General features: G+C 34.1%; 50 protein-coding genes, 2 tRNA genes and 2 pseudogenes (1 of these 54 running past the window's edge). 30 read left to right on the top strand and 24 right to left on the bottom strand.

The genetic code is table 11. From position 1 onward, the window contains the following. From M0P98_03025 to M0P98_03015, 3 genes are all read left to right on the top strand, one after another. Positions 1–1,052 carry the 3' portion of a hypothetical protein gene (locus tag M0P98_03025; GenBank protein ID MCK9265842.1) on the top strand. Its footprint begins 235 nt before the window's first position, so 1,052 of the gene's 1,287 nt are visible here — the last part of the coding sequence; its start codon lies off the left edge, out of view; the stop codon is at positions 1,050–1,052. A gap of 16 nt (positions 1,053–1,068) precedes the next feature. After that, positions 1,069–1,908 (top strand): creatininase family protein, encoded by an 840-nt coding sequence (locus M0P98_03020; protein MCK9265841.1) that lies wholly within the window; start codon positions 1,069–1,071, stop codon positions 1,906–1,908. Between the two features lie 355 nt (positions 1,909–2,263). Next, positions 2,264–3,208, top strand: coding sequence for a radical SAM protein (locus tag M0P98_03015; protein MCK9265840.1), 945 nt, complete (start codon positions 2,264–2,266; stop codon positions 3,206–3,208). Here M0P98_03015 and M0P98_03010 read toward each other — a convergent pair. From M0P98_03010 to M0P98_02955, 12 genes and pseudogenes are all read right to left on the bottom strand, one after another. After that, on the bottom strand, positions 3,198–4,373 hold the full coding sequence (locus M0P98_03010; GenBank protein MCK9265839.1) for an NAD(P)/FAD-dependent oxidoreductase: 1,176 nt from the start codon (positions 4,371–4,373) through the stop codon (positions 3,198–3,200). The genes M0P98_03015 and M0P98_03010 overlap by 11 nt on opposite strands. Positions 4,374–5,158: 785 nt before the next feature. Further along, complete coding sequence (gene purH, locus M0P98_03005; GenBank protein ID MCK9265838.1) at positions 5,159–6,694, bottom strand: bifunctional phosphoribosylaminoimidazolecarboxamide formyltransferase/IMP cyclohydrolase; 1,536 nt, start codon at positions 6,692–6,694, stop codon at positions 5,159–5,161. A 180-nt stretch (positions 6,695–6,874) separates the two neighbouring features. Then, positions 6,875–8,668, bottom strand: a complete 1,794-nt coding sequence (locus tag M0P98_03000; protein MCK9265837.1) for an ATP-dependent helicase — start codon at positions 8,666–8,668, stop codon at positions 6,875–6,877. After that, on the bottom strand, positions 8,665–9,588 hold the full coding sequence (locus tag M0P98_02995; protein MCK9265836.1) for an aspartate carbamoyltransferase catalytic subunit: 924 nt from the start codon (positions 9,586–9,588) through the stop codon (positions 8,665–8,667). The genes M0P98_03000 and M0P98_02995 overlap by 4 nt, the downstream gene beginning before the upstream one ends. Beyond that, positions 9,554–10,105 (bottom strand): bifunctional pyr operon transcriptional regulator/uracil phosphoribosyltransferase PyrR, encoded by a 552-nt coding sequence (gene pyrR / locus M0P98_02990; GenBank protein ID MCK9265835.1) that lies wholly within the window; start codon positions 10,103–10,105, stop codon positions 9,554–9,556. Before pyrR ends, M0P98_02995 begins: the two co-directional genes overlap by 35 nt. A gap of 126 nt (positions 10,106–10,231) precedes the next feature. Beyond that, on the bottom strand, positions 10,232–10,894 hold the full coding sequence (locus tag M0P98_02985) for a DUF1559 domain-containing protein (protein ID MCK9265834.1): 663 nt from the start codon (positions 10,892–10,894) through the stop codon (positions 10,232–10,234). Then, positions 10,880–10,966: pseudogene (locus M0P98_02980) on the bottom strand (prepilin-type N-terminal cleavage/methylation domain-containing protein). The gene M0P98_02985 and the pseudogene M0P98_02980 overlap by 15 nt, the downstream one beginning before the upstream one ends. A gap of 45 nt (positions 10,967–11,011) precedes the next feature. Then, positions 11,012–11,761, bottom strand: a complete 750-nt coding sequence (locus tag M0P98_02975; GenBank protein MCK9265833.1) for a DUF1559 domain-containing protein — start codon at positions 11,759–11,761, stop codon at positions 11,012–11,014. Further along, positions 11,747–11,833 (bottom strand): annotated as a pseudogene (locus tag M0P98_02970) (prepilin-type N-terminal cleavage/methylation domain-containing protein). The gene M0P98_02975 and the pseudogene M0P98_02970 overlap by 15 nt, the downstream one beginning before the upstream one ends. A gap of 338 nt (positions 11,834–12,171) precedes the next feature. Beyond that, entirely contained in the window at positions 12,172–12,909 is a 738-nt protein-coding gene (locus tag M0P98_02965; protein ID MCK9265832.1) for a metallophosphatase family protein, read from the bottom strand. A 2-nt stretch (positions 12,910–12,911) separates the two neighbouring features. After that, the gene (locus tag M0P98_02960) at positions 12,912–13,673 is read right to left on the bottom strand and encodes a serine/threonine protein kinase (protein MCK9265831.1); all 762 of its coding nucleotides are present in this window, start codon (positions 13,671–13,673) and stop codon (positions 12,912–12,914) included. Between the two features lie 310 nt (positions 13,674–13,983). Further along, positions 13,984–16,692 (bottom strand): cation-translocating P-type ATPase, encoded by a 2,709-nt coding sequence (locus M0P98_02955; GenBank protein MCK9265830.1) that lies wholly within the window; start codon positions 16,690–16,692, stop codon positions 13,984–13,986. A gap of 290 nt (positions 16,693–16,982) precedes the next feature. Between M0P98_02955 and M0P98_02950 the strand changes: the two genes are divergently transcribed. The 13 genes from M0P98_02950 (at position 16,983) to M0P98_02890 (ending at position 28,637) form a co-directional block, all read left to right on the top strand. Continuing rightward, positions 16,983–18,635, top strand: a complete 1,653-nt coding sequence (locus M0P98_02950) for an HAD-IA family hydrolase (GenBank protein ID MCK9265829.1) — start codon at positions 16,983–16,985, stop codon at positions 18,633–18,635. Positions 18,636–18,932: 297 nt separating this feature from the next. Beyond that, on the top strand, positions 18,933–19,265 hold the full coding sequence (rpsF, locus tag M0P98_02945) for a 30S ribosomal protein S6 (protein MCK9265828.1): 333 nt from the start codon (positions 18,933–18,935) through the stop codon (positions 19,263–19,265). Next, entirely contained in the window at positions 19,243–19,629 is a 387-nt protein-coding gene (gene ssb / locus M0P98_02940) for a single-stranded DNA-binding protein (protein MCK9265827.1), read from the top strand. Before rpsF ends, ssb begins: the two co-directional genes overlap by 23 nt. Continuing rightward, entirely contained in the window at positions 19,610–19,825 is a 216-nt protein-coding gene (gene rpsR / locus M0P98_02935; protein ID MCK9265826.1) for a 30S ribosomal protein S18, read from the top strand. Before ssb ends, rpsR begins: the two co-directional genes overlap by 20 nt. Before the next feature lie 15 nt (positions 19,826–19,840). Continuing rightward, the gene (rplI, locus tag M0P98_02930) at positions 19,841–20,290 is read left to right on the top strand and encodes a 50S ribosomal protein L9 (GenBank protein ID MCK9265825.1); all 450 of its coding nucleotides are present in this window, start codon (positions 19,841–19,843) and stop codon (positions 20,288–20,290) included. A gap of 1 nt (position 20,291) precedes the next feature. Then, positions 20,292–21,641 (top strand): replicative DNA helicase, encoded by a 1,350-nt coding sequence (gene dnaB / locus M0P98_02925; GenBank protein MCK9265824.1) that lies wholly within the window; start codon positions 20,292–20,294, stop codon positions 21,639–21,641. Between the two features lie 21 nt (positions 21,642–21,662). After that, the gene (locus M0P98_02920) at positions 21,663–22,436 is read left to right on the top strand and encodes an ABC transporter permease (protein MCK9265823.1); all 774 of its coding nucleotides are present in this window, start codon (positions 21,663–21,665) and stop codon (positions 22,434–22,436) included. Between the two features lie 6 nt (positions 22,437–22,442). Next, positions 22,443–23,195 (top strand): ATP-binding cassette domain-containing protein, encoded by a 753-nt coding sequence (locus tag M0P98_02915; GenBank protein MCK9265822.1) that lies wholly within the window; start codon positions 22,443–22,445, stop codon positions 23,193–23,195. Further along, on the top strand, positions 23,182–24,357 hold the full coding sequence (locus M0P98_02910) for an MlaD family protein (GenBank protein ID MCK9265821.1): 1,176 nt from the start codon (positions 23,182–23,184) through the stop codon (positions 24,355–24,357). The genes M0P98_02915 and M0P98_02910 overlap by 14 nt, the downstream gene beginning before the upstream one ends. A 4-nt stretch (positions 24,358–24,361) precedes the next feature. Continuing rightward, positions 24,362–25,717 carry a DNA repair protein RadA gene (gene radA / locus M0P98_02905; protein MCK9265820.1) on the top strand — a complete coding sequence of 452 codons (1,356 nt, stop codon included), beginning with the start codon at positions 24,362–24,364 and terminating at the stop codon, positions 25,715–25,717. Positions 25,718–26,010: 293 nt separating this feature from the next. After that, positions 26,011–27,024 (top strand): PIN domain nuclease, encoded by a 1,014-nt coding sequence (locus M0P98_02900; protein ID MCK9265819.1) that lies wholly within the window; start codon positions 26,011–26,013, stop codon positions 27,022–27,024. 12 nt (positions 27,025–27,036) lie between these two features. After that, entirely contained in the window at positions 27,037–27,957 is a 921-nt protein-coding gene (locus M0P98_02895; protein ID MCK9265818.1) for a hypothetical protein, read from the top strand. Positions 27,958–28,040: 83 nt separating this feature from the next. Beyond that, positions 28,041–28,637 carry a hypothetical protein gene (locus M0P98_02890; GenBank protein MCK9265817.1) on the top strand — a complete coding sequence of 199 codons (597 nt, stop codon included), beginning with the start codon at positions 28,041–28,043 and terminating at the stop codon, positions 28,635–28,637. Here M0P98_02890 and M0P98_02885 read toward each other — a convergent pair. The 12 genes from M0P98_02885 to M0P98_02830 all read right to left on the bottom strand — a co-directional run bounded on the left by M0P98_02885 (position 28,634) and on the right by M0P98_02830 (position 47,681). Beyond that, positions 28,634–30,595, bottom strand: a complete 1,962-nt coding sequence (locus M0P98_02885; GenBank protein ID MCK9265816.1) for a hypothetical protein — start codon at positions 30,593–30,595, stop codon at positions 28,634–28,636. The genes M0P98_02890 and M0P98_02885 overlap by 4 nt on opposite strands. A gap of 21 nt (positions 30,596–30,616) precedes the next feature. Further along, positions 30,617–31,435, bottom strand: coding sequence for an AmmeMemoRadiSam system protein B (amrB, locus tag M0P98_02880; protein MCK9265815.1), 819 nt, complete (start codon positions 31,433–31,435; stop codon positions 30,617–30,619). Positions 31,436–31,459: 24 nt separating this feature from the next. Next, positions 31,460–33,751, bottom strand: coding sequence for a CHASE2 domain-containing protein (locus tag M0P98_02875; GenBank protein ID MCK9265814.1), 2,292 nt, complete (start codon positions 33,749–33,751; stop codon positions 31,460–31,462). Between the two features lie 28 nt (positions 33,752–33,779). Then, the gene (locus tag M0P98_02870) at positions 33,780–34,745 is read right to left on the bottom strand and encodes a prepilin-type N-terminal cleavage/methylation domain-containing protein (protein ID MCK9265813.1); all 966 of its coding nucleotides are present in this window, start codon (positions 34,743–34,745) and stop codon (positions 33,780–33,782) included. Continuing rightward, the gene (locus M0P98_02865; GenBank protein ID MCK9265812.1) at positions 34,742–35,302 is read right to left on the bottom strand and encodes a hypothetical protein; all 561 of its coding nucleotides are present in this window, start codon (positions 35,300–35,302) and stop codon (positions 34,742–34,744) included. Before M0P98_02865 ends, M0P98_02870 begins: the two co-directional genes overlap by 4 nt. Positions 35,303–35,433: 131 nt before the next feature. Next, positions 35,434–36,114 carry a VanW family protein gene (locus tag M0P98_02860; GenBank protein MCK9265811.1) on the bottom strand — a complete coding sequence of 227 codons (681 nt, stop codon included), beginning with the start codon at positions 36,112–36,114 and terminating at the stop codon, positions 35,434–35,436. Beyond that, on the bottom strand, positions 36,111–41,207 hold the full coding sequence (locus M0P98_02855) for a carboxypeptidase regulatory-like domain-containing protein (GenBank protein MCK9265810.1): 5,097 nt from the start codon (positions 41,205–41,207) through the stop codon (positions 36,111–36,113). The genes M0P98_02860 and M0P98_02855 overlap by 4 nt, the downstream gene beginning before the upstream one ends. A 207-nt stretch (positions 41,208–41,414) precedes the next feature. Then, positions 41,415–41,990, bottom strand: a complete 576-nt coding sequence (locus M0P98_02850; GenBank protein MCK9265809.1) for an AMMECR1 family protein — start codon at positions 41,988–41,990, stop codon at positions 41,415–41,417. A 103-nt stretch (positions 41,991–42,093) separates the two neighbouring features. After that, a complete protein-coding gene (locus tag M0P98_02845; protein MCK9265808.1) occupies positions 42,094–43,188 on the bottom strand; it encodes a hypothetical protein in 1,095 nt (364 codons plus the stop codon). Further along, entirely contained in the window at positions 43,188–44,588 is a 1,401-nt protein-coding gene (locus M0P98_02840) for a HEAT repeat domain-containing protein (protein ID MCK9265807.1), read from the bottom strand. Before M0P98_02840 ends, M0P98_02845 begins: the two co-directional genes overlap by 1 nt. A gap of 9 nt (positions 44,589–44,597) precedes the next feature. Then, complete coding sequence (locus tag M0P98_02835) at positions 44,598–47,261, bottom strand: heparinase II/III family protein (GenBank protein MCK9265806.1); 2,664 nt, start codon at positions 47,259–47,261, stop codon at positions 44,598–44,600. 347 nt (positions 47,262–47,608) lie between these two features. Further along, positions 47,609–47,681 (bottom strand) — tRNA-Glu (locus M0P98_02830). A 48-nt stretch (positions 47,682–47,729) separates the two neighbouring features. Here M0P98_02830 and M0P98_02825 point away from each other — a divergent pair. The 14 genes from M0P98_02825 (at position 47,730) to M0P98_02760 (ending at position 57,435) form a co-directional block, all read left to right on the top strand. Further along, a complete protein-coding gene (locus tag M0P98_02825) occupies positions 47,730–48,773 on the top strand; it encodes a hypothetical protein (protein ID MCK9265805.1) in 1,044 nt (347 codons plus the stop codon). Positions 48,774–48,882: 109 nt separating this feature from the next. After that, positions 48,883–49,044, top strand: a complete 162-nt coding sequence (locus M0P98_02820) for a YHS domain-containing protein (protein MCK9265804.1) — start codon at positions 48,883–48,885, stop codon at positions 49,042–49,044. A gap of 5 nt (positions 49,045–49,049) precedes the next feature. Further along, positions 49,050–49,844 (top strand): exonuclease domain-containing protein, encoded by a 795-nt coding sequence (locus M0P98_02815; protein ID MCK9265803.1) that lies wholly within the window; start codon positions 49,050–49,052, stop codon positions 49,842–49,844. Positions 49,845–50,069: 225 nt separating this feature from the next. Then, positions 50,070–50,273 (top strand): cold shock domain-containing protein, encoded by a 204-nt coding sequence (locus M0P98_02810; protein MCK9265802.1) that lies wholly within the window; start codon positions 50,070–50,072, stop codon positions 50,271–50,273. Positions 50,274–50,497: 224 nt separating this feature from the next. Then, a complete protein-coding gene (locus M0P98_02805; GenBank protein MCK9265801.1) occupies positions 50,498–52,162 on the top strand; it encodes a tetratricopeptide repeat protein in 1,665 nt (554 codons plus the stop codon). Beyond that, the gene (locus M0P98_02800; protein ID MCK9265800.1) at positions 52,159–53,619 is read left to right on the top strand and encodes a hypothetical protein; all 1,461 of its coding nucleotides are present in this window, start codon (positions 52,159–52,161) and stop codon (positions 53,617–53,619) included. The genes M0P98_02805 and M0P98_02800 overlap by 4 nt, the downstream gene beginning before the upstream one ends. Positions 53,620–53,643: 24 nt before the next feature. Then, entirely contained in the window at positions 53,644–54,273 is a 630-nt protein-coding gene (locus tag M0P98_02795) for a MotA/TolQ/ExbB proton channel family protein (GenBank protein ID MCK9265799.1), read from the top strand. A 1-nt stretch (position 54,274) separates the two neighbouring features. Further along, positions 54,275–54,679 (top strand): biopolymer transporter ExbD, encoded by a 405-nt coding sequence (locus tag M0P98_02790; protein MCK9265798.1) that lies wholly within the window; start codon positions 54,275–54,277, stop codon positions 54,677–54,679. Position 54,680: 1 nt separating this feature from the next. Further along, entirely contained in the window at positions 54,681–55,361 is a 681-nt protein-coding gene (locus M0P98_02785) for an energy transducer TonB (GenBank protein ID MCK9265797.1), read from the top strand. After that, positions 55,358–55,591 carry a hypothetical protein gene (locus M0P98_02780; GenBank protein MCK9265796.1) on the top strand — a complete coding sequence of 78 codons (234 nt, stop codon included), beginning with the start codon at positions 55,358–55,360 and terminating at the stop codon, positions 55,589–55,591. Before M0P98_02785 ends, M0P98_02780 begins: the two co-directional genes overlap by 4 nt. Before the next feature lie 81 nt (positions 55,592–55,672). Continuing rightward, positions 55,673–55,879 carry a winged helix-turn-helix domain-containing protein gene (locus M0P98_02775; protein ID MCK9265795.1) on the top strand — a complete coding sequence of 69 codons (207 nt, stop codon included), beginning with the start codon at positions 55,673–55,675 and terminating at the stop codon, positions 55,877–55,879. Between the two features lie 17 nt (positions 55,880–55,896). Beyond that, positions 55,897–55,967: transfer RNA gene (locus tag M0P98_02770), tRNA-Gln, on the top strand. Between the two features lie 62 nt (positions 55,968–56,029). Beyond that, the gene (locus M0P98_02765) at positions 56,030–56,545 is read left to right on the top strand and encodes an SIS domain-containing protein (GenBank protein ID MCK9265794.1); all 516 of its coding nucleotides are present in this window, start codon (positions 56,030–56,032) and stop codon (positions 56,543–56,545) included. A gap of 230 nt (positions 56,546–56,775) precedes the next feature. Next, entirely contained in the window at positions 56,776–57,435 is a 660-nt protein-coding gene (locus tag M0P98_02760; protein ID MCK9265793.1) for a YggS family pyridoxal phosphate-dependent enzyme, read from the top strand. Positions 57,436–57,671 lie beyond the last annotated feature (236 nt).

Genomic DNA, 57,671 nt, shown 5'->3' with positions numbered 1-57,671 from the left:
CAGGTATTCCTGCAAGCCATATAATCTGGACAACATCACATACTCATACAGGACCATATACTATACCCACCTCAACTAAAAATGACAATGTAAATATGGATTGGTTAACTTCTTTATGCGGAAAGGCAGTTGAATCTGTAGTTGTTGCTGATTCATCAAAGAAACCTGCAAGGTTTAGCCGTCAGAGAAGTTTTCATTACGGGTTAGGACATAATCGTAGAGTATCTTTTAAGGACGGTAAAGTAATAAATACCTGGAACTTACAGCAGGCACCTGAAGAAGAACAATCCCTTGGTTCTTCTGGTTTTACTGACCCCGAGATAGGTATACTTGCTTTTGATGATGAAGAAGGAAACCTAATGTCTGTGATGTTCCATTTTACTCTACATACCAACACAAATTTTGGACCAAGATTTAGTGGAGATTATCCTGCTGTTGTTGCTTCAAGGATTAATGAAAGGTTTGGTAAACAGGTAGTAACTCTGTTTCTCCCTGGAACATTTGCAGATATAAACTCAAATGATTTAAAGCATAGAGCGGTTGGTGATAAACTTGCAGAAAAAATAATTCCAGCGCTTGAAAAACGTAACCCTAAAAATATTCCTTTAAAACTTTCAGCAATAAAAAAAGAGGTGGTTGTGCCAAGAAGAGATTTTGGAAGTGCCCAAGAGAAAAGGATATCTGATTCTGGATGGTCAGAAGAATCACAACAATATTTTTTCAACGAACTGGAACATATAAGAAAAGAAGGAAAAAAAGAAGATGTAACTATTTTGCAGGCTTGGCGAATTGGCGATATAGGGTTTACATCTCTTCCTGGGGAGACTTTTGTTGAATCAGGGTTAAAAATAAAAAAAGAGAGCCCCTTTGGTTGGACATATCCTGTTGAATTAGGTGCAGATACTCTCGGGTATTTGGTTACTAAAAAAGCGTGGCTGGAAGGCGGGTATGAACCGTTGGTTACTCGAGGTAACAAAGCCTCTGCAGAAGGTGTTGAGATGATGGTTGATAAAGTCATTGAGATGTTGAATGAACTTTCAAAAGAAAAGTAATTTTAAGGAGATAAGGATGAGTAAAGATAAGAAGAAAGTGGGGTTTCCAATAATGGAAGAGATGACTGTTAAAACAGTAAGAGAATATCTAACAAAAAACAATTCTATAATATTACCTATTGGGATTATAGAGCAACACGGTTACCACTTACCTCTTATCACAGACGCTTTAATGGCGCGTGAAGTAGGACGGTTAGTTGCTGAAAAAATGAATATTCTGATGGCGCCAGTCTTCTACACCTCTTTTTCTGGTGGTTCTTTACCCGGAACAATAAATATCTCACCTTCTGTTACTGCTCTTGTGATTTCTGATATACTGATTTCTCTTGCTTCGCAAGGGTTTAAGAAAATATATATTTTTTTAGGACACGGAGGCGGGGAGAACCTAAAAGTTATAGATATTTCAGTAAAACTGTTATTGAAAAGCAATCCTATATTTTCTGATGTTATGGTGTCAATGTTTCCTGTATGGAGTTTTGACGAATCTGGGAAAGGATGGAAACAAGCTGTTAAGGACCAAGATTGGCATGCAGGTTGGCTTGAAACTTCTATGATGCTTGCTGTTGCTCCTCACCTTGTACGGATGGAAGAGATGGAACGGGACACAGATGCTGTTAGAAAAATGCAACTTAAAGGTTGGTATGCAGAGAAAATTGTAGATGAAGACGTTGTAATTCCACGGACAATATCTCATCCAAAAGTTAAGGTAGGTGTTATAGGTAACCCTAAAAAAGCTTCTGAAAAACTGGGTAAAGAGGTTGTAAATGAAGCTGTTAGGTTAATAATAGATAAAATAAAAAAACTTGAAAAAAAATATGACGGGAAATATAAGAAAGTAGAATTGAAGCAGACGTAGTTGTTCTTTTTTTATTATAATTATGTCAATAGTTTTTGGTTGTGTCAAAAAAGAATGCTCATAAAGATAAAGGCGGAGACTTCCTTTGTATGTCATTCTGGACTTGATCCGGAATCTCGTTTTTACGCTGTATCTATTACCAGCGTGGATTAAGTTAGAGATCCTGAAACAAGTTCAGGATTACAAATTGGAAGGGAAAAAGTATGTGGTAATCACGAAGGTCGGACCTTCGTCTTGTTGCCGTCTTTAAGAGTGTATTGGAAAGTAAACAATTGTGTATAAGATAAACTGCTCGCAACTATAGTTTAAAGCATAGATAAATTTGGCAGAACGTAGTTTTTTAAAGGATTTTAAAATGGAAAGAATAGTTTTTGGTCCTGTTCCTTCAAGAAGGTTAGGACAGAGTTTAGGAGTCAACAATATACCATATAAAGTATGTAGTTATTCCTGTTTATATTGCCAGATAGGAAGGACAGACAATGTTACCTCAGAAAGGAGAGCCTTCTATCCTGTTGAAAAGATAGTTGGAGAGGTTGGTAGTATTATTAAAATATTACAAGAGAAAAAAGAAAAAATCGATTATATAACCTTTGTGCCCGACGGTGAACCTACTCTTGATATAAATATTGGGAAAGAGATAGAAGAGTTGAAAAAATTTGGAATAAAAATTGCGGTTATAACAAATGCTTCTCTTCTTTGGGATAAAGATGTTCGTGCAGATTTAAATAAAGCCGACCTTGTTTCTATTAAGGTTGATGCTTTTGAGGCAAATGTTTGGGGTAAGATAAATAGGCCTGCAGAAAACCTTGATTACAAAAAAGTATTAGAAGGGATTGAGATATTTAGAAGAGAATATAAAGGCAAGTTGTTAACAGAAACATTGCTTGTAAAAGATATTAACGATTCTGAGGAAGAATTAAGAAAGGTAGCTAATTTTATAAAAGGGTTAAACCCTTCGGTTGCCTATATAGGTATTCCTACAAGACCACCTGCTGAAGATTGGGTCTCACCTCCTTGTATTGAAATCATCAACAAGGCGTACCTAATTTTTACTGAGTTTCAACTGAATACTGAACTAATCTTAGGAATAGGTGATGTAGAGTTTGGGTATACGGGTGATGTGGAGAAAGATATTTTAAATATTATATCTGTTCATCCAATGAGCAGTAAACAGGTGGAAGAACTTTTAAAGAAAGCTGGGAAGACGTGGGATGTTATAAAAAACCTTGTAACAGAAAAAAAAGCAAGAGAAATAGAGTATAGAGGTGAAAGGTACTATTTAAGAAATTTTACACACTAACTCCAGCAACATATCCAGTAGTAAACGCTGCTTGAAGGTTGTATCCTCCGGTTTTGCCATCTATATCTATAACTTCGCCTGCAAAGTATAGTTTAGGAACAATTTTGGATTCCATTGTTTTAGGATTTATCTCTTTAGTTTTTACCCCGCCTCTTGTTACCATACTATCATTAAAAGAACGAGTATCTTTTACTACAAAACTGAACCTTTGAAGACAGTCCAATATTCTTTTACGCTCTTCTTTTGTTATTGAAGAAGCAAGTTTTTCTTCATCAAGTTTAGCATACCTCAAAAAAGGTGAAATTAATGCAAGCGGTAAGAGGTTTTTAAAAAGGTTTTTAAGCTGTTTTTTTGAGTTGGTTTCAAGTTCTCTTATTAGACGGTTATCGAGAGTTTTATCATCAAGACCTGGTTTTAGGTTTATTACTATATTTAAAAGACCTTTATCCTTATTTTCTGATATTATCCTGCTAAGGTTTAAGGCAGCTGGACCACTTATTCCATAATGAGTAAATATTATTTCTCCAAATTCTTCGCCAATTTTTTTACCTTCAAGTTCTGCCTGTATCACTATATTTTTAAGAGTTGTTCCTTGCCATTTTTTTACGTACCACTCTTCAGTGATAATTCCACATAAAGCAGGAAGAGGGTCAATAATTGTATGCCCAAGATCTTTAGCCCATATATATCCGTCTCCTTCTGAGCCAGTATCTGGAAAACTTGCTCCACCACAACATATTACTAATTTTTCGCAAGCAAAAGAGTTTTTTGATGTTGTTAGTTCAAAGATTTTTCTTCTGTAACTTATATTTGTGACGCTACTTCTAAGGTGCAAATGTATCTTCTTTTCAGCAATAAGAACTTTAAAAAGATTGGCTATATCTTCTGCTTTTTCGCTGGCAGGATATACTCTTTTTCCCCGTTCAACTTTTATTTTTAGCCCATTAGATTCAAAAAAATCTATAAGGTCAGAATTGAAAAACCGAGCAAAACCATTCCTTAAAAAATTACCGTTCCTATATTTAGGAAAAAACTCGTCAAGAGTACTTAGATTGGTTATGTTCCCCCGTTTATTGCCAGTTAAAAGGAGTTTTTTACAGATATCATTATTTTTTTCAAGAAGAAGTACTCTCTTATTGTTTTCGCTTGCTTTTATTGCAGCCATACACCCTGCAGGACCTGCACCAACTACTATAACATCAAAATATTCTTTTTTTTCTTCCATTAATTTTAATTCCTTTTCACTACACTTGAGTAAGACGACTATAGGATAAACACTCGCAAAGACGGAATGGGGGGTGCCTTCTATTCGCCCATTTTGTCGTCCGAACGCAAAATTTGTAATCCTGAACTTGTTTCAGGATCTCTAACTTAATCCACGCTGGTAATAGATACAGCGTAAAAACGAGATTCCGGATCAAGTCCGGAATGACATATAGGGGTAACCTCATCCTTTATCGTTCAGTCTTTCGTTTTTGGTTAAGTTGCTAACAGCCCTTCCACCTACGCTACAATGCAAGCTTCGGCGGACAAGCCTCATCCCATTAACCTCTCTGCAAACTCTTGGGGACTTACTACCCCAAACATCCTCAAGGGTAGAGGGCAAAAAAGGGGAGTGAGTAGACACCCCATACGCTTTTCTTTTATGCTCTTATCTGCCGTTTTGTGGCATTGCGAGGAATGCCTTCTAATGACGTGGCAACCCTCGTATTTATCCTTATTATTTTTTTGTCTATTCACGAATTGCGAGGTGCTACTACAACTCAAGCAAGAATCGGGCTGTTAACAAAAGGTTCAAGCCTTTTGTTCCCCTACTCTGAGCCTGTTGAACCCTTCGGAGACGCCCTTTGTGCAGAAGGGTAAGTTCTCAGAGTGCCCGATTGTTGTGTAGAAGGTGTATGCGCCGTAGCACCAGAGTGAGTAGACACCCCATACTTTTTTGTCCCTTTTTTAGTGTTTAAAATGTCTGGTCCCTGTCAAAACCATTGATATACCAAGTTTATTACAGGCAGAGATGACCTCTTTATCTTTTATAGAACCGCCCGGTTGGATAACGGATGTCACTCCAGCTTCTTTGGCTACTTGGATGCTGTCGGGGAAAGGAAAGAAAGCGTCTGAAGCCATTACAAGAGGTTCAATTGGTTCTTTGAAATTATCTTTCATCTTCATTACTGCAATTCTGGCTGAATCGTATCTTGACATCTGTCCTGCACCAATACCTATTGTGCGCTTTTTACTGCCGAGAACAATAGCGTTAGATTTAACAAATTTACATACTATCCACGCAAAATTTAATGCTTCTAACTCTTGTTTTGTGGGTTCTTTTTCTGTGACTATTTCAAATTTTTCGTATATTTTTTCATCAGGGGTCTGAATAAGAAAACCATCGTTAAGTGTTCTGAAATCATATTTTAAAGGAAACATATTAGGGCTCTCTATAATTCTTAAATTACCTTTCTCTTTAAAAATTTCGAGAGCATCCTCATCGTAACCAGGAGCAATAACCACCTCATAAAACCTTTTGATTATCTCTAAAGATATTTGTTTGTCTACCTTGCCGTTAAAACCTAATATGCCACCAAAAGCACTTAAGTCGTCTGTTTGTAGGGCTTTAGTATAAGCGTCTAATAGGGATTCTCCAGTAGCCGCACCGCAAGGATTAGAGTGTTTTATTATAGCACAACTATTTAAAGGTAATTGGTTGACAAGAGTATATGTGGCTTCCATATCAAGCAGATTGTTAAAAGATAGTTCTTTACCTTGAAACTGTTTACGAGGAAACATTGCCTGACCTTCAAATCTATACCAGGCTGCTTTCTGGTGCGGGTTTTCACCGTACCTAAGGTTCTCTACTTTTAGAAGCCGTAAATCTAAACTATCTGGGAGTGTTTCTTGACCTGTCTGTTTATCGAAAAAAGAAGATATAATAAAATCATATCTGGCTGTATGCCTAAAGACTTCTCTTGCGCATTCAAAAGAGAATGTTTCGCTTACATGACCATTGTTTTTATCCATCTCTTCTTTAAACTGTTCATACTGTTCTGGATTAGATAATACACATACATTCTTAAAATTTTTTGAAGCAGCCCTTATCATAGTTGGTCCACCTATATCTATATTTTCTATAATTTCTGCGTCAGTTCCACCCTTTTTGAGAGTCTCTTCAAATGGGTACAGGTTGCAGATGACAAGGTCTATAGGTAGAAGATTGTTTTCTGACATCTGTTTTTCGTGTTCAGTGTTGTCCCTTATGCTAAGGATACCTCCGTAAATTTTGGGGTGTAATGTTTTTACTCGCCCATCAAGTATTTCTGGAAACCCTGTAAAATCAGAAATATCTTGAACTTCTACCCCGTTACTTTCTAAATATTTAGAGGTACCTCCAGTAGAAAGTATTTCTACGTTATTTTTTTTTAAAAATTGAGCAATTTCTAAAATGTTTTTTTTATCCGAAACACTTAATATAGCTCTTCTTATCTTTATCATAACAGTTCTTCTCCTTTAATATTACCAGTATGTCTTTTTATATAAAAAATTAGTTGGTTTAGGGTAGTGCGGTGAAAAACTTAGTTCCTGATAAGCTTCTTTAGGTATTTCTTCTATAAATACAGATTTTCCGTTGAAAGAGTTATCGTGGTAGTTCTTCAAACAAAAAGATATATCTAACTATTCTTTTGCTCTTGTTGTTGCTACATAAAAAACTCTTCTTTCTTCTTCAAAATCTTCTGTAGCATATTTGTATGAGTACGGGAAATGGTTTTGGGATACCCCTATAATAAAGACGACTTTCCATTCAAGACCTTTTGCTTGGTGTATGGTGGATAAGATAACAGGCATATTTATAGAGGTGTTTTCTCCTTTGGAATGTTCCTGAAGAGAAGCCTCTGCAAGAAAATCAGAAAGGTTACCATAAGATTTTGATATTGATTTTAACATCTCAATATCTTCTTCCCTTTCTATAAATTCGTCATATTGTTTTTCAAGGTATTCAAAATATTTTTCTTTCATAATATAATCTATAGCAACAGATATTTCAGAAGTACCTAATTTATTTAAAAGTTTTAAGATATCAGTGACATTGTTTCTAATTTTTGGCGATAAGTTTTTGGAAGAAATTTTATCTGAAAAATCGTTTAAACTCTTTGAATTATCTATAATATCTAAAAGTGTTTCAGATGTTTTAGGTCCTACCCCTTGTGTTAAAGCGAAGATTCTTTTCCATGCAACTGTGTCTTTAAAATTTTCAACCAACCTAAGATATGCGATTACATCTTTGATGTGGGCTTGCTCAAAAAATCTTAAGCCACCTCTAATTATATAAGGTGTTTTTATTCTATTCATATCAATCTCTAATTTAGCTGCTTGGTATCTTGACCTAAACAGAACCCCAATTTCTGAAGGTGGAACACCCGATTTTATTAACTCTGCAATTTTATTAGATACAAACATTGCTTCATCTTCAGCTGCATAACATTGGACTATTAAAGGTTTAATACCGCTCTGTTTTGTGCTTTTAAGATGTTTCTCATACTGAAATTTATTTTTAGCAATTATCTTATTTGATAGATGTAAAATCTGAGGGGTGCTACGGTAATTGGTGTATAGATAGAAAGTTTTAGCGTTAGGGTATTTTTCAGGAAATTTTAATATATTTTCAATAGTAGCACCTCTAAAAGAGTAGATACTTTGGGCATCATCTCCTACAACAGTAATATTCTGGTTTATTTTGGTAAGTTGGTATAAAATTTTTGATTGAAGAGTGTTTGTGTCGTGGTATTCATCAACAAGTATATATCTAAACTTTTCTGAGATATCTCTACCTATATTTTCATCTTTCATTAAGGCATACCAGAAGAGTAAAATATCGTCAAAATCAAGAAGGTTGGCTTCTCTTTTTCTTTTCTTATATTCGGTAAAAATACTTTCCAACTGTGATGCTAAAGAAATATATTTAAACTCTCTGCTACCTATAATTTTTCTAAGATCAACACAAGTGTTAGTAGAGAAACTTAAAATACTTTTTATTTTTGCTGGTTTGGGTAATTTATCCTTATTTGGGTAACGGGAAACAATATCTTTTATAATAGAGATACTATCTGCCTCATCAATAATTATATAATTGGCAGGCATATTTAAATATTGAGAATAACGTCTTAAAAAAGAGTTCCCTACACGATGGAATGTGCCAGCACAAAGATTGTTAGGATAAAAATCTGTTAACTCTTCTATCCTATGTATCATTTCGTTAGCGGCTCTATTGGTAAAAGTAACAAGCATTATAGAAGCAGGGGGTATACCTTGTTCAATAAGGTAACAAACCCTATATACAAGTACCCTTGTTTTGCCAGAACCAGCCCCTGCTAATACAAGGCAAGGACCTTCCGCTTCTTTAACTATCTGTAGTTGCTCAGAGTTTAGTTCTTTTGAATAATCTAAAGTGGGGAAAAACCTGCTATTCATTTAATACTTCCTATGGTGAGATATAGTACAGACATTCTTACTGCTATACCGTTTGTAACTTGATTTAATATTAGGGAGTTTTTTGTTGAAGCTATTTCAGATTTAATTTCAACTCCACGGTTCATTGGACCTGGATGCATTATAAGCGCACCTTGTTTGATAAGTTTATATTTATCTTTGTCGATACCATAAAACATACTATACTCTTTTAAAGACGAAAGGTAGTTTTCTTTCTGTCTCTCTTTTTGAAGCCTTAAAATATAAACAACATCAGCATCTTTTAAAGCTTCTTCTATGTTATAGGTAACAGTAACTCCCATTTTATCTATGTCTGCTGGAATTATTGTTGGCGGACCACAAAGATAAATCTTTGCACCTAATTTGTTAAAACCCCATATATTAGACCTTGCAACCCTACTGTGAAAGATATCGCCTATAATGGCAACCTTTATACCTTCAATATTTCCTAAACTCTCTTTGACAGTAAAAAGGTCAAGTAATGCCTGAGTAGGATGTTCGTGGCACCCGTCTCCTGCGTTTATAACTGCTGAAGAGACGTTTCTGCTAATAATTTCAGGAGCACCTGAAATTGAATGCCTAACAACAAAACAATCCACTTTCATAGCTTCAATGTTTTGAGCGGTATCAACAATGGTCTCTCCTTTTGAAACGCTCGAAGTAGCAACTTCAAAACTTAAAATATCTGCTGAAAGCCGTTTTGCTGCCAACTCAAACGAAGTTTTTGTTCTTGTGCTCGGTTCAAAAAAAAGGTTGACTATTGTTTTGCCTCTTAAAGCGGGCACTTTTTTGATTGGTCTGCTACTTATTTCTTTAAACGATAGAGCAGTTTCAAGAATATTTTCTATATCTTTCCGTGAGAGGTATTCAAGTCCTATCAGGTCTTTTGCTTGCCATGCCATTTTTATTTAAAAGTAGAATTTCATCTTTATCATCAATCTCTTTTACCTTTACTTCCACCATCTCTTTTGATGTAGTTGTAATAAATTTACCTATAAAGTCTGCTTCTATGGGAAGCTCTCTATGACCTCTATCTATAAGCACAAAAAGTTTTACCATAGATGGTCTGCCAAGGTCAGTGATAGCGTCTAATGCGGCTCTTATAGTTCTACCAGTAAAGAGCACATCATCAATCAACAGAACGTTTTTTCTATCTATATCAAAAAAAATATCTGTCTGTGAAACTATTGGATGTGAACCTATCTTACTGAAATCATCTCTATATAAATTTATATCAAGGTACCCCACAGGAATTTCAGGATTACCTAATAAACATTTGAGCCTGTCTGCCAATATAGCGCCTCTTCTTTTAATACCAATTATAACAAAGTTTTTTCTACCCAATTTTTTTTGGATGGTAGTGGCAGAACTTCTCATAATAGATTCCATTTCTGTTTCATCCATTATTTTTTTTATCATAACAATATAATACCATATAAGTTAAATAAGTTAAATTATGGTTAGTTTTAAGAGAAAACTATAAACAAAAAAAGAACGATTACCTTTCTGTTATAAAAAGCAGCCTATTCCCGTTTTTTATTTAATTTACCAAGTAAGTTTGTGGGGCGTTTTGTTCTTTCTCTGTATCCACCAAGAAGTTAGATCAGTAGAGTGAACCCTTGTTGCGGTAATAAACCTGTCTTCTGTTACAGATTCAACATGACCGTCAATAAAGAGAAGGTTTATCAATCCGTTGTGGCGGAAATCCGCAGTGCCGCCACCAGATGCCATAGTTGCACTTCCAGGAGAAACGTTAAACCGTTGGTGTAGGTAATAGGTTGTGCCCGGCATACCAGACGCTAACCCTCCATTGGGAATGGTGATAGAGTCTCCAATAATCCAAAAATCTGCTTGGTATTCAACTGCGTCAGACTTGACCCATCCTCCTGCCCCGTTGAAAGCACGAAAAGCAGATAGACTGTTAGCCGCTGTCCTGAAACCGTAGTAAGAATCAGGTTTTGAAGTCGTATATTGGTATGGAAGAGTAGTCGGACAACAAATCACGGTGGGCGATAGGTAATTTCTCAAATCACCATATGTCCTGTATGTATTTGACAATGTGGGAACGCAAGAGTTTAACCTTAAAGGCACCCATCCCTTCCAATCCTCAGCATACAAAAGAAGCCCTATCCCTACCTGTTTAAGGTTATTTGTGCATGTTGCCGCTTTTGCACGCTCTCTTGCTTTACTGAGTGCAGGCAGAAGCATTGCTGCCAATATGGCTATAATGGCTATGACCACAAGGAGTTCTATCAACGTAAAACCTCTTTTTTTTCTCATTTTTTATCACCTCGCTTATTTAAAGAACTGTTTTTTGACTCTCTCTTACCAGTAAACAGGCGAGAGAAACCTTAAATGAGTAGATTTAGGGTCCTTCAGTACAGGACTTGTGTTTCCTAAATAAAAATTGTTTCCCTGACAAGGAGAGAACGGGAATTGAGATCTTCTGATGGACATCCATTGACCTATCCCTGTACCACTTTTGGGTACACCTGTAGTTGTAATCCAAACTGCCCTTCCATCAACATAAAGAACATTAAACCCGTCAAGTCCGTGATTATCCCTTGCCTTGTAAAGCCTCCACCCGTAACCTATTCCTGAACCCTGCACAGGAGCGTCAGCCATTATGACCGTTTCAGGATGTGTTTGTACATTTAATCCAGAAGCGTAAAGATAAGAACAACTACTTGGTGCGGTTGCTTGTAATACTGTTAGTGAACCGCTTCTATATAGAGCACCGGGGCTGTAATCTGTGTTAGGTTCATCGTCAAGTCTGGAACTCGGGCAGACAAAAAGTTTGTAGTCTGTCACATACTGCGGAGTTTCAAACTTGGGTGTAGCAGGATTTAACTGTCCCGTAAGAAGAGCAAGAGACATATTGGTATTTGCAGAAAAATAACCTAACTGAGTAGAGGTTGGCCATTTTGCTTCATCGTCAAAACCATAATATGTTGGGAACCATCCGTTCCAATCTTGGGCGTATATTAGAAGCGCTAACCCTAATTGCTTAAGGTTGTTTAGACATACAGATGCTTTTGCCTTTGCTCTTGCTTTGCTGAGAGCAGGAAGTAGCATAGCCGCTAAAATAGCTATAATAGCAATCACTACTAACAATTCAATGAGAGTAAAACCTTCTTTCTTTCTCATTATTCTCACCTCCTTTTCTCAAATTTATACAGATATTTTTTCAAAGAAAGTGTTATGTTACACAGAGTTATAATAAACTTGTTTTTTATACAACAGCATAAAAACTCAAATCATCTTGCCATAAGACAGATTTTACCTTTACTCTTATTTTACTCTTTCTCTCTCAATTTTGTCAAATGTTTTTAAGCGAGAGTTGCCTCGAGTATGTCCGAGGGACTTGTCCCATAGTTTTTCTGAGGGAGGGGGGGAAGTTTGAGTGGGTTTCCCCTATTCCTACAAACCAGTGAGGCAGACTATCGGCTCTGAACGATGTTTACTGATATTGCATAAAAATGCACTTATATACCTTGCATAATTCTTTTTGCAAGAATAGAAGGGAGCCCTCGTTTTATGATTTTGTCTCTTGTTGTTTTTAGCGGATATGTGATTCTGTGTAGCACAATTGTTTGTTCTTCTAAGTCGTGTATACCCACACAAGCAAAAGGCAGTCCATCTCTTGGTTGTCCAACGCTTCCTGTGTTGATGATATATTTATAATCTTGTTTTATATCAACTTCAAGGGTACCACTGAAGGTAGGTAGGATTGTTTCAATTTTACCATCGGATATACTTTGTTTAAACCCTCCGGGCAAATGGGTATGTCCCACAAAGCAGATGTTCTGTTGAAGAATAGAAAACTCTTCTGAGACACTTTTAATAGAAACAAGATATTTGAATAATGGATTTGAAACAGATGCGTGAGCGTAAAGAACCCCACTTTTTTCAACCTTCTCTTGCCATTCTTTAAAACCTTCTATAAAGGAAGACGGTAAATGTTCTTTTGTCCATATAAGAGCAAGCCGTGCAGTTTCTTTAAGGGCAGACATATCATCACGAACAAGATATTCTTCGTGGTTACCTCTCACTAAAATGGAGGCTTTCTGAGAGACTATCTCTACGCAGGTTTCTGGGTCTGGTCCGTATCCCACAATATCGCCGAGAGAAACAATGGTGTCTGTCTTATCTTCAAGAAAATCTAAGGATGCTTTCAATGCTTCCAAATTTCCGTGAATATCTGAGATTATACCTATTTTCATAATTATTGGTACAGATAATTGTTTATATCTTTTATTAGTTCTGTAAAAGATGCATATCTCTTATCTGGGTTTTTTTGAGTAGCTTTATTAAAAATTAATTCAGGTTTATAATCTTTAATTTTATCTGTCAAAACTTCTTTCATAACAACACCAAAAGAGTAAATGTCGCTTCTTTGATTAAATACACCTTGTTTTCTCTCTGGAGCCATATAGCCTGCAGTCCCACCCGAATGTTCTGTTTTTCTAAACCACCTTTGTATAGGGCGTGCGTAACCAAAATCAGTAAGTTTGAAAGAGTTTGTGGTTGGGTCGTAAAGGATGTTTTCAGGTTTTATATCATTATGTATAATATTTTTGTTGTGCGTAAACTCAAGGGCTTCCGCAACCTCTTTTAGCATTTTTAGCGATTGTTTATCGTTGACACTTGAATTTTGTAAAAAATTTCTAATGTTTTTACCTCCAACATACTCCATAAAAATAAAAAATGAAAGCCCAGTTTTTCCATAAAAATAGACCTGTATTATATTCTTATGGTTCAACTTTTTTTGTATTTGTGCTTCTTTTGCAAACCTTTTTATTTGTATTGGCTCTCTTCTGTATGGATGTAAAACTTTTAAAGCAGCAATATTCCCATATTTAGCTTTACCATTTGCGCTTGTACATTTGTATACAGTTGAAGTTGCACCTTGCCAGATTCTTTCCTCTACAGTGTAATCTGAAACAGTAGTCCCAATCAATGTAGATGAATTATTGTGATAAGACATTAAAACCCCTTTCTATTAAATATAAAGATTAATAAAATAGAATTAAGAGGATTGTTGTAGAGGAAGGAGAAAAGCGAATGGTTTTATTAGGTTATGAATTATAGTTCTTTAAAAATCTTCTAAAATGACAATATATTAAATAATTTTTGTATAACTTTACCTCTCTTCCTAATCCTCCTTTTTTATCCTCTGCACTATTGTTTTGTTTTTTTGTTTGCTTATACTTTTATTATACCTCTTTACAATTTGTTTTGCCAATTGAATAATCTAAACCTTTTTTATATTTTAGGATATTGGGTACCAGTATGTATTACTCAAAGGATATCTTCTTTTTTTCTAAAATATATTTACTTATCTCCATAGCAAAAAGCGGAAATGTTGATATAAGCAAAACAATGAACCAGTCTAATGTCCCGAGAGGTTCTGTTTTGAATATTTTTTGTGCTTTCGGAATAGATACAGCACCTATTTGTAATAAAAAAGATGCAAGGGTTGCGAGTATCAATTTGGTATTACTGAATATTCCAAGTTTGAAAATGGATTTTGTAAGGCTTCGACAGTTGAAAGAGTGGAACAGTTGAGAACAAGCAAGGACAACGAAAGCTCCTGTTCTTGCTCTCCCTTCACTGCCTTTTTCAACAAAAAGTATAAATGTAAACGCTAATAGAACGCATAATGACATAAAAACTCCTTGAACCAATATTAATATTGCCATCTTTTTGGAAATTATTGAAACTTCTGGGTTTCTTGGCGGCCGAGACATTATTGATTTATCTATAGGTTCCATTCCAAGCGCTAACGCTGGTAAACCGTCTGTTACAAGATTTATCCAGAGAATATGTATAGGAAGAAGAGGAATAGGTAATCCTACAAGGGCAGCAACAAGCATTACAAGAATCTCCCCTGTATTACAAGAGAGAAGGTAGTGGACAAACTTTTTTATGTTATCATAAATACCTCTCCCTTCTTCTACTGCAGCAACTATTGATGCAAAATTATCATCCCTAATTACCATATCAGAAACCTCTTTTGTGACATCGGTGCCTGTTATTCCCATAGCCACACCGATATCTGCTTGCTTAACTGCTGGCGCATCGTTAATACCGTCGCCAGTCATAGCAACAACCTCACCTGCTTTACGCCAAGCCCTTACAACCCTTAATTTATGTCCAGCAGAAACCCGCGCATAGACTGAAATATTTTTTATTCTGCTTAATAAGGTTGCCTCATCATAAGAGTTCAATTCTTCACCTGTTAAAGCAATAGAATCCTTCTCTAATATATTAAGTTCTTTAGCAATCGCTAAGGCTGTGTTTTTGTGGTCCCCTGTTATCATTACAGTTCTTATGCCTGCCTGTTTACATTTGGCTATAGAAATCTTTGCTTCTAACCTTGGTGGGTCTATCATTGCTGTGAGCCCAATAAGTGTTAGCCCTGTTTCTAATGAAGTGGCGTTATAGTTATTAGGTATATTTTCAATTTCTTTGTAAGCAATAGCCAAGACTCGCATTGCTTTATCAGTAAATTGGTTATTCTTTTCAATGATGTTGTTTATATCTATCTCAGTAATATCAAGTATCTGTCCATCTTTTACAATAAAATTACAGTCTTTGATGAGTTCTTCTACTGCACCTTTTGTGAAAAGAAAAATATTTCCATCATCTTTTTTACTCTTTCGTATAACTGTCATCTTTTTACGTTCTGAATCAAAAGGAAACTCATCTAAAAAGATGAACTCTTCTTCTAATGTTTTTTTCCATAAACCAACTTTTGCTGCGGCTGTTAAAAGGGCTGCTTCAGTTGGGTCTCCATTTACTTTGTATGTGTTGTTATCTTTGAACAACTCAGCGTTGTTACACAAAATAGAGGTTTGTAGTAACTCTCTTAGGTAAGGATAGTTTTTTAAATCTATTTCGGATTCGTTTAATTCATATTTGCCTTCTGGTTTGTAGCCAGCGCCAGTAATATTAAAAGTTTTATCATCTACAAAAATCGTTCTAACTGTCATTTCGTCTTTTGTTAAGGTTCCAGTTTTATCAGAACATATAACCGTTGTGCATCCCAATGTTTCAACAGAAGGGAGTTTTCTTATAAGAACATTCCGTTTTACCATTCTTTGAACGCTTAAAGCCAGCACTATTGTAACAACAGCAGGTAATCCTTCAGGTATGGCAGCTACAGCAAGGCTAACAGAGGTTAAGAAAATATCGGCTAAATTTCCTCCTCGTAACCATTGGAGAGTAAAAACGATGAAAACAAGAAAAAAACAGACAAACACTATTTTTTTACTAAACTCTTCAAGTTTTTTTTGTAGAGGGGTAGTCTCTTTTTTTATCTCTTTTATTATTTTACCTGTTTTCCCTATTTCTGTGTTCATACCAGTATCAACAACTATTACTGTGGCTTTACCAGAAACTACCGTTGTTCCCATAAGCACCATATTAGACGCTTCTCTTATGGAAATTTTTGTCTCATTTATAGTGGAAGCATTCTTGGCAATAGGGAGAGATTCGCCTGTTATAGTAGATTCTTGAACCCTAAAATTTGAACTTTGCCAAGCAATTCTACTATCTGCAGGGACTTTGTCTCCTGATTCAAGTTTAACAATATCCCCAGGGACAAGTTTAGAGGAAGGTATGATTATATATTGTTTGTTACGGAGGGTCTTTGCTTGAGTAGAAGAAAGTTTTTTTAATGCAGATAAAGATTTTTCGGCTCTATATTCTTGAACAAAACCAAAGAGAGCGTTCAGTATGATAATAGCAAATATAACTATAGCATCTACCCATTCATTAAGAAATCCAGAGATAAGAGCAGCAGAAAAGAGTACCCAAATAATAAAATCTTTAAATTGTTCGAAAAATATTATTAGAGAGGAACGCCCCCCAGTATCTTCGAGTTCATTTAACCCGAAGTTTTTGAGTCGTTGTTTTGCCTCTTCTTCTGAAAGACCTTCTGTTAAACTTGCTTTTTTTAACTCAAGCACATCTTCAATAGATAAATTCCAGATTTGCTTCATTTTGCGTTATTCCTAATAGTAGGAAAATTATGTTGTCTCTTTTTTTTCTGTGATTAAACAGTTGTGAAATATTTATAATGACGATGACTATAAGGATAAAAATAGTTGTAAAGATGAGTAGTGTCAACAACTATTGTTTTGTCATAGCGAAATTCTGTTCATTATAAATGCGAATTGATACATTATTAAAGCATTTTTTTCTATTTTGTGTCAAATTACTATTTTAAATTGGTTTTAAGAGGTGTTATAATAGTATAAGTATAAGAGTAAAGAAAACATAAAGGTGAAAAATGACTAAAAAGTTAAACAAACTTAAAGGTGTTATATTCGATTTTGATGGAACTCTGGTATCAATACATATAGATTTTAAAAAATTGAAAAAAAATTTACTGGAAAAAGCAGAGGAAGCCTCTTTTCAAATACCAGATAAAAATTTACCTATCTTGGAGTTTCTCGAGTATATAAGAAAAAATAATAGCGAAAATAACAAGACTGAAGATTTTATATCTGATATAAATATGTCGTTACTCAATGAAGAGATAAGAAGCGCTGAAAAAGCAAGACCTTTACCGGGTAGTTTGAAACTGATTAAAGATTTAAGTGAAAAAGGGATTAAGATAGGTATTTTTACTCGTAACTGCAAGCAAGCAGTAAATTGTGTTATTGAAAAATTTAATATATCTTGTGATGTTGTAATAACAAGGGACGATGTTTGTAATGTAAAACCTGCCCGTGAGCACCTTGAGAAGACTGCTAAGTTATTGGGGTTGAAGAACAATGAAATTCTTGTTGTAGGCGACCATTCTATGGATATAAAGAGTGCAAAAAATTTTCAAGCTCTCTCTTGTGGAATCGTTTCTGAATATTTTACAAGATATGATTTTGAACAAGAAGAAGCAGATTTTATATTTGAAAATTTAGAAGATATTGGGTATCTTTTTGGGATAAAACCTTTAAAAACAGGTAAATTACCTAATGGTCTTCTTGAATATCTTTTAAAAACTTACATAAAAAACGATTCTTCTGTAATTGAGGGACCTAAAATAGGTGTTGATTGCGCAGTTTTTAAACCAGACGCTGATATCCTTTTTGCCAAGACCGACCCAATAACTCTTGTAGGAAGTGATATAGGGACTTATTTGGTTAATGTAAACATCAACGATATCCTTGTTATGGGAGGTATGCCAAGATGGTTTCTCTGTAGTCTTATATTTCAGCAAGGCACAACATTAAACGAAATTGAAGGTGTATTTTCTCAAATATCTTACCATTGCAATAAGTATAATATAAATTGGATAGGTGGGCATACAGAAATATCTGAATCGGTAAAAAACAATGTTGCCTGCGGATTTCTTACAGGTGTTAATATAAAAAATAGACATAAAAGAGAAGAGGCTATAAAAGAAGGAGATAAGGTTTTTCTTGTTAGAGAAGTAGGTATAGAAGCTGTTTCAATAATTGCAAGAGAGAAGTACGAATTTTTGAAAGAACATTTTGAAGTAGAGATACTTGATAGATTGGTTAACTCTATAAAAATTCCTGGTATTAATATTCTAAATGAAGCAAAATTGTTATGGGAAAACTTTCCAATCAAAGCCATGCACGACCCTACCGAAGGTGGTTTGTCAACTGCCCTATACGAACTTGCTTACAGATATAAGATAGGTATTGAGTTTACAGAGGAAAAGTTGATTTTTCATCCGTATATCTGGGAACTTGCTTCAATCTTTGATTTGAATCCGTATGGCATAATATCTTCAGGATGTATTGTGGGTATTATTGGTGTTAACCAAGCGGAAGCAATGGCAGAATTTATGAAAACTAAAGGAGTAAAATGTGCCATTATTGGAGAGGTTGTTGGTAAAGATGGTGTATATATTAAAAGCGGGAAAGAAGAGAAAAAACTAACAGTTTTTGAGAGAGATGAGATAACCAAACTTTAAGTTAATATATTAAACAACTAAGTTTTTAAGTCTTTTGCTCTCTTATTTACAATAAAAACCTTTTAGAGAATGGGAAATAGTATCGCATTGGTTTTATTGTTGGTATGGGAATAGACATTTTAATTTGACAATTTATGAAAAAATATGATAAAGTTTTAGCATAGTTTGTAAACAAATGTGGCTAAAAACCACCTATTATTCAGAAAAACTGTGTGTATGGGTTAACACAGGTAAAACCTTTATATTAAAGGTAAGGTTCTGTTTTAATATCCAATATCAAAATTAATAGGAGAAACAATGGAAAGAAAATACGAAGGATGCTATCTGTTGAAAGCTGAATTATCGGAAGAGGAGATTGAAAAAGAAGCTGGTTTCATAGTAGAGAGCATATCAGGTGCAGGGGGGAAATTTGTTAAAAAAGAATTGTTAGGAAAAAGAGAACTTGCATACCTTATAGATAAAAATACTGAAGCTATCTATTATGTTTTTTATTTTACATCTCTCCCAGAACAGATAGAAACTATTAAGGCCTCCCTTGCAAGAAGAGAAAACATCTTAAGGTATCTTATTGTGCAACGTAAAAGGTTGCCAAAAGAGGAGGTAGATAATGGCGGGACCAAATCTGAATAAAGTTTTTTTGATAGGTCGTCTTACAAGAGACCCTGAACTTAGATACACCCCTTCAGGGCAAGCTGTAAGCACTCTGGGGTTTGCTGTTAACCATGAATATTTTTCAAAAGATGGGAAAAGAGAAGAGACCTGTTATGTGAATCTTGTTGTATGGGGCAAAAGAGCTGAGGTGTGTGCGGAGTACCTTAGAAAAGGGAGCCTGATTTTTGTTGAAGGAAGGCTACAGTATAGAAAATGGGAAACACAGGATAATGAAAAGAGGTCAATTATAGAAGTTTATGTTGAAGATTTTCAATTTTTAGATAAACCAGATGTTACAATCCCTCAAAAGGAGGAAAGCCAAGATGGTAAAGAAGAGAGTTAAGGTTTGCCAGTTTTGCAAATCTGCAGTTGATGAGATAGATTATAAAGATATAGGAAGAATAAGAAGGTTTACCAGTAGTCGTGGTAAAATTTTGTCTACCAAGGTAACAGGAACGTGTGCTAAACATCAAAGAATGCTCGCAAAATCTTTAAAAAGGGCAAGGTTTTTGGCTATGTTGCCCTATATAAAAACATAAGGAGTGTGCATAAAGATGAAGGTTATATTCTTACAGGATATAGAAGGAAAAGCTGCAAGAGGCGATGTTAAGGATGTCCCAGAAGGTTACGCTCGCAATTTTCTTATTCCTAAAGGAATTGCCGTAGAGGCAACTCCTCAGAATATGAATAAACTGAAGAAGGAAACAGAGCAGATTGAATTAAAAAAGAGTAAAAAACTTGCTTATGCAAAAGAGATGAAGAACAAGTTGAAAGATGTTTCCATAACAGTTCACGCAAAAGCAGGGCTTGATGACAAACTTTTTGGAGCGGTTACATCAGAAGATATTGCAGTGGCTATAAACCAGCAGACAGGAGTTGAACTTAACAAATATCAAATACTACTTGAACATCCTCATAAAGTTCTTGGTATATATAAAGTTCCTGTAAAATTTGGTGAAGGAGTGACAGGGGAAGTTAAAATATGGATTGTAAGGGAAGAGTAAGATGTCTTCAAGGAAAAAAAGCAATCTTCAAAATAAAATCCCACCACAAAACCTGGATGCAGAAAAAGCAATACTTGGTTGTATCCTTATTAACGAAGAAGCTAAGATACAAGCATTTGAGAGTTTAAGGCCAGAATATTTTTATAGCGAAGTTCATAAGACAATATTTCTTTCAATATGCGACCTTTTTGAAAAGAATGAAAAGTGTGACCTTATAACTTTGACAAATCAACTTCAAAGAAAAAATCTTCTTGAATATATTGGAGATGTCACCTATTTGTCTGAACTCGTTGAAATGCTTCCTACTGCAGCAAACATTGATGAGTATCTTAAAATAGTAAAAGATAAATATCTTCTTAGGACAATCATTGAAAACGCTACTAAAATAATTACAGAAGCTTCAGGAGAACCTGAAGAAATCGATTCTTTTATTGATAAAGCAGAAGCATCTATTTTTGAGATTAGTCAACACAAATCTGGTAAGAACGTTTACGCATTAAAAGAGTTGGTCAAAGACAATGTTGAAAAAATTGAAGAGATACACGATAAAAAAAGTTTTGTAACTGGAATCCCTACTGGATTTATCGACCTCGATAAAGAAACGACAGGGTTGCATCCTGCCGATTTTGTTATTGTAGCTTCAAGACCTTCTATGGGTAAAACTTCTTTTGCTTGCAATATAGCCCTTAATATCAATTCAGGTATAAACAAGTACCCTGTTCTTATATTTAGCCTTGAGATGAGCAAAGACCAACTTGTGCAGAGAATGTTATGTTGTGAAGCAAAAATCAATCTTAAAAGTCTTAGGCAAGGGATGCTTTCAGATAAGGATATGGGAAATCTTCTTGTCGCAGCTGGAATGTTAGAGGAAGCACCGATTTTTATTGATGATACACCACAATTGAATGTTTTTGAAGTTAGAGCAAGAGCCAGAAGGTTAAAAGCAAATGAGGATATACAACTTATAATAATAGATTACCTACAATTGATGAAGAGCAGGTATAGGAGTGAGAATAGGCAACAGGAGATAACCGATATTTCTGCTTCACTTAAAGCACTTGCTAAAGAATTGGATGTCCCTGTAATTGCTATTTCTCAGTTGAGTAGGGCAACTGAACATAGGGAAGGCAGGGAGCCGGTCTTGTCAGATTTACGAGAAAGTGGTTCTCTTGAACAGGATGCTGACCTTGTGTTACTACTTTTCCGAGAAGATTTTTACAAAAAGAAGGGTGAAGAGTATAATGGTATTGCAAATATCATAATAGCTAAACAGAGAAACGGGCCGACAGGAACGATTGAGTTGGCTTATTTAAAAGAATATACCCGTTTTGAAAATCTTGCACGAAGATAAGGCAAAAGGTGTTTTTAAAAAATGGTAAATTGTGCTGAAAAACTCGGTAAAGGAGTTATTGAGGCAATACGTTATTTTGGCTCTCTTTTTATGCTCGTTTTTAATTCCTTTCGACATATAGTTGTTTCTGGTAAAAGAGGCAACATACAAAAGCATATAGAAAAAATAGGGATAGATTCATTTCCATTGGTAGGCATTATATCTGCTTTTATAGGTATGATTCTTATTATGGAGACTGCCTATACATTAAAGAAGTTTGGTGCTGAAATATATGCTGGTAGCATAGTTTCTATCTCAATGATTAGGGAGCTTGGACCTGTCTTTGTAGCTTTTGTTCTTGCAGGAAGAGTAGGGGCTTCAGTTTCGGCAGAGATAGGTAGTATGAAAATAACTGAACAGATAGACTCCTTAAAAATGCTTGCTGTTGACCCTGTAGCATATCTTGTTACACCAAGATTAATTGCAGGGTTAGTTTCTTTGCCTGCCTTATTTCTTATCAGTTTTTTTCTTTCTATTCTTGGTGGTTTTATTGTTGGTGTTTTTGTTGTAGATATACCTTCAGGTATGTTTTTATACCAGACCTTCCGATTTATTACATTTAAGGACCTATTGGTAGGGTTTACTAAATCACTGGTTTTTGCTGTTGTGATAATGAATGTTTCTGCCCATGAAGGTTTAAGGGCGGAAGGGGGCGCTGTTGGTGTTGGTAAAGCGGCAACAAATTCGGTGGTAGTTTCTTTTTTCCTAATAATTTTGACTAACCTTATACTGACAGGAATTTTTTACTTTATTTAAAAAATAATGGATGAAATAATAAAAATTCAAGACCTTCAATTAAGGTTTGGTGAGTTGGAGGTGTTAAAGGGAGTAAATTTAAGTGTTTTGGCAGGAGAATCTCTTGTTATAGTGGGAAGTTCCGGTTGCGGAAAATCTGTTTTATTGAAAGCAATACTTGGTCTCATTAAAAAGACTTTTGGTGAAGTATACTTGTTTGGCAAAAGAACCGATAGTATGAATGAAAAGGAATTTATGTCAACTCGCAGTAAAATAGGTATGGTGTTTCAAAATTCAGCTCTTCTTGATTCTTTACGTGTATGGGAAAACGTGGGTTTTTATTATCTTTACCATACAGATTACTCTGAGGATAAGATAAAAGGTATGGCAATTGATATACTTAAAGATGTTGGGATGGAAAATGTTGAAGATTTTTTGCCTGAACAACTTAGCGGAGGTATGAAAAAGAGGGTTTCAATAGCCAGAGCTTTGATTTCAAAACCTAAAATGCTTTTTTATGATGAGCCAACAACAGGATTAGACCCAATAACAAGCGAAAGTATAATGAACCTTATCAGAGATATACACATTAAATTTAAAACCACAGATATTACTGTTACTCACGATGTTAAACTTGCTTCCTTTATCTCTGATAGGATTGCTCTTATAAACAACGGTGTGATAGAAGATATAGGAACTTTTGAAGAATTGAAAAAGAAGAGTAATAATCCCATTATTCAAAGTTTTATTGAAAAGGGAGTGTCCAATGAAAAAAAATAGTTTTTCCACAGAAATAAAGGTTGGTTTTTTTATTTTAACAGCTCTGTTTGCTCTTGTATTGTTTGTTGTTATACAAGCTAAGGGTGGCAAATATAGGGGGTATGATCTTACTGCGTCTTTTGATTATGTGTCAGGTTTAGAGGTAGGGTCTCCTGTTAGAGTAAGTGGAGTTAGGGTGGGGGAAGTAAAATCTATAGATATTGTATATGATGTTGCCCCGAAAGTTCTTGTGAAGATGAAGATAAGGCAGGATGTAAAGATAGCACGGTATAGCAGGATAACTATACAGACTCTCGGTATTATAGGTGAAAAATATATAGAAATAGCGCCTAGCCAGAAGCAAGAATATATCAGTGCTGGAGAAACTGTTGAGGGAGATAATCCTTTGTCTCTTGAAAGAATAGCTGATGTTGGTCAGAGTATAGTTGTTAGGTTTAACGATATTCTTGGAGATGTACGAAACATTACAGGAGAAAAAGATGTTCAGGTGAATATTGGTAGATTGGTTAAAGGGGCAGCGTCTGCTACTGAAAGAATTGATAACTTTTTTGAACAGATGGAAGGTATGGCACAAGAGTTATCAGAAACCAATAAAAGCATACAGGATATGGTTGTAACTCAGACACCAAAACTGGAAGAGTTGGTCGACAACGCCAATCTTCTTCTGGTATCAGGAAAAGATAAAATGGAACTGACTATGGAAGATATTAGAGCCCTTGCAGTTGAAGGGAAAAAGTCAGGTAAAATGTTTGATGAAATATCTGGTGCTGCAAAAGAATTTAAATCTGTGGCTGAAGGAATGCAGGTTTTTATTGAAGACACTTCAAAAGAGGTTAAAAAGACTTCGCTACCTATACAGGAATTTTTTACAAAACTGCAAAATGAAGGTTTAATTTCTGAATTGATGAAAGAAAAAGAACTTCTTGGTCAAATAAAAACAGAAATGACTCTTTTACAGGAATCAACATCACAGTTCAAAGAGACTGCTGAAAAGATAAGTCTATTTTCAGACGAACTGAACAAACTTTTATTAAACATAAATGAAGGAAAAGGAAGTGTGGGACAGTTTGTTAGCAATGAAGAACTATATAAGGAAGTTTTAGATTTTGTTAAAGATATTAAAGCAAACCCTTGGAAACTTTTTATTAGAAGAAGAAATTGAGTATATGAAAAAAAATAGTAGAACAATATTTGCTTGTTCTGAATGTGGGTATCAGACAGTAAGATGGTTGGGTAAATGTCCTGATTGTGGTGGTTGGAACACTCTTATTGAGGAGTTCACAGGTAAAACCAAAAAGAGTGTTATAGGATTATCAAAACCAGAACAACTTAATGAAATACAAGTTGAAAAAGTTTCAAGAGTGAACACAAACATAAGAGAGTTTGATAGGGTTATGGGCGGTGGCGTAGTTCACGGCAGTCTTGTTCTTATGGCTGGCGAACCAGGGATAGGTAAATCTACTCTGCTTTTGTCTATAGCAGGCAAACTTTCTGAACTTGGGTGTAAGGTGCTTTATATAAGTGCTGAAGAGTCGAAAACACAGGTTAAGATTCGTGCTGAAAGACTTGGACTTGGTTCTGAATCTTTGTATCTTCTCTGCACAACCGATATGTTGTCTGTCAAAGACGCCCTTGAAACTTTAAATCCTGATTTTACTATTGTTGACTCAATTCAGACGGTATTTGATTCAGATATACCTTCAACTCCGGGTTCTGTTACTCAAATTCGAGAGAATGCAAACTATTTCCTTAACTACTCAAAAAATAGCGGTTCTTCCGTTTTTCTTATAGGACATATAACCAAAGAAGGTGTTATTGCTGGTCCAAAACTCCTTGAACACGTAGTTGATACTGTCCTCTCTTTTGAAGGAGAGGCAAGGTCAAACCTAAGAATTTTAAGAGCTACAAAAAATCGTTTTGGATCAACTTCTGAAATAGGTGTGTTTAGTATGGAAGAGAAAGGGTTGCAAGAGATTCCAGATGCGTCGTCTCTATTTTTACCTTCTTTAAGTCAAAACCTCTCTGGTTCAGTTATTTTTCCTAATCAGGAAGGTTCTCGAACTCTTCTTGTTGAGATACAAAGTCTGGTTACACCTTCTTATTACGGTATCCCTAAAAGGTCTGTGTTAGGGCTTGACTACAATAGGGTTTCTATGATTTTAGCTGTATTAGAAAAAAAACTTCATTTAACCTTTAACACCTTTGATGTATACTGTAACACAGGAGGCGGTCTAAAAATTTCTGAAACATCCTCTGACCTTGCCGTAGCAGTATCTTGTGTTTCTTCTTTAAAAGATTCTCCACTTGCTGAAGGTTCAATTTTTATGGGAGAGATTGCTTTAACAGGAGAAATAAGACACATTTCGCACGTAAATAGAAGAGTTAAAGAAGCGGAAAGACTTGGGTTTAAAACTGCAGTTGTTCCTGAGGTTAACGTTAAAGATGTTACTGGAAAAACCAATATTGAGATAGTTCCTGTTAAGTGGCTAAAAGAAGTGATTTCAATGTTTATCAAGTTATAATGTAGTGCTACAGTTGCATAATATATAAATATATAGTAAAATATTGTTGAATAAGAGCATAATTTATAATTATTTTAACGAAAGGGTGAATTCTTTGTGAACACCGTCAGGTTTATGTAGAAATGGGAAATTACCTATTCCTCTCCTTAGTAGGGTTCGACTTGCAAAGAGGCAAAACTTATTTTTTGAAGTTTTAGCATAAGGGGATAAAAGGTGCGGGTAGTTTTTCTTGATTTCTATAACGAGCAATGCGTTAGTGTTTGCGAATATTTACGAGAAAGGTGATGCAGAAAATGGGTGTATATATAATAAGAATATTTTTTATACTTTTAAGTATTATAACGGGGTTCTATTCTTTACCTCAGAAACGGATAACAGGTGCTTTGGTAGGTTTAGTGGGTTCTATTATAATAGTAGGGATAGAAATTTTAATAGAAAAGATACCTATAAAAAAACTTTTTCTTGCAATATCCGGTCTTATAGGGGGGCTTATTACAGCAATTCTTTTGGCTGGATTTATTCTGCTTATTCCAATAGAGAATCCTGATGTTGAAAAATATCTGAGGTTTATACTATACTTTGTTTTCTCATATCTTGGAATAATGATTGGTCTTAAAGGTCTGGAAGAACTTGGGTTTATTTTTCCAGCAATACACGGTATCAAAAATAGAGAAAAGATTGTAGTTATTGATACAAGCGTTCTGATAGATGGGCGGGTACACGAACTTGCAAAGAGTGGTTTTATTCCTAACGCAATGGTGATACCCAAATTTGTAATAAAGGAGATGCACGCTCTATCTGATGCGTCAAGCGAAATAAAGAGGCAACGAGGCAGAAGAGGGTTGGATATTTTGAATAAAATGAGGCACGATGGGAAAATAGATGTGAAGATATACGATGCTGATTACCCAGATATTGAAGAGGTTGATGTAAAACTTGTCAAACTTGCATCAGATCTTGATGCAGATATTCTAACAAATGATTTTAACCTTTCAAAGATTGCAGAAATACAGAATATTAAAGTACTCAATTTGAATACTCTTGCTACCTTGATGAAACCGAGTTTAATGAGTGGAGAAAGCATTTCTATAAAGATAATCAAAGAAGGTAAAGAATCAGGGCAGGGGGTAGGATATCTTGAGGACGGTACTATGGTTGTTGTTGAAGATGCATCAAAACATACAGGTAAAATTATAGATGTTATTGTTGATAGCACTATCCAAACATCGACAGGAAGAATTCTTTTTGGAGTTGTTGGAGAAACAGAGAGAAGGCAAAGTAAACCTGCTACTTCCAGAAAAAGATAATCTTTTTATAAAATGAAAACAAGAAGAAGTACAATTATTGTAATCCTTCTTTTTACGGTAATTATCCTACAATATTTATTTTTTGTTAAGGCATCAGAACGGTTTATTGTTAAAAAAATTGCTTCCTTACCTACCGATACAATAAATATAGATACAGTTTCTTGTAAATTCCCATCAATTTTTGTAAATAAAATAGATGTTTCTACACCGCTTTTTTCTCTATTTTTGAAAGAGTTAAAGGTTAGACCGATGTTTCTAAGAAAAGCCTTTGCTTTTTCTGCTCCAGGGGATGTTGTCCTAAAAGATACAAAGAGGGATATATCAATTAAGGGGTCTTTCTCTGGCAGTTTTAAAGGGCAGACAATCAATGTAGATAGAACCAATATTGAGATTGAAAAAGTTGGTACTCTTGAAATAAAAGGTTTTCTTGAAAACTGGGGAAAAGGCAATTTTAATACATCAGTTGAGTTTAAAGGTGTAGAAATTGAAGAGATAAAACAGATTTTTGATTTAAACCTACCTTTTTCAGGTACGGTTTTTGGGACTGCAAATTTTGTATCAACAGGCCAAGAAAAACTACAGACAATCTCATTTGATGTTAATATTAAAGACCTTGCCACCTCAGAAGACGCTAAGTTTATGGCTTATGTTAAAGGTGTTTATGATATTTCAAAGAAGAGCGCAAAAATTAATAACGGGTATATATCTAATGCTTTTGGTGGCAAAATATCTTTCAACGGAGATGTTAGTTATGATGAGTTTAACTTGAGTTTTAACACAGATAATATGAACCTTGAGGAATTTTTTAAATTACTTCCTCTTGAAATAAGAGATAAATATAAACTTAATATTCAAGGTGGTAGTGCTATATTAAATGACTTTAAGGTTACCAATATAAAAAAAAACTCCAATTTGATGGTTCTCTATCCCTAAATCTTCCCAACCTCTCTTTTCTTGATTTAGATTTTAAAAATTTTAGGTTTGATACTACTGAAAAAATCTTAAACGTCGAAGAGATGAGTTTAAAAAACTTAAAAATTTTAAATTTTGAGAGTGTTTTTAATGAAAAATTTGTTGGTGCAGGAACCTTTCGGTTTTACAATGGAAACGGAAGTATTTTATACAACATTTCTGAGTTGTCCAATAAACCTGACATCTTGTTTGAATTTGGAATAAATAATACAAATCTTGCTCAAATTGTTCATAGTCTTAACGAAGAAATTTATATCTCAGGTATTTTAGATGCTGAAGGTAAAGGGTTCTTTGTAAACAAGACTCTTTCTTTGGAAATGACGTTTAAATCTATAAGAAAAAAAGGTATAAAACAATTGATGAATTTTGAAGCAGTCAAGGTTTTATCCTCTATGGGTGGTGGTAACCCTATAAAGACCTTAGGAAGTTCAAATTTTGGGTACAGTCAGATGTCTGGCAAGATAACAGTTAATAACGGATACCTAACTGTGGAAGGGCTTGCTGGTGAAAAAGGTGGTAAACAATTGTTGGTTAAAAGTGGACTTTTTGGAGGAGTAAACCTTTCTGTGGATAAAAAAACCAATACTATCAAAATAGAAGAACTTGTTAATATTATAGCCGAACAACTGAAGACCCCTTAGTAAAAGGTGGTAGCATAAATGGTGGCAAATTCATTAGAGAAAATCATTTGAAAACTATCTAAGTTTTTCTGTATCCATTCCTTTTCAAGGTAAAATCTATCATTTTTCAATATAATCCAGTCAACTTTTTTTGTTTCTAAACCAGTACGCCAGAGTTGATAGGAAAAATCTTTTCTATAAAGTTTTTCAAAATCTTTAACAGAAAACAACTTTTCTTCCATAGACATTTTATGAATAGGTATAGTTTCTATACTATTTATAGATTGATAAAGAATATTATTCTGATAATTATTGCCATAAAACGGATATATAAGAAAATCACCTATATAACTAATATTTTTTGGTTGTTGAGAATTTTCATTAATAAATTTCCATAAATCCGATTTAGCCCCATAAAACATTTTCCAAGTTTCGTATTTGGTGTTGTTATACATATCGGAAGTTAAAGTTAAAGTCCAACCCAACAACATAAGAAAAATACATATAGGGAAAACAAAAGATAATAGATACTTCTTTTTTTTATAGAAAAAAATAAAAATAATAAAAAGGATGGAAGCAAGAAAAATTGTTTGAAAAATTGCAATCTCTGCTATCAGGTTATTAATTACTAAAAAACCACATAAGACAAAAGGTAGAAATTGCAGTTTTTTGGTATCCTTAAAGAGATACCCAACAGACAGGGATAAAGCTCCGTAAATAGGTAGTAGGTGCCTAATTTGATATACAACAGAGGGTATGGCAACGATATATATCAAAATTGATAAAGGTACGGTTAGTAGAATATAAAAAATCGTCTTATCTTTTTTAAACAAAGATAAGGGTATAGATATAAGTAAAGAAAAGAATAAAATAAAAGATATGTATTTAGAGGGGTCAACATCTGATATAGGGTTCATAAAAAGTTCGAAAATCGTCTTTAAAGATTCTATAAAAGTTTTTTTATGAAAAGATAATAACCCTTGAAAAATTGTTATATTTCCTAAAGATATATTGGCTGGAAATAATGGATTTTTTATTATTAAAAAATTCCTTATATAAGTAAAACAGCCAGCAAATAAAAAGAAAATAATAGATAGGAACAATAATTTTTTTGGTATTTTGCCTTTCTTTTTTAAGAAAATGAAAGGAATTATTAAAATAAGGTATATTAGAACATAATTCTTTATAGACATCAGTAATGCCGCAGATAAGATTCCCATAGGAACAATATTTTTTCTTTTTGATGAAAAGCAGTATAGCGCTGATATAAAAGATGTTGCCATAAGAATGTCAACATAACATAAAAAGGATTCTTTTATTATTGGCTTAATTAAACAGAATATACAGAATATTCCAATTCTACTTAATTTTGAAAAACCATTCTCTTCTGATATAAGGTAGAGGGAAATTGCTCCCATAAATATAAAAGGTAACTGAGTAAACTTTAAAAGAAATTCTTTGCCAGAATACATTGTAAACAGATAAAAGATTGTTCCACCTTGTGGGTAGTATGTCATTGAAATATCATTAAAAAAAATAGGAGTAAAGTCTATACTACGGGTCTTTGCAAATTCTACTGCAAATGGAAGATGGTATAACAGCCCGTCTGTTGTTAACGGGGCTAATGGCATTCTATAGTACGAACTTATAAAATAGGTTCCAATTAAAATAAAAAAAGGGATACTAAGGAGGGGGTTCCAGGTTACATACACCTGTTTTTGTAAAGACTCAAATGTACCTTTCTTTTTTGATAAAAAATAGAACCCCAAAGATATACATAAAAAAGATAGGGTAATGTAAACAGGGTGGAGTATTTTAAGCAAACCTAATAGAGTGAATATCCCAAGAATCTGAGAATAGAAGAATATAGATATACTTAATAAAATAAAAGCGAACTTCTCTTTTTTGTAATATAACAACGATAAAGAGAAACTATTAAAAAGTAGAATAATTAGCCAAACAATCCACAAAATAAACACCTTACTCCTTACAGAAATTTATTATTTTATTATAATTCCAGCATATCCTACTACTTGAGAATAATCCTTATTTCTGGCACCACTTGTAGTATATTCAATAAGAGATGTTTCTTTTGCACCGAGTTCTTTAGAGGCAACTATTGTTGCAATCACAGCTCCATACCCACACATCGAAATATTCTTTTCTGCTATTCTTTCAATCAATAGGTTTTCATCGAGTGATAAGATTGTTTCTATAGCATATTTGTCTTTTTCTTCTGTATTTTCTTGAGATTCGTAGTGGTTCATATCAGTACTTGCAATAATTAACACATTTTTTATAGGATTATATTTTTGTATTACTTTTGCAATTGATTCTCCTATCTCAACCCAAGCAGGGTTATCAATATAACCAGATAGAGATATGGGAACAATTTCAGTTTGTGGGTTGAAGAACTGTATAAAAGGTATTTGAACCTCAAGAGAATGTTCTGATTTATGAGATATATCGTCAAACTCTAAATATCTGCTTTCTGATACTAAATCTTTTGCAATGTCAGTATCTATCTTTATTTCTCCGAGAGGAGTACGCCAATATTCTGAACTTGAAACCCCAAAAGGTTCTCCGTACCCTTGATGGTTGGGCCCAAGAAGGATAACTGTTTCAGGTATAATAATATTGCTATATACCATACCTGCCGTAGCGCCAGAAAATATATAACCGGCATGTGGACATATTACAGAAACAACTGCTTCTTTTATTGATTGTTGGTTTGTAAGTATCTCTAATGTCTCCAGCAATTTTGTCTTTGTGCCGGGGTAAAAATAGTTATCAACTGCGGGTTGTCTTATTTTACTCATATTCTGCTCCTATAAAGTAGTCTCTTATTCTGGTTCTTTGTAGGTTTCCATTATAAATTTTATCTTCTTTTCGCTTTTAAAAAACGCTTGAACAAAATTTGGGTCAAAAGTTGTCCCTGATTCTGATATAAGTAGAGCTTTGCTTTCTTCAAAACTTATTGCATCCTTATAAACCCTTTTAGAAGAGAGAGCATCAAAAATATCTGCAATGGTAGCTATTCTTCCATAGAGAGGAATACTATTGCCTTTTAAGCCAAACGGATATCCCGAACCATCATATTTTTCGTGATGGTATAGAGCAATAATTTCAGACGCTTTTAGTAGGAGAGATTTAGAACCTTTAAGTATTTCTGCTCCTAAAAGAGGATGTTGTTTTACAACTTCTCTCTCTTCTTCTGTTAACTTACCTGGTTTGAGAAGGACCTTATCAGGTATTGCTATTTTACCAATATCGTGAAGAGGCATAGCGCTTTTTATGAGTTCAACTTCGTTTTTATGTAGTCCTACATTTTCTGCAACAATTCCAGCATATTCGCTAACTCTTTGTATATGCATACCTGTTTCTCTATCCCTGTATTCTATAGCTACCGATAGCCTGAAAATACTTTCCAACTGTGTTTCTTTAAGGGTTATGTTTAACCGAGCATTTTGAATAGCTATAAGAGATTGGAGGGTTAAGGAACTTATAAGAGGTAGTTCTTCTTTTGAAAAAAAGTTATTCTTTGAAAAAGGTGCATACTGTTTGTTGATAAAAATGCCTAAAACTTTGAGTCTTGGGTGAGACAATATAGGCAAAAGAAGCATATTGTTTATATTATGTTTTTTTAGGTCGCTTGTTGCTGGAATCTTGTTAATAATAATAGGTTCCTTCTTTTCGAAGGCTTCTTGTATAATTTTATTCATATCTATTTTTGAAACAAAATCTCCTTCTTCTGCTAAAACTTGATATTTATTGAAAGCAGAGACTGTCACAATAGCGCCATATTGTATTCCTATAGAAGTTAAAACAGTTTTAAGAGTTAACCCTGGGGTCTTCTTTATTAGGGCTTCTCCTTCGAATAGCGAAAAATCTGACTCATCACTATTGTAAGAAAATTCAGTAGGGCTTAAGATGTTAGTTATCTCTTTTTCTACATCATATAAGAGTTTAAGAGTACGTTCTTTCTGAGTAACTTTTTTAATAGCTGAAAATAAAGAATATATTATAGAAGATAAATAGAAAGAAAATGACATAACTAAAAATGGAACAACATCAATGAATAATCCCAAAATTCGCATTCCTTTAAGAGAAAGAAAAACCAATAGTCCTGAAAAAACCATAATTAGAAAACTGTTCAATATTGAGGAGTAAGAGAATAATGTAAAAGCCATAAGAATTGCCCAAATAATTAATAATCCTATGATTACATTTTTGTTGACCCTATATATATATTCTCCTGTAATGGCACTATATAAGCATGAAGCTTGTAGTAGCACTCCAAATCTTGTTCCTAAAGATGTTGGTATAAGGTCAGCATTTTTTGCTCCAACAACTGTCTGCCCAATAATTACTGCCTTATTTTTAAATAGGTCTTTAGGGTATTTTCCTAAAAGAACATCTTCGAAAGAAATAAAGTAGTTTTCGATACAGTCATTTGGAAGTATTTTTACGTAAATGGAGGAGTCGTCAATTAAAGGAACAAACCTAAAATATTTTTTAAATTTGTTTGAGTAATTAAAAGAAACTTCATCTTTTTCGTAGAAAATCCTTGACATTTCAAGTGAAATTTGGGGATATTGCTTATCATTATATTGTAAAAATGCGGGGATTCTTCTTACAAGTTGGTCTATGTCAGGGATTGTGTTAATATGGCCCAAAGATATCGCAGATTCATTAAACTCAGGAGAACTGCTTCTTATCTCAGAAGCAATATAAGAGGTGCCTTCTTTTTTATTAAGTCTAACTGGAGAAAAGACAGGTAAAACAGTTTTATTAGATTTTTTTATAGCAGAAATTAAAGGGATATCAATATTTTTATTAGTTATAGATGGGAAGTATATATCAAAACCTATTACTTTTGCATTCTCTCTTTCAAGAATATCAATAAGTTGAGTATGAAATTTACGAGAAAAAGGTTCTCCTACCTGTTTTTCAAAGTCTTGGGTGAGTCCAACAATAACAATTGGAGCTGTTTTTGATACAGAACAAGAGACCCTTTCTAATCGCCAGTCATATAAAACCAGTTCAGCTTTTTCAAAATACCCCTTTTGAAAAATTAATATAACTGCTCCAATTAAGGAGATAACAAACAAACTTTTTACTACTATAGATTTCATTCAAAGTTATAAGAAGGTTAAACTAATCTTATCTTCTGGGTTTTCGGGGTACAAAAAATTTAGAAAGCCAATCTAATAAATCCTGGAAGTTGTAACTGTTGCCACCACTCGCTTCCTGTAATTCTTCTTCTGTCCACTCCATAGCACTAACAACTATTTCGTCACCTTGTTCTAATACAGATTCTCTTGCATGGAGTCTATCTTGAACATTTACAATGCCTTCAGATACTTTAATTGTAGTAAAATTTTTAGGTTTACCGTTTGTCTCTTTAGTATGTGTGCTTATTGTAAATTTGGTTCCTTCAACTCCTGCAATAACTGCTGGTGTTATTACTTCAAACCTACTGCTTTCTCCTTCGTGGTGTACCTCGTGAGTTTTTTGTGCTACCGAGTCTGCAGGGATAACTGCAATACTATATATCTTATCATCATTACTTGTGAAAGAAGAATGTACGAATACTGTATCTGTTATCTTCATAGTTCTATTGTCAGCAAATATGAAAGTTCCAGAATTCCGACTTTCTCCAAATTTTACAGGTACTGCTTCAGAGTAATCGTTTGCTTTCCACATTATTTTTTGGGTTTTCCCAACATCTACAGCATAAGAAAGATATGCTGCAACTGTTTTACTGTTCTTCTGGTGTCTATTACAAGTAAGAAACACTTTGTTATCATTTCCTTCTGAATCGTCTCGTCCTATGTAGCCGGGTTCATAACTATTTGTGTGGCTCCTATCTGCAGGACATATAAACGCTTCTTCGCTTGATATATATTTAGGATACAATTCAGCAAGAAAAACTGGAGTTTCTTTGTAATCGCTCTTAAATAATTCAATTGCTTGAGAAATTGTTTTCATATTATTTATACAGCCAAGAGTACGAGAAAATTCTTTAGAATTTGATACCATACTAACAACCAGTGTAAGTAGAATGACAGATATAAAACAGAAAATCATAATTTCTATAAAACTAAATCCTTTTTTATTTTTCATCATTTTTTCCCTCCCCTATTATTTTGTTCAATAGAAAGGTAAATAATCTTATTTTCTAATTCTTTTAATGCAAGATTTAAACTCATATCTTTAACTTGAGTTTTTCTCCATGTTTCAACAACCCTTAGAGCACTTTCTCCTATCGATTTATGTTGGACTGCTAACTTTTCCAACTCTTCCATAATAGGCTTCAAGGCGTCTCCTTTTCTAAGTTCAAAAGTAGGGTCTTTACCTTCCTGTAATTCTTTCAGCATTTTTTTTATTCTGAAAGCAGGTCCAGCTATTTTGTGAGATAATAAAAGCATTCCAAAGGAAGTAATAATTGCAAGAATAGTTATAATAAAAAGATTTGTAGCGATAAATTTATTCAATGAGGATGTGAACATTGTGTTTATAGAATGAGAGTGTAATATTTTATCTCCGATATCTATCCACACTGAATAAAATGCATAAGCACTAACAATAACGCACCCAATTATTAAAGAAATAAGTGTATAAAGAACAAACCTCGTTTGTATTCCTTTATCTACACAAATGTTTACTCTATTGTATCTTCTCATTTATATTTATTCTACCTCACTATTATAAGATTGTCAATTATTTTTATATAAGATATATATTTGATATTATATCACTTTTAATTTGAAATCAAAAAATAAATACTCCCTCCGAAGGTTTGACCTTGGGAGGTTTAAGGTTGTTGGGGTTTAACCCTGAGATAGGTGCTATGAGATATGATCTCTGTTTCTGTAACCCCGTTTTTGAAATCTGTTTTACGGGTTGTTATGGTTTTAATTTGTGTGCTGTTTGTTTCTATTATGTTTGTTGAAAGACTAATTTTTCTGTTAAGTGGTACTGAAGATGCTAAAGTAATCGTAAGTGTATTCTTTTTAATTTCAGCTTTTATTATAAATGGAAAATCGGTATTATTGGTAAATTTAAGGTCTATACCTTCAGTTGACGATACAGTTGCGTCTAATCCCATAGAGATATAACCCACTGGGCTCGAATGGTTTTGCCTTTCTGTAATATGTAACCCTGCTGAAAGAACTGTAGCATAAAGAGTTGAAGAAACCTGGCAAAGTCCTCCACCAGAAGCGGGTAGGAGTTTTCCATTTACTATAGCAGGAGCGTACCTAAGTTGGTCTCTCGGTATCTGCCAAGTAACTGTTTCGTTATAAGAGAACTCTGATTTAGGGTGTAAAATAAAGCCGTCAAGTTTTTCAACTGCCATCTGTATGTTTTTTGCTCTCTCGACTTCTGTCTGAAAATAGGTGGTATATGATGCCCATTTATGTGAGAAAAGATTGTCGCAGAAAGAATTAACGCTAACCATTATAAAAATTAAAACTAAATTAAATTTTTTGCTCATTTTTCTGTAATTGTTAAAAAACTTTCTGATGATTGTCCCCAGAACTCTGGTAGATACATCATAGATGCTTTTGTGGGGAGTATATGGTATCGACCTGGTGTTTCCGCTCTCAGAAAATAGTAAAACTCTTTTTTATACTCACCAAAAGATGAATCAAAAAACGCCACTTTTTCGTCTCGGACTTCTTTTTTTGTGTACCAGTTATCTTGTTGGTGTTCAACAACCTCGCACCCTGCTGGCAACATATCTTCAACCATTACATACTGATAACCTTCCTTCCCTATCACAGAGATTTTTACCATTATTATCTCTCCAACCTTAACTGTCCCTTCAAATTTTTCTTGTGGCTCTTTGTATATATTAAGGTCGTTGATATCTTTCTTATAAAGGAAATATTCTCTTTCAACTTTAAAACCTTCATCTTTAGGTTTTATAAAATTTGTTCTCGTGAAATATTTAAGGTTATGGGAATAGTATGCTCTACCTTTTCCTTCTTTTGAAAGTTTAACCTTATTTTCTTTACCTATATCAAGGGCTGATACAGGGAGTTTTGTTATTGAGGAAAAATTTTTAAGGGTATCGTCTGTAACCGTTGTTGTTACAGGTCTTTTTTCGTTGACACTTAAAGAAATAAGATAATTAGGAGACAGTTCGTCTCTCGTTTTCAAAAAGTCTGCAAGAGCAAATACGCATATAGCGGTATCTTTGGTTGAACGCCAATAACCAGATTTTTCTCTCCATAACAGATACCTTACCGCCTCTACTGCTTCTTTATTATCTGGGGCAACAGCAAGGGTTGCTTTAAGTGCCCAGGCTGTCGCTTCCACATCGTTGTTGGTCCATCCGTAATAACCAGTTCTTTCTGTTTTCCAATATGATATAGACTTAGAAAGAAGTGTCCTTTTCTTATACAGTTCTTCAAGAAGTTGGGTTGCTCTCTTATTTTCTTTCTGTTCAGCATAAATCAAGGTTAAGAGGGCAAGAGAATAAGAATTTATTTCTGCCCTTTTTTTATAAATCTCTTCAAGTTCTGTTTTATTAAATTCTTCTGCCTGAGTTAGTGCAAAAAGAATATATGTTTTTTCGTTAATATTTTCTACATCGTTAATCTTTTCTTTAAGAAAATCTTTTACTCTCTTTACACATTCTGGGTTAACTTCGTACCCTGCTTTTTGTGTAATAGATAACCCGTACAAGACATAAGCGCTTATATAAGACCTGCTTGAATCATTTGACCACCAACCCCACCCTCCATTGGTGTTCTGGCTTGCATAAATACGGGACAAACCTATATTTACCATTTGGGGCATCTCTTCAAGCATTCTCTTAAATTTTGTTTCATCTTCAGCAAGGAAAGATAAATCCTTTATACCGACCTCTTTTATGACTTTATTTAAATAGATTAGCGGGATAAACCTACTCATAGTTTGTTCAATACATCCGTAAGGATATTCTGCTAAGTAATCAAGGTTTCTAAATAGTCCGGATGCAAGAGAAGGGTAGATAATAGTTTTTAGGTCAATTGTAGGTAAAATAGCAGAAACAGGTATAAAAAAACTATCAGAAGAAGAAGGGGCAATTTCTCCTCTTTTTACCTGAAAAACCTCTTCCCCATAAATATATATAGGAAGAGTTATCTCCATAGCGTCTTTTTCTTTACCTGCTGTTGCTCTGAGTTGGATAACTGCTTTTTCTTTTTCTCCTTCAACCTTTACTTGCCAGTTAATCTGCCACTCTTTCCCTGCTGGGATTCTTTTCTCTCTTGTAGACGGGTCAAGTACCTTTATTCCGTCCACTGATAGGTTGGCGTTGATAAGGAGGTCTTCTTCTGTGTAGTTATGGATAACTCCTGTTATAAAAAGTCGGTCGTACTCTACAAGAAAACGGGGAGTTATAAGCCGAACTATAAGCGGTTTTGTAGAAATAATTTTTTGGGTAGAAGTTCCAACTTTTGTGTCAAGAGTTGCGCTTTTTACTGTTGCGCGCCATGTTGTAAGGTTGTCTGGTAGAGTAACTTCAAGAGATGCTCTACCTTGGTTATCTGTCATTATAATGGGGTTCCAATAGGCGGTATCTTTAAAGTTTCTACGTATGTTTTCATCTGTAAGGTCTTTACCGGCGCCCGCGTAAAGCCATTCATAAAAAGAGTAAGAGGACCCTATATTAAGCGGTTTTGTTCCATAAAAAAAATCTTCAATTTTAGGGGCAAGTTCGCCTGATATTGAGTATATAGATTCATCAACAAGCCCAAAAGAGAACTCTGCTGGTGTGGGATTATCTTTAAAATCCTTAGTTTTGATTAAATATGAAACTTTCTCACCGGGCAGATATTGTTCCCTATCACTTTCTATATCAACCTTTAAAAGATGCTCTTCTGATGATAACTTAATTATTCTGCTTGAGGTATAATATTTTTTATCTTTAACTCCTGCGACAGTAATATAAACGTTAGGGATATGTTCTTCTTTTAATTTAAACTCAAAAAGCCCTGTATTCCCATTAAGTTTGACTACCTCTTTATTATATATTTTTGAACTCTCTAAACTTATAAGAAGAGGGATATTGGCTACAGAAGAGTTTATAAGTGCTTGAACTGTATCTCCCGCCTTATATATATCTTTATCAAGAACTATCTCCATCTGTCTTTGTCCTGACCAACCAAAAGGAGTATCTTTATCTGTTATCCATATATACTTATTGCTTGTGATAAGATTGTTTTTTTCGTCTTTACTCTGTATAAATATTTTTGTGTACCCTGCTCTAGTAGGGGTGATTTTAATACTTTTTTTGCCGTCTTCATCTGTAAATAATTCCCTTTTTAAAAACTCTGTAAAAAGAATTTTTTTGTTTTTGTATACCTCAATTCCTGCATAAAAATTGAGGTTTTTTTGAGGGATAGGTATGTTTTCATAATCTGTAACAGATATTTGTATAGGTATATCTTCTCCAAGTTTATAAAGATTTTTTTGTATACCTATATCTATTTTGAAAGTGCCGGGCACAACTATTGTGTTAGCAGTAGATTTAACTTCTCTTCTGCTTGAGTCAACGACCCTTGCTTCAATAGTATACACAGATTCAGCATCGTAAGAATTCTTTAAAGGTATCTTTATCTCAAGGTTCCCTTTATCGTCTGTAATACCTTTACCTGCTAAAACTTGTGTTCCATAGCCCCAACCATAATAGTATTCTTCTAAGTGTTCATCATAAAAAGATGTTGAAGGTTTTTCGTAGACAGAATAATGAACTTCTGCTTCCTTTACAGGAGAACCAAAGTAGTATTGGGCGTTAATTGAGACGTTTATTGTTTCGTTTGGTAGGTACCTACTTTTATCTGGTGTAATTTTTATTAGGTAATCGGGTTTCCTATATTCAAGGACTTTGAAATTAGAAGAACTCTCTCCGCAAGATATTGTGTAACTACCCAGTGGAGGCTCTTCAGAAAGAGTAAAAGAACCGTAAAAACTGCCAGCAGGAGAAACTTCAACTTCTTTTTTATGAATATTGTTACCTTGGGGATCTTGTATACTTATAACCTTTTTTTTACTTTTGGAGATTTCATAAGAACCGTTGGTCGCTTCTCTTGTTATTCCTTTAAAATATACTGTCTGCTCAGGTCTGTAAACAGGTCTATCTGTATAAAGGTAGGTATATCTTTTACTTAAATCTTGGTGATAATAATCATAACTAAGAGATGCATAAGAACTTCCTTTTGTTGCAACTATTCTATGATATTTACCTTCTATTTCAAATAGACCGTTTTTATCTGTTACCCCTTTTTGTGTTGTATCAAGGTTTCTGTCAAGCAGACTAATTTCAACTTCTTTCAAAGGGGTTCCTCTATTTATGTCACAAGCATAAAGAATTGTTTTATCTTTATCTGTTCTTGAGATAAGAGATAAATCTGTAACGGTTAAAAAATGTTTCTGTTCAGGTAGGTTCTCTGGTTTTGATACAACTATGTATGTACCTATAGGTAGAGGTCCTATTTCAAATTTTTTGTCGTATATATCGCTTAACGGGCTTGGATAATTTATCTCAAAATCTTTTTTATATAATAGGTGGCAGGACAACTCTCTGGTATCAATATATTTTATTGCTTGACTAATATTCCCTCCAACTTTTTTATTCTTTACCTCTGCCGGAAGTTTTTGTATCTCTTCTTTAATATTATCTACCCTGAATATGGATATACCACATTTTTTTACTCGGAAAGAGTTGTATAGAACAAATACCTTCTCTGATTCTGTGAATACTCTGTTTCTATCATATAGGTTAAAAGATTCTGGCCTTAAAGCCATCTTTATTGTAGGAATTTCTACTATTTGTTTCTTTTTGATATATGTCTGAACATCAGAGATGTTTTCGTAGCCCTGTATGTAGGCGTTAAGTTGGTGTTCGCCTTCTGCCAGCCCTTCGATGATAAAAAAACCGTTAGCATCAGTTGTAGCGTCACCGTAGGATTTGCCCCAAGAGTTGACTGTTACATTTTTTAAGGGTTTGCCTGTCTCTTTAGATATAATTTTGCCAGAAACAGAACCGCCTTCTTTAAGAGTGAAATTAATTCCACCTCTGTTTTTGTTCTCTAAGATTGTAGTGCTTTTATGTTCTCTGACATATTTTTTTGAACTTGCCGTTAAATAGACAGGTCCAGGTCTTAACCAATATATAGTATAAAACCCTTTGCTGTTGGTTGTTGTATTGTTGACTTTTATACCGGATAGAGGTCTATCCTTATCATCATATACATACCCGCTAACAGAACCGGGTTTGTATATATTAAAAGTGGGAGAAAGAATACCTAATTTGGCTTCGTTCACTTCAAACCTTGTAACATACTCTCTACAAAACCCTTTGGCAGCTATCTCTATATTGTAATACCCAGAAGGTAACTCACTAATTGAAAAATACCCGTTTTTATCTGTATTAACAGATTTTCTAAATTGTGGGTGTCTCGAATAGAATGTTACCCTTGCTCCTGATACAATAGAGTTGTCCGATTGGACTATCTTTCCGTTGACGGTATCAGAGTAACCTTTTAAAGAAGAAAAAAGAAGAAAAAAGAAGGATAAAATTAAAAGATATTTTTTCATTTTTTATTCTCCATTATAGTTTTCGTTCCGCTAAATTTTCCATACCTTCTCCCCGCCCACTCTGTCATCTTGAACTTGTTTAAGTATCTCTAACCTAACCCATGTAACAGGAGTAGTAAAAGCAAAATTTCGGCTCAAGTCCCTCGGGGGTACTCGGGATAAGTCCGGAATGACAAGCAGGGGAGCTCATCTTTTATCATTACTCTCTCACCTGTTTTTTTGCTCAACGATGGTTTCGCAATCAAAAATATATATATCCGCACCTTTTATATCCCCTATTCTTGATTGAGAAACGGCTTTTTTTATTGAATAACTACTTGTTTTGCCTTCACAAGGAAGGATAACTCCCTCTTTACCGTCTTTCCTAACTAATAGTCCGTGTTTCCACGGGTTATAATACCTTATGGATTCGACTGCTTTAAGTTTTTTAGGGAGAGTAACTATAATTGTAATATTTTTAAGTTCATCTTCTCTTATAGGAGGGTACCGAAAATCTTTTGTTGCAGCGTTTATAGTAAAATATTCAAGTTCTTCTCTAAGGCAAGAGAAAGATGGTTGTAAAGTGCCTGCGCACCCTCTTGTCTGGTTATTCTTTTTAAGAGTAACAAATATAGGTCTAGACTTTATCTGGTCGTAAACACTCTTTTCAATGGTATCTGTTTTACCTGTGAAATGTTCTTGGAGTGTCTGCCTGCAAATATTTGTAAGTTGAATATTGTCTGGTACACCTATAGAGCATAAACAAATATAAGTAAGAAACAAAATAGAGATTTTTGTTAACATTAAGACTTTTCCCCTACTTGTAATAAAGAAATTTTTCTCAAACTAACTTACTTTGAACTACTAATTTTATATAGCCAACCAATGTCGTTTTTCTTTTTTACTACTATATCCTGCAACTATTTCGATACAGTACCCCATATCTCAAAATTTCTTCAATGAGGGTCATTCCTATATCTAAAATTTCATCAAAAGTGTAGGGGTGTCCAACAAGCCCATGAGGAAACTCAAAAGCAGTAGGTAAAGCGCCAGACGCCTGATGCAAGAATATGGGAAGGTTTATAGCGCTAAAATATCTGTCTGAAGAATCGATTGATGGTGGTTTCCAAGCGGGTCTTAATCCTTCTCTTCTATGTCTATCCGCAACAAGGGCTCCAATTACTGCTTGCCTATAACGAACATTTATTGGTAAGATAGAGTTTGGGCGAGAAAGCCACGGTCCAGGGTTATGGCTATGTAAAATAGTGATAATATCAGGTGTTTCATCTCTTACCAGATTTAGAAGAGCACGTGTTTCAGGAGCAATATTTTCTGAGAAAAAATCATCAAGATCTATATTGACTCCAGCATCATTATAATATCCACCAAGAAACCCTACATTGTTTAAGTTTATAGGGCTTTCTGGTGTATCATAAGAGTACCAACAGGGTTTTTCTCCTTGCTTGGTTTTTGGGTGTCCTTGCCCGTAATACATTAGGTCGTCTATTGTGCCCCCTACAAGATGTTTTATTGCACTTCGTATTCTACCGTCTGGTTGAGCAAGAGGGACCATTATCAGACGGGCTTTTTCTGCCAATTCTTTTAAATTATCCCATTTACGCCCCCTAAGGTCTACCCCTTTTTCTATAACATTTGATATGTTCACACAAGAAACGCAACCTTCAATTTCAGCGCCGTGTATTGTAGAAATAATTAATATAACAGGGTGAGTACGTTTTGAATGGTCAAAAAAACATTCTGGTTTACCGCTATGCTTAGAAATAGAAATATTACATTTTCTTTCAATAGGTTCTTTTTCGCCATAAGCTACTGCTCTTATGGGGCGACCACCATAAGATTTTCCTATTTCTGTTACAATTCCCTTCTTTATGTTGTCAAGAAACTTGTTTACTTCATCCCAATCAGATATCCAGAAAGGTGGTGATTCAAAAAACTTTGCATCTCGTATTATTGCTCCGCTCTTTTTGTCTATATTTTTCATTATTTTGCCTCTCCTTTCTTCTCTTCTTTTTCCCACCAGTCTTCCCATTTAGGTTTACGGTATAATTTAATCCATTCAGCAGACCAGGTTGAAGGAAAAGTAATGTTTTGACCAGTTAAACTTACAAGCGAATTGTTAGCAAAGTACCCAACAGCTCTCCACGGATCTGCTAAAGCATCTATGAGAGGACGGATAGCTCTTCTGTCTCCCAGTTTTCCTAATGTCTCTGCTGAAAGGCGTCTTACTTCTCTCTCTTCATCTTTTAATGACTCAATAAGGTGTTCTACTGCTGATGGTTGAGGAGTTTTTAATATAGCCTCAGCAGCAGAAATTCTAACTGTTTTATCAGGGTCTTTGAGATAGTAAGTGAAAAGGTCGTTAAACCTGTTCCCATCTATTACACTTAGGGTAGATATGGTTCTACTTCTAACTTCTGCTGAATTATCCTTTAATGCTTTTAAAAGAAGTTCTGATACACTATTCCCTTCGATTCTACCTAATGCTTCAATAGTTCTACTTCTAACAAAATTGTCTTTATCTTTTACCATTTCATAAAGAGGATTTGTGGCTAATTTGTTGCCTATTATTCCCAAAGATTCAGCGGAGTGGCCACGCACCTGAGGAGATGCTGTTTTAAGGCAGGATATAAGTGGTTGTACAGCTGGTAGACCAATGTTGGATAGGGATTTTATTGCAAGTTTTCGAGTTTCAAGGTTTTCATTCTCTAAAACTTTTATTAACTGGTTAACAGCAGGTTGCCCTATCTCCGAAAGAGCCCAACTGGCATGTTCTCCTACTCTTACATCTTTATCTGTAAGAGACAAAATAAGAGGTTCAACGGCTCTCTCATCTTTTATTTTTCCGAGAGAGTCTATTGCTCTTATTTTTACATACACATCTTTATCGTTAATAGTTGATATTAAAGAACTAACTGCTCTTTTATCTGATATTTTCCCTAAAGAAAAGGCTGATATTTTCCGTATTTCAGGGTTGGGATTTTTTAAAGCCTCAATAAATTTTTCAACAGAAGCATTTCCTATCGATACCAAAGCTTTTGAGGCTGCCGCTTGTGCAAAAACATTCTTATCTGTCAACATATCAGCAAGCGAAGGTACTGCCTTAGGATCTTTAATCTCGCCAAGTGCCCAAGCAACTTTTGCTCTTATAGAACTATTTTCGTGTTTTAGAAGGGCTATAAGAGGTTCTGTGGCTAATTTACCGAATGCAACAATTTTTATAACTGCTTCTGATTGGGCATCTTTTTCAAGGGTTACTTTTGTATTTATATCTGTTAATTGTTTGATTAAATCTTCAACAGTTGTTCCATTATCTGCAAAAGTTTTTATGCTAAAAGATATAAAACATAGAACAACTAAAAAAAATTTGAAAATTTTTTTCATTTCGCTCCTTTAGGGAAGACAAGCCAACCCTTCCTGCTCCATAACCTCATTTGTAAACAATTGGTCTACTTTTATTGTTTTGTCTTCTGTTATACGTATATGCCCACCTATTTCACCTATATTATTAACCGTTATACTATAATAAAGATTTTCCAAAGAGAAAGATACTCTTATTTTACCATCTTTTTCAGATACTTTGCTGTCAACCATTTTTTCAATATTTTTTTCTGAAACTTGTACTAAATGTAAAAAAGAGGTTTCGTTCTTGTTTGCAACTGGAGTTATTTCAACTCGCCAGCGCCCTATTGTATCGGTAACATCGTGCATACTGTTCATTCGTTCTCTTTTAAAATATTGGTTTCCGATAGGCCAGTTTTTATCTCCTGTCCAGAATTCTTTACCTGGTCCCCCTATCTTTTCTATAATTGCATTTATAGGGTAAAGAGTACGGCAAAATATACGACCATCTCCTTGGTCAACTTTAAGTTCGTTTTGTATGATTTCTGGTTCATTAGATGTATGTAAAAGCCAGCTTTTTTTGTATTCAGGTTTAACAGAAACTACTCTGTCAAATACAAGAAAAAGGTTGGGATTTAGGTATATAAACTGTCTGACCATCTGTTCACATTTATCAGGGTGGTAGGTTTTAGTAGCGTCTGTTGCTATATAACTAAAATAAGGGGTTGTTTCAAAAGCAAGGACTTTTGCAAAACTTGTTGTTCTGTTCTGTCCACCATAATTTGTTTCGCCAGGTATATGTATAAGAACAGCGTTGTGTGCTACAGTCTGTTTTGCGTATTTTTCTGTATGTTGGCCAATATTACCAGAACCGCTATCTAAAGCAAGGTCTCCTTGTTTGTAAATACTAAAATGGGTTGCGTCAAAATGTTCAGAACTTGTTAAACCTTCTCCAGCAGCAAATAGTGCATAAGTATCTTTTGGGCTAAACCCAGAAGACATCAACACAAGACCAATTTTAGAGTAATGGCGTGCAATAGGCATCCCCTTAGGTATACCTGGCATAGGTGCTTTATCTATTTCAGTATAAAGGAACGGGTTGATGGGATGTGCTCCTTCGGAAGGTCCAAGTTCTTCTATTCTCTTGCTCAACAGGTTTGCTATAGCAGAATATCCCGGTTCAGAGGAACCAAAAAAATGTAGAAACTGCCGTATATGATCGTACAAAAGATCCGGACCTGTTGTTTTTGTTCCCCACGAACGGGCATACCCAAAATGTCTAATAGCCCTCCCTTCAACTTCAAGAAAATTTCTAAGAATATAATCAGGGTTAACTATGTGTACCCAGTTTGGCTCTATTTCTTTTCCTGTAGCTGAACGCCAACAATGCATAAAAGCCCAATAGACCGTCGGTTGGTGTCCAAAAGCATAATCAAGTTTAGGTTGCCAACCACCATCGTCTCCTGCCAGTTCTAACATACGCCCAAACATTACTTGCTCATGACGGTGTCCAGCCCCTAAAACGCTTAACACGCGAGCGTATTCAACATCATCGAGAGAATCATCAAGAAGAACAATTCCAGCGTACCAGAGCATATCTTGGATATAGTACCAGTTGTGGCGGCCAAGCCTATTTTGGATTTTATCTTCAAGGTATACTGAATAAGTGTAATCAAGCATACCAGAGGCAAACTCTCTTCTCTCTGCTGGCGAAAGGTCTTCCCAGACCCAGTCTAATGCAGATATTGTTCCTACTCTTGAATAACTTCGTGTCCAGTCAAGTTGGCGGCTTAAATAATAATTGATAGTTGAACGTAACATTAGGGTAATTTTTTCAAGAAGAGCGCTATTACCTGTTACCTTGTACACAAAAGCCGCTTTCATAAGCAAAATGCCGTAGTCGTTTTTTTCAATCTGCCAAGTTTGAATCTCTTCGACCTCTTTTTTGATTTTTGCAAAATATTCTTTTTCTTCACTGAGAGCACGTTTCTTTACTAAAGACCAAGTTTCTGAGTTAAAAAAGAGGCGAGTTCTGTTTAAATTTAAAACAGGTAGTTGTTCTATTGCTGATATATACCCTAACGCAATTTCTTCTATTTGTCTGTTTTCAGTATTTGGTTCTTTAAGTTTAGGGTTTGAAAGTAGTTCTTTTAATTTTGTTAATGCAACGTGGTATTTTCGTTCTTGAAGATAAGAAAATGTAATACCAAGATTTGCTCTATCTTCCATTCCAGATGCTTTTGCTTCTTCAAAGTGAGTTCTTGCCGATATATAATCTTTTTTACGTAGAAAAATTTCTCCTATTCCTAAATGTGCTTGGGCTTTATCTAAAGAAGTTGCGGAATTTATTGAAAGTACAGATTTAAACATTTCTTCGGCTTCACTGAAATCTGTCTGGTAGATATGATTAAGGTCCATCTTCCCTGCTTCAATTAAGGCTGAGATTCTTTCTTTATCGTTTTTAGCCAGTTTAACAGCTGTTTCAAAATATTTCTTATGTTTTTTGAAGTCAAGATATGGACGCGTAAACCCTGTTACAATTTCTCCTCCTCCAAAAATGACTCTTCCATCAAACTTGTATATCTCTTTACCTTTATTAAATGCTTCTTCATAAGAATAAATTTTTTCAATAGAAACATTCTGACCTTGGCTACTGGAAATATAAGAGGATATGAAGAATGTAAAGAAAAATAAGAAAAAAATTAAATTTTTCATCGTATTGTTCCCTTGTCAGTTCTGGATAACATATTATTAAAAACTTTTTTTGTGATGAAAGAATAAGATTGAAGGCATTAACAATATAAAAGCAGATTGCCACGTTATAAGTATCTTCAAACATAAAGATTTTGTGACAAGAATTCCTTCAACTACAAGTTGTTAAATAACTATTACGTTAAACTGAAAAACTGAACTTTTTATAAGGAATTAATCTTAATGTTACCATAACAGAAAAAAATAGACAATGATATAAATAAAGAAGTTGTAAGATTTTAAAGGTAGGTCAACTTGAAAAAAAGTCTCTTTTCAGATATTATATAAGGATAATAGAACGTTAAAATAAGTAGCCCCAACGGGATTCGAACCCGTGTCTGATGGCTGAGAACCACCTGTCCTAGGCCTCTAGACGATGGGGCCTTAAATTTAAAACTCTAAATTAAAGTATAATACAGGAAAATAAGATTTATGTCAAGATATAAAGAGATTTGTGGATGTATACATATCCATTATCCACTTACAAAACTTAGAAATAGTTTTAATCAGTTAGCAGAAGATGGAAGAGTTGCAGGAGTTGATTTTCTTGTAATAAATAGCCATACCCCTTCAAAAAATAATATGTCCAAATACGAAAACCTTTTTGAAAAAGAAGGGTATTATGGAAAAACTCTTATTATAAAATCTGAAGAGACCAACGATAGAGATAAACAGAATCATCTTTTATTGGTAGGTGGTAAAAAATGGCACGGAGGTAAAGAAACTGTTTCTCAAGTTTTATCAGAAATTGAAAACACTGGAATAGTATCTTTTGTTGCTCACCCTGAAGGATTTCACAAGTTTTTTTTATACAAAAAACAGTACAGATGGGACGACTGGTCTCTCGATAATTTTACAGGTATAGAAATCTGGTCGATGCTTTTTGATTGGGCAAAATTTACTCGTATATATAATCTCCCAATAAACTATTTTACTCTACCTTACAACTTGAAAGGGCCTTCTACTTCTCTTCTCTCTTTATGGGATAGGTTGTCTACTAAAAGAAAAATTGTAGGTATTGCTGGGCTTGATATACATCTGCTACCTTTCTTTTTTAGGTGTATTGATATTAGCAACAAGTTTGTGTACTCTAATGTGTTTAAGGGGTTAAGGAACCATCTTTTTTTAGAAGACGGACTTACCTATAATGTACAAGAAGATAAACAAAAGATAATTGATGCTTTTGCAAAAGGGCGTCTTTTTTTTGCTAACGACCGCATACATAATAGCAAAGGTTTCTATTTTGGGACTGAAGATGGTAATAAAATTATGGGAGATACCCTGAGTTCTGGAAAAAACCTTTTGGTGAAAAACCCAGTTAAAGCTTTTACAAGAGTAATTTTTAATGGCAACATACTTTGGGAAAAAGAAGTAGAGATGTCTACTTTTTCCCCTAATGATAAAGGTGTTTACAGGGTTGAGGTTTTTTTAAATAGACGACCGTGGATTTTTTCAAACCATATTGCTATAAAATAAAAAAATTGATTTGGTCTTGCATAAAATATAAAATGGTGGTAATATATAAGACTAAATTTGTAATTGAAGCAAAAAATAGATGTAAATAGCGTTAGATTAAAGGGTAAAAATGAAAAAGAAAATACATAAGGATGTTGTTTGTAGGGCGTGGTTGCAAAGAGAAACAAAAAATAAAGCAGAAAAAGAAGGTAAAGAATATTTTTTTTGTAGCCCTGCCTGTAAGGACAAGTTTGAGAAGGACCCTGAGAAATATTTGAAGCTTGTTGGATAAGATTTATGGAAGATATTGTAAAAGATGTGCCAGAAGTGGTTGCTCTTGATATAGAAACAACAGGGCTTAAACCAGAAGAAGATAGAATAGTGGAAGTGGCTTTGCTTAAGATTAAAAATGGAATAACCTGCCGTAAACTTACTTCATTTATATATCCGAAAATCAAGATTCCTCCTTCGGGGCTACCAGTAAATAAAATTAAACCATTTATGTTAGAGGGTGCACCCTCCTTTGATGATTTAGCTTTGGAACTTGCAGATTTTATTAAAGGAGAAACCCTTTTGATACAGAACGCTTATTTTGATATCCCCTTTTTGAAGACAGAGTTTAATAGGAGTGGTGTGAAATTTCCAGACACTTATGTTTATGATACTCTGTTATTATCCAAAAAACTATTCTCGTTTGAAAGAAATTCTCTCTCTTATCTTGCAAGTTTTTATAAACTGGATGTTAGCGGTATGCATAGAGCTGAGAAAGACGCCATGATTACTTACAAAATATTTTGTAGGTTTTTTAAAGAAAAACCTTTAGAAGTTCTTAATATGAAGAAAGAGACTTCGGAGATAAATTATATTGATACACCTCTTATAAGGAAAAATATACAGGAAGCTATGAACGACGGAAGAGAGATATGTATCAAATATAGAAATAGAAATTTTGAAATAAGTACTCGTCGTATTGAGCCTATTAAAATTTATAATGAGAGTGGAAAATGGTATCTAAATGGCTTCTGTTCTTTAAACAATGTTAATAGAAGGTTCCGTCTTGATAAAATTTTAGAAGTGATTGACAATATATGAATATAACAAGTATTATAAGGAAGTGGTGTTTGGGAGTAGAAATGGTTTCAACTTTTGTTCTTCTAATCTTTATTTCAAATATGATGTCTCATCTAAATATCCTAAAAAATCTACTAATTAAAAAAATAGTATATAGTTATATTTTTTATTAACTCCCTTAACCTCTGAATTCTTCAAAAAGTGGCAAGAATTACGGGGTGGGGTGCAAGAAAGGAGGGAAGTACAGTGAAAGAGAAAGGTAAAGTGAAGTGGTTCAATAATGCTAAAGGTTATGGCTTTATTGAAAGAGAAGGTGGTGAGGATGTTTTTGTTCACTATTCTGCTATTACTGGAGATGGATATCGCACATTGCAAGAAGGCGATGAGGTTGAATTCGAAGTAGTGCAAAGTGATAAAGGACTTCAAGCTGCTAACGTAGGAAAAATATAAAACCTAAAAGGTTGCCGGGGCAAAGATTATGTCCCGGCAACCTATCCAACTTGTGTCTTGTTTCTGCTGTAGTTTAAAATATGGCATCTTATAAGTGCTGTATAAAATATTCCTGCATAACTTCAAGAATAAGGGTAGGAAAACATTTGTTCTTTTCTTATACATCCCTTGAATTTTTTCTTCATATATTGTAATTTATACTCAAAACCTATAAAGATATTACTATGAAACCTATAAAATATATTATTTTAGTATTGTTTGTTGGAACTTTGTCTTCTTATCCAGCTGAGGTTCAGAGAGATTACTTAAAAATGGCATTTGAGGCCCACACTAAAAAGATGTACAATCTTTCAAATCTACAACTTGAAAAACATATAAAAGAGAACCCTAACTTACCTGATTTAGATTATGCGTTTCTTTTATATGCAGTAAACTATATTCAATTGAACCAATATAATGAAGCAATCACGAAACTAACATTCTTAAAAACTCATTACCCTAACTCACCTTACTTGAAAAACACTTTTACTTATCTTATCCTTGCCTACCTAAAAACCCAAGAGATAAATTCTGCTGTTTTATCATATAGGGATTATAAAAAAAAGTTTGGTACTGATACTTTTGTTGAAAAACAAGTCGAAGAAATACTGCTACAGTCAGCAATTCTTTTTTTTAATAAAGGCGAAACTTCTCATAGTTTAGAGTTTTTCAACCTTTTTTTGGAAGAATTTAGCAATTCTGAACACTTACCAACTGTTTACTACTACCGAGGGTTGATCTATTATCGCGAAAACAATTTCCTTAAAGCTAAAGATTTTTTTAAGAGGGCTTTAGAAGGTTCTTCTTCTCTAAAGAATATAGATATATTGGCAGATACACATTTAAAACTTGCAGATAGTCTATTAAACCTTAGAGAATCTAAAGAAGCTTCAGTTATATACAAGGAAATCAATGAAAAATTTTCTGATACAATATATAATATATGGGCATCGTTTCGATTATCAATAATAGAAAAAAGGAATGACAATTTTCTGCAAGCAGAGGTTTTGCTTAACAGTATTAAAGGTAAAGGGGATGAAGAGTTGAATTACAGGATACTTTATGAACTTGCAAATATAAAAATACTTCGTGAAGATTGGCAATCTGCTCAAGAAGAGTTGAACCTTATTATAAAAACTTTCCCTCAAAACCCTAATATCCCAGAGATATATATGCAACTGGGGTTTATCTATTTTAATTTGGGAAAATTTGAAGAATCAGTACAGGTTTTTAATAAATCCTTAGTAAATGCTACAACACCACAAATTAAGGAAAAAAGTTTTTTTGGGCTCGGTTATTCATATTATTCTTCAGGAAATATAACTGAAAGTTTTAAGGTATGGGAGCAATTTGTTAAAGAGTTTCCAGACAGCCCTTTCTTGAAAGAAGTTTTTTTCTTACAAGGGAAAACTTTTTACGAAAAAAAGGATTATCTTAAAGCAGAAAAGAGTTTTGGTTTAATAATATCTAATTTTCCAGAAAGCGCTCTTTATAAAAGTTCTATTAAAATGTTTATTGAAAGTTTAATTGAACAGAAAAAATTTAAAGAAGCAAAACAAATCTGTGAAGATAGCCTTGCAAAAGAAGTTGATGAAACTATTACATTTTTATACGGTAAGACTTTATATCTATTAAAAGAGTATAAGAAGAGCGGAGAAATTTTTGAGAAATTATCAGTTAAAAATCCAGAATTGGATGTTGAAGCTAAATATTATTTAGCAAAAATATATGAATACCAAGGTGATAATGCAAAAGCTCAAGATAAGTTTCTTGAGATAATGACATTCTATAAAAACTTTCCTAACTGGACGAAAATTGCTGAAGAATCAATAAAGAGACTTCAAAAATGAATAGAAATTTTTTTTTATGTTTTATATTTTTTGTTTTAAATGGGTTGCTTCAATCTCAAGATATCAGATTACCTGAAGAAAAAATTATGGGCGAAGATTTAAGGATTGAAAAATCTGATATACTTGAAAAACCAATTAACCATACTGATATTCAGTTTCCTCTTGTGCCTTTGATGCCTGAGAAGGAAGATATTGTTTTAGAAGAAAAAGTAGATCCAAATGTTGTAGTAGAACCTGAAAAATCAACAGACATCTCTATTGATAAAGGCTCTATCGGCTTTACTGTTGATACCAACATTGATTACTCTATGAAAATTTGTTACCCAATCTTAAAGGAAGGGTTTCAAGGGTTGATAGATTTTGAAGTTTTTAACAATAATGGTTACAGGAAGAATGATGAAAATTCTGGGGCCAAGATAAGTTGTTTTTTAGAAAGTTTGGCAAACACGTTTTCCGCAAAAATAACAGCTGGCAATATGGATTTACCAGGACCTGAAGGTTCCCTTTTTGACTTACAAAGAGATTATCTTTCTTTCAATTCTGCTTATTCTCACCATTGGACCTCTGGCATAAACCTAAAAATTGGTCAGTTGTTTTATAGTATAGATGAAGTAGATACAAATTATTCAAATATTGATTTGTCCATAGATTTTTCAAAATTATCTTTTAATATTGGTCTTGAAAGGTACGATATTTTTAATGAATTGTCCACTACCTCATTATATCAAGGGCTTTTGTGGGAGTTAAACAGTTTTAAAGCTGGATATAACCTTAAAAGAATTGAAAACTACGATGTTAAATTTTTACCTTACATAGAGTACACTCCTACTGCGAACATAAGATTAGAACTTGATAGTATGTATAAGATGCCAAATTTCTGGGAAGAATTGATTTTATCTAACTATAAAAGAATAGATAAGGCTTGTTTGCCTCCAGAAGAAGAATATAGATGTAGGATTCTTTTGGATAAACAAGAAAAAAATTATAGTTTACAACTTGAACTTGCCCAAAGTTATATTGCAAATGGTTATTTTTGGTCAGATGTTGATAAGGATGGTTTATTTGAACCTGTTTCAGAAGAATATTGGCAAACTCGTTTTGGGCTAAATTACACACAGTCTTTATTTGAAAGTTTATCGTTTTTTTTAAAAGGAGAGAAAGATTTTTGGAACAAGGATGTTTATTATTACCCTGAGGCTTCTTTTGAAGTTGGTTTAATTTTTGGACAACCTACTTCTAATCTAAAAATATGGGCTTCTTATATTGGAGAAAAACTTTTTCCTGATGAGAGGCTCGACGCTTGTGTAGTCTTTAATACTGAGATAAGACTTGCAAAAAAGGATAATATAGAATGGGTTGCTGGTATATCCAATATCGGTAACAAAAAACACTCTATTGTTCCAGGGTACCCTATTGAAGATAGAAAATTTTATGGTTCAATAAAGTTTTATTTTTAGGATTTATAATGGGAGGAGAACAAAATGAATTTGTGGAGTTTTTTTATCAAAGGTGGTCTGATAATGATTCCTATATTGCTGTGTGGTATATTAGCTTTAGGAATAATAATAGAAAAGATTATTTCTCTTCGTTCCTCAGGGTTTGATAACGAAAAATTTATTAAACAGATTGAAGAAATATTAAAAAAGAGAAAAATTAAAGAATCTCTGGCTTTGTGTGATTCTATAGATAAACCTGTCCCTCGTATAATAAAAGCGGGGCTTATGAAATCTGATAGAAGTAGAGAAGAGATAAAAGAAAGTATAGATGACGCCTCTAGCTACGAGATACCTCTACTCGAAAAATATCTTGGAGTTCTTGCAACCATAGCCACTGTTGCTCCTCTGCTTGGTTTGTTGGGTACAGTAACTGGTTTGATAAGAGCTTTTATGGTAATCCAATCTAAAGGGGGTCTTGTAAATCCAGGCGATCTTGCAGGTGGTATATGGGAGGCACTTGTGACGACAGTTGGCGGGTTGATAGTTGCTATACCTGCGTATATTGCTTACAATTATTTTGTTACCAGAGTGAACAATATTGTAATGCAGATGGAAAAGAGTGCCTCTCGGTTAATGGATATACTCTTCCTTATTAAGTCTGAAGAGGAGGCTTGAAATGAGATTTAAAAGACATTATTCTATCATTAAGGGAGAATTGAATATGGCTCCTTTGATAGATGTTGTTCTACTGCAATTGATATACTTTATGTTGACATCAAGTTTTATTATGCAACCAGGTATAAAAATAAATCTTCCTCAAGCTGCAACTACCGAAACAGTTAAAGAAAAAGAAGTTGTTATAAGTGTATCTGAAACAGGCGTCATTTTTTATAAAGATGTTCCTACAACTATCGAACAACTTGAAGCGTTGTTGTCCAGAGAAGCTAAAAAATCAACAAATTTAATATTAATTTTAAAGGGCGACAAAGAAACAAAACACGGGATGGTTGTATCTGTAATGGATACAGCTCGTAAAGTAGGCATAAACAGGATTGCTATAGCCACTATGCCTGAATTTTAAAATGAAATCAGAAAAACTTTTACTGAAAACCTTAATTATAAGTTTTTTTATCCACATTGCTGGCATTTCAGTATTTGGGATTATTCTTCCGAAGTATTATTCTGAAAAAAAACCTATAGAGGTTTCTCTTTTGCCTCCTTCAGTTGCACCTTCAGAGATTAGACTCTCAAAGGTAGAGGTAACTCCAAAGATGCCTGAAATTAAAGCAAGTGGTGAGAGATTGGCTATTAGTAGAGAGCAGGAAGTTATTAAGTTTTCTGCAGAAAGGTTTATTGGTTCTTCAGAATATTTACCTATTACTCAAATTAATCCAAAATTTGAACTTCCAGAACAACAAGTACATTTCCCAATTATGACAGAATTGGTTGAAGGAGAACAGGTTGTATCTACTAGAAAAACTACTCTTGAAATAGAAGGACTTGCAGGAGGTAGGCAGTTGATATATAGACAAGAGGTAGAATATCCTCAATGGGCTCAAAGGGAAGGTATTGAAGGTAATATTAAGATAAAGTTTTGGGTAAACCCTGAAGGTAAAATAACATCTGCAGGGATAAATAGTTCCTCAGGGCACCCTGAACTTGATTTGTATATAACAGAAAGTTTTAGAAACTGGTTGTTTGAACCTGTTAAAACTGATAAACAGGTTTGGGGGATAATAACTTTCAGGTTTAGACTAAAATGATAAAAGTACAGGTTAATATGTTGGTAAGTTTATATCTTTTGTTGAGTATTGCTATTCTTGTATTGTGGATGATATTTGAATGGCAAAGAAAACCTGTGTCCAACATCAGGGAACATAGTTTTTTATGGGAGTGTCCTACCTGTTTATATATTTACATTGATAGTTGTTCTGAAAGCATATCAAAATGTCCTCAATGCCAAACTCTTCACAGAAGGCAAGAAAAAGTGTAAAATATAAGTATAGGATAAATTGTAGTATATTATCAAAGTAAGGTTGGAAAAGTTTTAATTAAATGATGTAAAGGAGTTGAGATGATAACAGAAATAGGTATAACTGCAGGAGAGATATGGCAATATCTTGAAAAATATAATAATACCACCCTTAGTAAAGTGGTGGAAGCAGTTAATAAAAATAAAGATATTGTTATGATGAGTCTGGGCTGGCTTGCCCGTGAAGGACATATAACAGTTGATACGATAGATAACGATTTGAAAATCGTTTTAAGAAAAAAAGATTAATTTCTATTGATTTAAATTGGGGGATCGTCTAACGGTAGGACATCAGACTCTGGATCTGAGTGTCTAGGTTCAAGTCCTAGTCCCCCAGCTTTTTTATATATTCTTATTGAAAGGTTTTATCCTTCCAACTTACAAGAAAATATCTGATATATGATGAAAACCCATATTCTAAATGAAATAAATGAGGTTTTAGATAAGATAAATGATAATGCTTATAAATCTATAATCTCTTATATACAGAAAGCCAGAAGAGTTTTTCTGGTTGGTTCTGGAAGAAGTGGTCTTGTCGGTAGATGTTTTGCAATGCGACTTATGCATTTAGGGATTCCCACCTATGTTGTTGGGGAGACAACCTGCCCATCTATAAATAAGAACGACCTTCTTATAGTTATATCTTGTTCTGGTAGCAATGTTAGTATACTTGAGTTTGCTAAAATTGCTAAAAATAAAAACGCTTATATCTTATCTATAACCTCAAAAGATACACCGCTCGTGTCTGTTTCTCATTATTCTGTTGAAATACCCAATATTAAAACAATTCAATTTGGCAATTCGTTATTTGAACAAGTGGTCTTTCTTTTTCTGGAAATATTTGTAGAATTATATAGAAAAAACAAAAATATACCATTTAAAGAGATGATTACAAGACATTCCGATTTTACTTAAAACTACTTAAAAAATATAGGTCCTCAGTAAACTTCATTAATTATTGTTATTTTATCCACATTACTTGCTTTTTTATGAGCATTTATCTGAATATTTTCGGGAATTATATGAAGTTTTTTTCATAACGTTTTTAAGTATGTTCCCAAAGCATACATTTTGTTCTCTTGTTGTTATATGATAAGATACCTATATTAAGGGAACATATTATAATAATTAGGAGATTTATTTAAATGAAGATAAGAGAAAGGGTTCAAAAAATAGTTCAAGAGATTCCTGAAAATGTTAAATTGGTAGCAGCAACCAAAACAAGAACTATCGAAGAAATTAAAGAAGTTATAGATGCAGGGGTTGAGATTCTTGGCGAAAACTATGTGCAGGAAGCGGAAGGAAAGATTTTAGAGATAGGTAAAGCGATTCAATGGCATATGGTGGGCCACCTGCAAACCAATAAGGCCGATAAAGCTGTTGATATTTTTGATATGGTAGAAACAGTTGATAGTATAAGGCTAGCAAACAGGTTAAACAGAACTGCTTCTGAAAAAAAGATTGTATACCCTGTTCTTATTGAAATTAATAGTGGTAAAGAAGAAAAGAAGGCAGGTGTTTTTCCGGAAGAAGCTGAAAGTTTAATAAGAAACATCTCAAAATTATCTCATATCAGGATTGAAGGTTTAATGACTATGGGTCCTTTTTTAGAAAAGGTTGAAGAGATAAAACCTTTCTTCCGACTTACAAAAGAAATTTTTGATTATATTAAAAGTATTAGTATACCTAATGTTGAAATGAAATACTTATCTATGGGTATGAGTGATACATGGCGTATAGCTATAGAAGAAGGGGCTAACTTGATAAGGTTGGGAACAGTTATTTTTGGTCCAAGAAAGATTTAAATGCTGGTTGTGTTTAAAAAAAGTAAGAGGTGTCTACTCACTCTGGTACTACGGCGCATACACCTTCTACGCCACAATCGGGCACTCTGAGAACTCACCCTTCTGCACAAAGGGCGTCTCCGAAGGGCTTAACAGGCTCAGAGTAGGGGAACAAAAGGCTTGAACCTTTTGTTAACAGCCCGATTCTTGCTTGAGTTGTAGTAGCACCTCGTAATTCGTGAATAGACACATACTTT

Source organism: bacterium (genome assembly GCA_023230585.1).
In the GTDB taxonomy this organism is placed as follows: Bacteria; Ratteibacteria; UBA8468; order B48-G9; family JAFGKM01; genus JALNXB01.
The sequence above is the reverse complement of the archived record's forward strand: the minus strand, read 5'-3'. Positions and strand labels throughout refer to the sequence as shown.

Excerpts from the sequence above, each read along its gene's own strand:
- M0P98_03020 (MCK9265841.1), top strand. The coding sequence starts at position 1,069 with ATGAGTAAAGATAAGAAGAAAGTGGGGTTTCCAATAATGGAAGAGATG.
- M0P98_03015 (MCK9265840.1), top strand. The coding sequence starts at position 2,264 with ATGGAAAGAATAGTTTTTGGTCCTGTTCCTTCAAGAAGGTTAGGACAG.
- M0P98_03010 (MCK9265839.1), bottom strand. The coding sequence starts at position 4,373 with ATGGCTGCAATAAAAGCAAGCGAAAACAATAAGAGAGTACTTCTTCTT.
- purH (MCK9265838.1), bottom strand. The coding sequence starts at position 6,694 with ATGATAAAGATAAGAAGAGCTATATTAAGTGTTTCGGATAAAAAAAAC.
- M0P98_03000 (MCK9265837.1), bottom strand. The coding sequence starts at position 8,668 with ATGAATAGCAGGTTTTTCCCCACTTTAGATTATTCAAAAGAACTAAAC.
- M0P98_02995 (MCK9265836.1), bottom strand. The coding sequence starts at position 9,588 with ATGGCATGGCAAGCAAAAGACCTGATAGGACTTGAATACCTCTCACGG.
- pyrR (MCK9265835.1), bottom strand. The coding sequence starts at position 10,105 with ATGATAAAAAAAATAATGGATGAAACAGAAATGGAATCTATTATGAGA.
- M0P98_02985 (MCK9265834.1), bottom strand. The coding sequence starts at position 10,894 with ATGCTTCTGCCTGCACTCAGTAAAGCAAGAGAGCGTGCAAAAGCGGCA.
- M0P98_02975 (MCK9265833.1), bottom strand. The coding sequence starts at position 11,761 with ATGCTACTTCCTGCTCTCAGCAAAGCAAGAGCAAAGGCAAAAGCATCT.
- M0P98_02965 (MCK9265832.1), bottom strand. The coding sequence starts at position 12,909 with ATGAAAATAGGTATAATCTCAGATATTCACGGAAATTTGGAAGCATTG.
- M0P98_02960 (MCK9265831.1), bottom strand. The coding sequence starts at position 13,673 with ATGTCTTATCACAATAATTCATCTACATTGATTGGGACTACTGTTTCA.
- M0P98_02955 (MCK9265830.1), bottom strand. The coding sequence starts at position 16,692 with ATGAAGCAAATCTGGAATTTATCTATTGAAGATGTGCTTGAGTTAAAA.
- M0P98_02950 (MCK9265829.1), top strand. The coding sequence starts at position 16,983 with ATGACTAAAAAGTTAAACAAACTTAAAGGTGTTATATTCGATTTTGAT.
- rpsF (MCK9265828.1), top strand. The coding sequence starts at position 18,933 with ATGGAAAGAAAATACGAAGGATGCTATCTGTTGAAAGCTGAATTATCG.
- ssb (MCK9265827.1), top strand. The coding sequence starts at position 19,243 with ATGGCGGGACCAAATCTGAATAAAGTTTTTTTGATAGGTCGTCTTACA.
- rpsR (MCK9265826.1), top strand. The coding sequence starts at position 19,610 with ATGGTAAAGAAGAGAGTTAAGGTTTGCCAGTTTTGCAAATCTGCAGTT.
- rplI (MCK9265825.1), top strand. The coding sequence starts at position 19,841 with ATGAAGGTTATATTCTTACAGGATATAGAAGGAAAAGCTGCAAGAGGC.
- dnaB (MCK9265824.1), top strand. The coding sequence starts at position 20,292 with ATGTCTTCAAGGAAAAAAAGCAATCTTCAAAATAAAATCCCACCACAA.
- M0P98_02920 (MCK9265823.1), top strand. The coding sequence starts at position 21,663 with ATGGTAAATTGTGCTGAAAAACTCGGTAAAGGAGTTATTGAGGCAATA.
- M0P98_02915 (MCK9265822.1), top strand. The coding sequence starts at position 22,443 with ATGGATGAAATAATAAAAATTCAAGACCTTCAATTAAGGTTTGGTGAG.
- M0P98_02910 (MCK9265821.1), top strand. The coding sequence starts at position 23,182 with ATGAAAAAAAATAGTTTTTCCACAGAAATAAAGGTTGGTTTTTTTATT.
- radA (MCK9265820.1), top strand. The coding sequence starts at position 24,362 with ATGAAAAAAAATAGTAGAACAATATTTGCTTGTTCTGAATGTGGGTAT.
- M0P98_02900 (MCK9265819.1), top strand. The coding sequence starts at position 26,011 with ATGGGTGTATATATAATAAGAATATTTTTTATACTTTTAAGTATTATA.
- M0P98_02895 (MCK9265818.1), top strand. The coding sequence starts at position 27,037 with ATGAAAACAAGAAGAAGTACAATTATTGTAATCCTTCTTTTTACGGTA.
- M0P98_02890 (MCK9265817.1), top strand. The coding sequence starts at position 28,041 with ATGAGTTTAAAAAACTTAAAAATTTTAAATTTTGAGAGTGTTTTTAAT.
- amrB (MCK9265815.1), bottom strand. The coding sequence starts at position 31,435 with ATGAGTAAAATAAGACAACCCGCAGTTGATAACTATTTTTACCCCGGC.
- M0P98_02875 (MCK9265814.1), bottom strand. The coding sequence starts at position 33,751 with ATGAAATCTATAGTAGTAAAAAGTTTGTTTGTTATCTCCTTAATTGGA.
- M0P98_02870 (MCK9265813.1), bottom strand. The coding sequence starts at position 34,745 with ATGATGAAAAATAAAAAAGGATTTAGTTTTATAGAAATTATGATTTTC.
- M0P98_02865 (MCK9265812.1), bottom strand. The coding sequence starts at position 35,302 with ATGAGAAGATACAATAGAGTAAACATTTGTGTAGATAAAGGAATACAA.
- M0P98_02860 (MCK9265811.1), bottom strand. The coding sequence starts at position 36,114 with ATGAGCAAAAAATTTAATTTAGTTTTAATTTTTATAATGGTTAGCGTT.
- M0P98_02855 (MCK9265810.1), bottom strand. The coding sequence starts at position 41,207 with ATGAAAAAATATCTTTTAATTTTATCCTTCTTTTTTCTTCTTTTTTCT.
- M0P98_02850 (MCK9265809.1), bottom strand. The coding sequence starts at position 41,990 with ATGTTAACAAAAATCTCTATTTTGTTTCTTACTTATATTTGTTTATGC.
- M0P98_02845 (MCK9265808.1), bottom strand. The coding sequence starts at position 43,188 with ATGAAAAATATAGACAAAAAGAGCGGAGCAATAATACGAGATGCAAAG.
- M0P98_02840 (MCK9265807.1), bottom strand. The coding sequence starts at position 44,588 with ATGAAAAAAATTTTCAAATTTTTTTTAGTTGTTCTATGTTTTATATCT.
- M0P98_02835 (MCK9265806.1), bottom strand. The coding sequence starts at position 47,261 with ATGAAAAATTTAATTTTTTTCTTATTTTTCTTTACATTCTTCATATCC.
- M0P98_02825 (MCK9265805.1), top strand. The coding sequence starts at position 47,730 with ATGTCAAGATATAAAGAGATTTGTGGATGTATACATATCCATTATCCA.
- M0P98_02820 (MCK9265804.1), top strand. The coding sequence starts at position 48,883 with ATGAAAAAGAAAATACATAAGGATGTTGTTTGTAGGGCGTGGTTGCAA.
- M0P98_02815 (MCK9265803.1), top strand. The coding sequence starts at position 49,050 with ATGGAAGATATTGTAAAAGATGTGCCAGAAGTGGTTGCTCTTGATATA.
- M0P98_02805 (MCK9265801.1), top strand. The coding sequence starts at position 50,498 with ATGAAACCTATAAAATATATTATTTTAGTATTGTTTGTTGGAACTTTG.
- M0P98_02800 (MCK9265800.1), top strand. The coding sequence starts at position 52,159 with ATGAATAGAAATTTTTTTTTATGTTTTATATTTTTTGTTTTAAATGGG.
- M0P98_02795 (MCK9265799.1), top strand. The coding sequence starts at position 53,644 with ATGAATTTGTGGAGTTTTTTTATCAAAGGTGGTCTGATAATGATTCCT.
- M0P98_02790 (MCK9265798.1), top strand. The coding sequence starts at position 54,275 with ATGAGATTTAAAAGACATTATTCTATCATTAAGGGAGAATTGAATATG.
- M0P98_02785 (MCK9265797.1), top strand. The coding sequence starts at position 54,681 with ATGAAATCAGAAAAACTTTTACTGAAAACCTTAATTATAAGTTTTTTT.
- M0P98_02780 (MCK9265796.1), top strand. The coding sequence starts at position 55,358 with ATGATAAAAGTACAGGTTAATATGTTGGTAAGTTTATATCTTTTGTTG.
- M0P98_02775 (MCK9265795.1), top strand. The coding sequence starts at position 55,673 with ATGATAACAGAAATAGGTATAACTGCAGGAGAGATATGGCAATATCTT.
- M0P98_02765 (MCK9265794.1), top strand. The coding sequence starts at position 56,030 with ATGATGAAAACCCATATTCTAAATGAAATAAATGAGGTTTTAGATAAG.
- M0P98_02760 (MCK9265793.1), top strand. The coding sequence starts at position 56,776 with ATGAAGATAAGAGAAAGGGTTCAAAAAATAGTTCAAGAGATTCCTGAA.